The following is a 57131-nucleotide window of genomic DNA, read 5'->3' on the forward strand; positions in this document are numbered from 1 at the left end:
AGAAGAAGAAACAGAAAGCCTGAGCTGGGAAGAGAAAGAAGAGCTAAGTCCGATTTTCCAGGCCGTGTGTCCCGAAACGAATGGTGTAAACTACATTGTTGACTTTAAAAACATGGGGGAGAAGGGCCAGCCAATTGTGATTACCCGCAATGAATTCATGCGACGCATGAAAGACATGGGACAACTACAGGGTGGTATGAGCATGTATGGCGATTTGCCCGACAGCCTGAACCTGGTGGTTAACACGGCTCATCCGTTGGTGCAAAAAGTGTTGGAGGCCAAAGAAAACAAGATGGGCGAGGAGTTTATCACCATCAAAGATGAACTGGCCGGTAAAAAGCAAGAACGTCAGGAGTTGGAAAAAGCGAAAGAAGGAAAGAAAGAGGAAGAAGTTCCGGCAGCTGACAAAGAAAAACTGGAAGACCTTAGCAAAACGATTGCGGAACTGGAGCAGCAAAAGCGGGCAAAATTGACAGACTTCGGTAAACAGAATAAGCTGACCAAACAGTTGGTTGATTTGGCTTTGCTGGCTAACGGCATGCTGAAAGGCGAAGCGTTGGATCAGTTTGTGCGCCGTAGCGTTGAGCTGATCAAGTAGACCAGAATTCAAATAAAATTACTGAAGTACGAAAAAGAGCGATGGGGCTTTAGCCCGGTTGCTCTTTTTTTGTTTTCAAAGGATTTGGCGAGCATTGCAGAATGCAGCAAAACAAAAACGCCCCCTTTGGTTGAAGGAGGCGCTAAAGTTATTTTTTGTCTTACTACTTAATCGGAACCTGGCGTTTGAATTCCATCTCCAATGAAATAAATGTTTCAGTTCGAGCAATGCCGTCAACCTCTTGCAATTCCTCATCGATAATGCGTTTGAGGTGGTTGTTGGTTTTGGTTTGTATTTTCACAAAAATAGCATACGAACCAGTGGTGTAGTGACATTCAACAATCTCCGGAATCTTTTTCAGGGCTTCAACCACTTGGGTGTGGTATTTGGCCTTATCAAGGAAAAGTCCCATGTAAGCGCAAGTGTTATACCCTAATTTAGAGGGATTAACAATAAATTCACTTCCTGAAACCACCCCCAAATTCAACAAGCGTTGCACACGTTGGTGAATAGCTGCACCCGAAACGCCACATTCGCGGGCTACCTCCAGGAAAGGAATTCGGGCATTTTTAGTTATTAACCGAAGGATTTTCTCATCCAACTCGTCAATTTGCGGTAGCGGAACTGTAGTATGATCTTGATTCATTCTTAATATTTTTTCAACTTCGAAACTAAAAGCTAAAGATATAAAAAATCAACTATAATTAATTAACCGTATTTTATTGCAGGTCATTTGTTATGATTCGTAAGTAAATGCGAAAAGATGGTTATAAAATAGTTGTTTTAGATCTTGTCGGCGAAAATAGTTTATTTTTTTTAAATAGCGCCTTTCGGATCATTGAAAAATCACACCCTTACGCGTTCTTTTGAATGGGCGTAATTGCTTGATTTAAAAGGTCGGTAATGTCGTTACCACTTGGACTTTGGAATATCCGCAGTCCGAATTCCGGTAAAATGGCCAGTACATGATCCATGATATCGGCTTGGATCTCTTCATATTTTGCCCATTCCTGATCTTTACTGAAGACATAAAATTCCAAAGGCAATCCCTTTTCAGAGGGTTGCAGGTGACGAACCAAAAACGTCATATCCTGATGAATTTTAGGATGCTGACGCAAATAGTTTTCCAGGTAATGACGAAAAATACCCAGGTTGGTTTGTCGCCGCCCATTGTAAACGTCACCTTCTTCAATATTTAATTTCTTGTTGTGTTCCTTAATTTCTTTTTCGCGCTGCTGCAGATAATCTTTTAGCAGGTAGAAACGATTTAGCTTATCCAGTAGGGCCTGATCGCAAAAACGTACGCTTCGCATATCCAAATTAACCGAGCGTTTAATGCGACGTCCGCCGGATTCTTCCATTCCCACCCAGTTGTTAAACGATTCGGACACCAAAGCGTAGGTTGGAATGGTGGTAATGGTTTTGTCCCAGTTTTGCACTTTTACCGTGTTTAGGCTGATGTCAATAACGGTACCATCGGCGTTGTGGCTGGGCATGGCAATCCAGTCGCCTGGCTTAAGCATCTTGTTGGCCGATAGTTGAATACTGGCAACCAGACTTAAGATGGTATCTTTAAAAACCAAGAGTAAGACCGCCGCAATGGCACCCAAACCTCCAATCAGGAAAAGGGGTGATTTCCCGATTAGAATAGAAATCACAAAAATAATGGAGATGCAAATGATTAGAATCTGAAGCAGCTGGATGTATCCTTTGATGGGGCGGTTAGCAGCGTAGGGGGTGGTTTGGTAAATATCGTTGGCGGCATTAGCGAACCTTACGGCAAACAGGGTAAAGATGCCGATAAAATAGATTCGGGAAAGGCCGAGCAGGAAACTACTGATAAATTCACTGTCCGAGAAATCGTGGGTGTAATACAGCAAAAATGCCGATGAAAGGTGCGCCAATGCACTAAAAACTTTGCGTTTAACAAGGAAGTCATCCCATTGTGTTTTTGTTTTCGAAACAAACTGATGAACCACCTTGGCCAGAATGCGACGTGTGAGCCAATGGGCGGCACGTGCTACCAGAAATAAAACGATAAGACAGGAAAATATGGCAATTGAATTTGCGGCGCCATCAGGAACATTCATATCCCGAAGCAAGGTTTTGAAAAATGTCAAGAGGTAGTTCATATGATAAAGATCAAAGGAATTTGTAGAATTGTGATTATTTTTAGGAGTTAAAATTAATGATTTTGTTATGATTATAAAATGGAGATTACTCAGTTTTGTACTTGTGATTCTTCCTCAGTTTTTATTGGCCCGGGGCGATTTCTCAGAATACTTCATAAACAAGACTTTACGGATTGATTATTTGTTGGGAGGCACTGATCAAACGGCTGAAGTCGTTATCAAACAACTCAAAAAGGAACCTTATTATGGAGGTTCACATGTGAATTTAGTGGAGGCGAACACCAAGGGGACTTACCGTTACCAGCTGGTTGATGTGGCCACGGATGAGGTGATTTTCTCCAGAGGATTTTGTCCCATCTTTCAGGAGTGGCAGGCCACTGAGGAAGCCAAAAAGCAAAAAGGAAGCTTTTACCAGGTGGCTGTTTGTCCGTTTCCTAAAAAGATCTGTCGGTTTATTATTGAACAACGGAATTGGGAAGGGGTGTTTGAACCTGTTTTCAAGACCGAAATTGATCCGGACAATTATTTCATTTTGGATGAGCAGGTTCCTGATTATGAAGTGGAGAACTTGTTAGAAAATGGAAACCCCAAAACGAAGGTTGATGTGGTGATTTTGCCGGAGGGTTATACCGCCGATGAAATGGATAAGTTTTTAACCGATGCCCGTCGTATGCTCAAGGCCTTGTTTGAAACGCAGCCTTTCAAACGTCATCAGAAGGATTTTAACTGGTATGCCGTGAAAGTTCCTTCCGTCGAGGCCGGAACCGATATTCCCGGAGAATACATCTATAAGAACACAGCTTTTAATTCGCATTTTTATACCTTCGACACGCCCCGCTATCTGACGACCCAGGATATGCTCTCTATTCATGATGCGGCCTCTGTTGTGCCCTACGACCATATCTATTTATTGGTGAATACCGATCGGTATGGTGGTGGCGGCTTTTACAATTTTCTTTCAATTACTTCGGTTGATGATCCGCTGGCGGAAAAGGTGTTTATCCATGAGTTTGGGCATGGTTTTGCCGGACTGGCCGATGAGTATTACACTTCGGGAGTGGCCTACAGCGACTATTACAACCTGGAGGTTGAACCTTGGGAAGCCAACATTACCACCTTGGTTAATTTCCAGTCGAAGTGGGCCGAGCTGATTGATGACGCAACGCCCCAGCCAACGCCCCGTATCGCCAAATATGATGATGTGGTTGGTTTATTTGAAGGCGGTGGCTACAGCGAAAAAGGAATTTACAGTCCGGTCATGGATTGCCGCATGAAGAGTAACGGCCCCAAGGGCTTTTGCCCGGTCTGCCAGCAAGCCATTGAACAAGTAATTGACTGGCATTGCAAATAATCGTTAAAATAAAGCCCTTCCGGGAAAATCGGAAGGGCTTTATTGGGTGCCTTACTCAGGCTGCTTGAGTATGCTGGCCGGAAGGCTTGGGTGCCTTACCCACGATGCTTGGTCGCACTGGTCAGGATGCTTGGGCACACTAGCCAAGGAGTATGGGAGCCTTGCTCAGACGCTTTGGGTACACTGCTCAATCAATCGGACCAGCGGTGGAATTCAAAAAGGAAACCACTTCTTTGCTGCTGGTGTTATTCTTTTGTTTTTTGGGCTTGCATCCAGTAGCCGGCTACCAATCCCAGTCCTCCAAACAGGAAGATCATGGAGACATAAGCCGTGCCCTCTTCAAGCGAGGTGACATTATCCAAAATATTTCCGAACAATACTCCCAGAGCTACACCAATAAATAACAAGCCAGTTTTCAGTGTCAGAAAATTGGACACTTTGCCTGCTCCCTTAAAAATTGTAGGGTCAGTTCCCTTTTCAATCATCGCCATCCGTTCTTTGTTGCGGGTTGTCAGAAAGACGTACACCATGGCAAAGATAAAAGCGAAAAAACTTACGGGTATTACAATTGCTTCGTTCATAACTTTATGTTTTAATTGTTTCTTTTCATTTTTGTCGACCTTATGACGCAGCTTTTGGGAGTGGGTTACAAGCCTTTTACTTTTTTTTAGATCAATTTAATTTCAAGGGGCTTGCTTTTGGGGTGTTGGAGGATTGATTTTTGCTTTTCCCATACTTTGCTTTTCGCTTAAGCAATTTTTGAGCGTATAACTTTTTTCCCGCAGGAAATAGCAGCCTGATTGAAGTATGCCTGAAATCAATCAAAATTTTCGTATTTTTTGTAACCGAAGGTCAAATCACTCGTCAAAAATGTAGCATGAACCTAAAGGATGATCATTATTACATTGAGCAGGTGAGGGGAGGCAACAGTTCTGCCTTTTCGTATTTGGTTGAAAAGTACCGGGATATGGTCTATGGCTTAGCGTTGAAAATGCTGAAAAACACAGAAGATGCAGAAGAGCTGGCGCAAGATACTTTTGTTAAGGCCTTTCAGTCCATCGGAACGTACAAGGGAAATTCGAAGTTTTCGACCTGGCTTTACCGGATTACCTACAATGGGGCGATCACGATTCTGCGAAAGCGTAAAGTCGAAATCCATTCCCTGGATGAGCAGCAACTGTCGGATCAGGATGAAATGAGTATCCATAGCCGGCTGCATGAAATTGACAAGGAAGAATTGGGCCGAAGTTTGAAAAAGGCTTTGGAAACCTTGCCCGAGGACGACCAGGTGCTGATCACCTTGTTTTATTACGAAGAACAACGGGTGGAAGACATCGTGCAGATTACAGGATTGAGTGAGAGCAATGTGAAGGTGAAAATATACCGGGCACGAAAGAAAATGTATAGCTTTTTGAAAGAAAACCTGGAAGAAGCTGTTTTTAATGAATTGTAAGGAGACATTGTAAACGGAAGAGAAAGGACACGATATGGGAAAGACAGATGCTAATTTCAAGGAATTGATGAAGGCTTACCAGCCGGAGAAAGCACCAGGCAACTTTACGCTTGAGGTGATGAACCGGATTTATGCTGAATCCAGCCAAATTTCGGAATATAAACCTGTTCTGAATAAATGGTTTTTACGTGTGTTTTATTTGCTGATTGGCAGCTATGTGCTGCTTGCTATGTTTAGCACGGGAGCAGAGCCGGCTGCATCGGGCAAAAGCAAATTCTTTGGATGGCTGCCCCAGCTTGACTGGTCGGGCGCTGCTGAAGCCGGTGAAAAAGTAACCGGTGTTTTGGGGGGCTTACCACAGTATATAGTTGTGATTTTCTTGTCGGCTACCTTTTTATTGTTGCTCGATCAATGGATTTTGAAACGCAAAAAAGCGGATTGAGTTAAGGCTTTGGTTCAAAAATGATAGGCATACTCATGCTCACGCGAACCACTTCATCGCCATTTTTCCCGGGTACCCAAGGGGGCATATTCAACAGCAGTCTCCGCACTTCCTCTTCATAATTTGGGCAGTTTTCCAGTCCTTGTCGTATTTTAACCTGGCTGATGGTGCTGTCCTTTTCAACCACAAAATATACCAGCACTTTCCCCTGACACGTAGGAGCCGGGAGCCGTAAGCTGTCTTGGACATACCGCATAAAGCTTTCGTTAAGTGATAAACCCCCTTTGTAATGAAAGGAAGGAAGCTCACTGGCAATAAACCAAATTTGCTCTTCCTGCTTCTGAGATGATGCTGAGTAGGATACCAACAACAGCAGCAGTAGCGAAACGAGTTGCCTTATAGTGTCCGTAAACGAGCAGGGGTAAGGTGTTGCTTTCATTGGTTCGATGTTTTTGCGATTGTTGTCGAAAAGCGAACTAATTTCGACTGCGTGTTTTTGCTTTTGCTTTCGGCTTTTCTTTTTTTCGAACATAAATTAGTTTGAGTTGCCCTTTGGTGTTTTCCCGCTGGTCAATTTCGAAGTCCGGAATCGATTTAATGAGCGGAGTTAACTTCTGGAATCCATAGTTTCGAGAGTCGAAGTTGGGTTGTTTTTTTTGAATCAGGTTGCCCACATCCCCCAGGAAAGCCCAGCCATCATCATCTGCCAAGTCCGAAATGGACGAGGCAATCAGGCGAATGACCTTAGGCGTTATTTTGTCCAGATTACTTTTCGGAGGAGCCTTACTTTTCGTTACTTCTGATTCGTCTTCCTCTGGTTCGTTTTTCAGAATTTCAATGTAGATGAACTTATCACAAGCCACAATGAAGGGGTCGGGAGTCTTCTTCTCGCCAATGCCAAATACTTTCATACCGGCTTCGCGCAGGCGCGTAGCCAGCCGGGTAAAATCGCTGTCGCTCGATACCAGGCAAAACCCATTCACTTTTTCCGAATAAAGAATATCCATGGCATCGATAATCATGGCCGAGTCGGTGGCATTTTTTCCTGTAGTGTATCCGTATTGCTGAATGGGAGTGATGGCGTTTTCAAGCAGGAGGTTTTTCCAGCGCGACAGGTTGGGCTTGGTCCAGTCCCCATAAATCCGCTTGATGGTGGGGTTGCCATACTTGGCGATCTCTTCCATCATTTCCTTTACATAGGCCGATGGGATATTGTCGCCATCGATTAACACCGCTAATTTTAGGTCCATTGTTGAAAATTATTTGCTGCAAATTAGTCATAATGCGATAGAAACACACCATGAATGCTTAAAAATAAGCAAGCAAAACCTAGTATTAACGATAAGTAATTCCGTAGCCCATTATATTTCCTGGCTGATGATGTAAATCGTGTATCCCACATAAATCAGCAGAAGTAAACCGGCTTCCCAACGGTCGAGTTTTTTCTTCTTTCCGGTAAACATGGCAATAAACAGCAGTGACGTTCCGAAACACAGCAGCAGCATATCGGTATTGAAAACCGGGTTGTATTCAATGGGACTCAAAAGAGAGCTGACACCAAGAATCAGGAAGATATTGAAGATGTTGGACCCGATGATGTTTCCAACAGCAATATCATTGTTCTTCTTCAGTGCGGCTACGACGGAAGTAGCCAATTCGGGCAATGAAGTTCCCAGGGCAATAATTGTTAGCCCGATAATTTTTTCGCTAACTCCCAAGGCTGTTGCCATACTGACGGCATTGGTAACTACCAGCCGCCCGCCAATCACTAAGCCAGCCATACCAACAAGAATCAAGACCCAAATTTGAAGTGGTTTGAATTGTTTTTGCTCCGGGGCAGCTTCCTGTTTGTCAGTCTTTAGTTGTTTGTATACATAAAATAGAAAAGAGCCAAACAGCGCTAAGAGAATTAGTCCGTCGAGACGGGAAAGGATATGAGCGTTTGGAAACAGCCAATCGTTGGCCAGTACAATGAGCAAGACTGCTGCAAACAGCGAAAGTGGAATCTCTTTCCAAACGGTACTCGATTGCACCACCATGGGGGTGATGAGGCCGGCAAGTCCGAGAATGACAAATAAATTAATGTTGTTACTTCCGATGACATTCCCAAAAACCAGATCGTGGTGTCCTTGAAGGGAGGAGTAAACATTGACGACCAACTCGGGAGCAGAGGTGCCAAAAGCAACGATGGTAAGGCCAATGGCCAAATCTGAAACATGGTACTTTTTGGCCAGGGATGAGGCTCCGCTCACCATCCAGTCAGCACCTTTTATAAGCAACACTAAGCCAACTAACAATAACAAAATCTGCAGGGTCATAATCTGAGTCTAAAATTGATTCTTGTAAAAGCTAGTAACAGTAGCAAAGGTAATCAGTTTGGTCTGCTTTTGGTTTTAGCTTGAAGCCAAAAAAAGCGGAGTTGGTAGAACTCCGCTTTAGCTGTATCTTTTTAGAATGGTAAATCGTCTTGATTATTTGATTCTGGTGGAATATCATCCGGAGTAAATTCAGGAGGTAACATATCCGGAGCTCCGTTGGCTGCCAGACGGTCAATACGCCAGGCGTTGATGTTGTGGTACCAGCGACCATTAAACTCACGCGATTCAACCGAGAAAGAAACATTCACATCTTCGCCGGTATTCAATCCTTCCAGCAGTGATATTTTGTCATTGAACAGTGTAAAACAGATTTGCTTTGGAAACTGACCATCGACTACTTCAATCACAAACTCTTGTTTTTTCCAATCTTTCCCGGCTTTACTCACTCCGGAACTTACGTCTAAGATTTGGTTGATTTTTCCTTTTACTTCTAAACTCATTACTTCAATATTTTTCTGTTGCCAAAAATAGGGATAAAAAAAGACCCCTGAGAAAAAAATTCCAGGGGTTTATTAAAAAGTTTTCAAGAACTGTTTACTTCACAATCTCAAGCAGCTCTACTTCGAAAATAAGGGTTGCATTTGGACCAATGTCAGCACCGGCACCACGAGGGCCATAAGCCAAGTTGCCCGGAATATAAACTTTCCATTTTGATCCGACAGGCATTAGCTGTAAAGCTTCTGTCCATCCCGGAATAACTTGTCCAACTCCAAAAGTAGCAGGCTCACCGCGCTCTACTGAGCTGTCAAATACGGTTCCGTCAATCAGAGTTCCGGTATAGTGAACTTTTACTTGCTGCTCGGCTGTTGGTTTTGGCCCATTGCCTGCTTCAATAACTTCATACTGAAGACCACTTTCGGTTACAGTAACACCTTCTTTTTCTTTGTTGGCGGCTAAAAACTCAGCTCCTTCTTTTTCGTTAGCAACACCTTCTGCTTCAGCCATCTTTTGAAAATAAGACTGGATGAAGGTACGAGCTTCTTCAATGGTCATTTTAGTTTCTTCACCTTTCAGTTGCTTTTCAAAAGCAGTAACTAAAATTTCGGTGTTGAAGTCAGCAGAACCTGTTGATTCCAGCTGTTGTTTGTTTTGATCTCCAACTAAAACACCAATGGCATAACTAGCTGAATCTGCACTTGTGGCCAGGTTTTCGTTACGAGAACCTTGTGGTTGACATGCTGCCAGTACCACTACTGCAGCCAATAAAAAAAGAATTGATTTAAATCTCATGTTTGATTGTTGTAAATATAATTAGACGATTTCCAGTAATTCAACTTCGAAAATAAGGGTGCAGTTTGGGCCAATAGCACCACCAGCACCACGATCACCGTAAGCCAGTTCAGAAGGAACAAACAAGCGCCATTTTGATCCGGTTGTCATCATTTGAAGGGCTTCAACCCATCCTTGAATAACCCCGTTTACCGGGAATGTAGCAGGCTCGCCGCGCTGAACAGAACTATCGAAAACGGTTCCGTCAATCAACGTACCATGGTAGTGACATTTTACCTGATCTGCAGGACCTGGTTTTTCGCCGTCACCTTCTTCCAAAATGGTGTATTGAAGTCCGCTGGCTGTTTCATGAACGCCTTCTTTTGCGCGGTTTTCAGCTAAAAACTGAAGCCCTTGCTCCAGGTTTTCCTTGCCTTGTCCATTTTGTTGTTTTTCCATGAACTCCTGCAAGATTTTATTGGCTTGATCGGGGCTTAACTTCGGTTCTTTTCCCGTGTAAATATCTTCGAGGGCCAGCATGAAATTGCCGGGTTCAATTGTTTTAACTCCAGATTGAATGAGATTGCTTGAAATGCTCAATCCCAATGCATAACTAAATTCTTCCAGTTCTCCTTTAAATTTGTGTTCTGACATAAAATTCTAAATTTTTTTAAGAGCTACGAATATAAGGGAATTTTTGTGATATCCCTGATCCAGATCAGGCTTTCTCGCCCATTAACATTTGTCGTTTTCCAGGAGGGCCCGGAAGCCGGTGCATGAGAAAACCATTTTGCTGCAACGAACGTCGAATAACTCCTTTGGCACAGTAGGTTGTCAGGATTGCTCCGGGCTGGCATTGGGCACTTATTTTACTGAAAATGGCATCGGTCCACAGCTCGGGTTGCTTGTCCGGGGCAAAGGCATCAAAATACACCAGGTCGAAAAAGGGGAATTGTGCAAGATCAACCGAACAAAGGTCGGCTTGCAGCTTGGTCAGCTCAAAGCCTGGAGCAATTTGGACCGGTTTTCCCCATTCACTATGGTGTAAGTTCAAAAAAAGCGACTGGGTTTCTGTATCGTAATTTTGGGCATAGTTCAGCTGGCTGTATTCGGCTTCCGTCAGCGGATACTTTTCAAGTGAATAATAATGAATGGTTTTTTCCTGCCGATTCAACAAGCTTAGCAGGGTATTGAGTCCCGTGCCAAAACCAATCTCCAGAATGTTGATTTCGGTTTTGGTGCAGCGGTTAAGCCCGTTGGCGATAAACACATGCATGGATTCTTGTATGGCCCCGTGTATGGAGTGAAAATGTTCATCCATTTCAGGCAAGTAAAGGGTGTGCGATCCGTCCTCGGTCAGTTTTAGGAATCGTTTCATGGTATGCGTGTTTCAATTATACATTTATTGGAATCAATCAACTTCTGAATTGCTTGTGAAAAGAGTCCGTTCGGATGCTGTGATCGATTTGCTGCGCGCGAATTTCGGCATTTTCTTCTTGGCTTCCACATTTTTATGCTAATTTTGAAAGGCTTTTAACTGATTATTATGCTGATAAAATTATACGAAGAGAATCCGAATCAGCGCGAGATTGAGAAAGTGCTGGAAGTCTTGCGAAATGGAGGAATCATTATTTATCCCACCGATACGGTTTATGGGATTGGTTGTGATATAACCAATGTGAAAGCGGTGGAGAAAATTGCGCACTACAAGAAAGTTCAAATCGAAAAGTCGAACATGTCCTTCATTTGTAGTGATTTGAGCCATTTGTCTGACTACGCCAAACCGATTTCGAATACAATTTTTAAGCTGCTGAAACGAAATTTGCCCGGTCCTTTTACCTTTATTCTGGAGGCTAATTCCAATGTTCCCAAGTACTTTAAAGGGAAAAAGAAGACGGTAGGAATTCGTGTTCCTGACAATAATATCATTCGGGAAATTGTGCACCAGTTGGGCAATCCGATTCTTTCGACTTCAGTTTACGATGAGGATGAAGTGATCGAATACACCACTGATCCGGAGTTGATACACGAAAAATTTGAAGACTTTGCTGACTTGGTTATTGATGGTGGTTATGGAGACAATGTTGCTTCAACCGTTATTGATTGCACCATGGACGTTCCAACCATTGTTCGTCAGGGTAAAGGCGTGGTGCAGGAATAGCAACGCGTCCTATTTTTTCCAGAAAGCTGGTGAGAAAAGTACCAAAACCGTAAATAGCTCCAAGCGTCCAAGCAACATCAGAAACGATAAAAACCATTTTCCGGCCGGGTGCACATGGTGGAAATTCTCCGCCGGCCCAACATTTCCAAGTCCTGGTCCAATATTTCCCAGCGAAGTGGCAACCGCTCCCATGGCTGATTGCAGATCCGGTTCAACCAAGGTGTAAAGAATGGTGCTGAGAAAGAAAATAATGAAGTAGAACATGAAAAAAGCCAGCACGTTGGTGATGATCTGATCGGAAACTGCGCGCCGGTTAAAGCGAACCGGGATAACCGCATTGGGATGCAGCAAGCGGCGAAGTTCGTAATAGCTGTTTTTCATGAGCAAAACAACCCGCATAATTTTGATCCCTCCGCCTGTTGATCCGGCACTTCCTCCGAAAAAGAAAAGCGCAAAGATAATAATGGTCAGGAATGGGGTCCAGGTCAGGTAATCAGCCGTGGCAAAGCCTGTTGTGGTTATGATGGATACCACCTGAAACAGAGCATCTCTAAACGCCAGTTCAAAATCCAGTTGGGTAGAAATGAGCAGTCCGCTAAAGATGATGGCCGTAAAGCCTACAATAAAAAGAATGTAATATTTAAATTCTTCGTTTTTATAAACTTTTTCAAACTTTCCATGAATGGCCAGATAGGAGAGGGTGAAATTGGTTCCGGCCAAGAACATGAAAAAGATGATAACATACTGAATAAATGGTGACGACCAATAGGCTACGGATGCTTGTTTGGTAGAATAACCACCGGTAGCCATTGTAGTGAATGAATGGTTAATGGCATCGAATAAGGTCATTCCGCCAGCCCATAAAAGCAGGGTTTCCAGAATGGTAAATCCCAGGTAAATAATCCATAAACTCTTGGCTGTTTGTCGAATTCGGGGGCTGATTTTGTCGGGCGTTGGTCCCGGAACCTCAGCAGCAAACAGCTGCATTCCTCCAATTCCGAAAATGGGTAAGATGGCTAAAGATAATACGATAATTCCCATTCCACCAAGCCATTGGGTCATGCTTCGCCAAAATAGGATTCCATTGGGAAGCGATTCAATGTCATTTAAAATGGATGATCCGGTAGTGGTAAAACCGGACATGGTTTCGAAAAAGGCATTGGTCAAGTCAGGAATTGAATGGCTAAACAGGTAAGGCAAACTGCCGAAAAAGGAAAAGACCACCCACACCAAACTAACGATCACGAATCCTTCGTGTTTCCCAATTTTCTTTTCGGCTTTCCGTGTTGACAGCAAAGCCAAAGAGCCTACTGCAATACTGATGAGTGCTGATTTTAATAAGGCAAATAGTCCGGCATCCTGGTAGATGGCAGAGATGCTCATTGCAATTAGCATCGAGACCCCTTCAACCACCAATAAAAAACCCAAAACACGAAAAACTATCTTGAAATTGAGCATAGCTTGGTCGAATTACTTGAAATATTTATCCAGTTTTTGAATGGCTGATGGTAAGGCGAAAACAACTACCTTATCGTTTTCCTGAATGTGCGTATCTCCTTTGGCTACGAAGCCTTTTACTCCTCTGATGTAGCCTCCGATGATGGCATCACTGGGGAATTCCAGATCTTTAATGGGGTGCTCGGTAATTCGGGAGCCTTCCTTGGCAATGAACTCAAAAACTTCGGCGTCGGAGGCTGTCAGACATTTAGCCTGTGCCACTTTAGCGCCTAGTGTATATTTGTAAATGTAACTGGCTGCAATTAATTTTTTATTGACCAGGCTACCAATGTCCATATTCTCAGCAATGCCCATAAAGTCAATGTTTTCTACTTCGGCAACCGTTCTTTTTACGCCAAGGCTTTTGGCCAGGTGGCACGATAGAATGTTGGTTTCCGAGTTGCCTGTAACAGCAATGAAGGCATCCATTCGCTCAATCCGCTCTTCTTTCAATAATTCCAGGTTTCGGCCATCACCTTGAATAACCAGTATGTTTTCAAAACGGTCGGCTACTTGCTGACTCCGGATTTTGTCACTCTCAATTACTTTTATGTTGTAGCTGTCGCCCAGGCGTTCAACCGTTTTTTGAGCGATTCGGCTACCCCCCAGGATCATGACGTTGCGAACAGCAAAAATCTCTTTCCCGGCCAATTCAAAAACCCGGTTTTGGTTGGCACGTGTAGTAATGAAAAAGACAATGTCTCCGTTGTGAATACAGTCTTTCCCGTTAGGAATAATCGTTTCACTTTCACGGTTGATGGCCACTGCCCGAATATCAGAGTTGATAGATGTTAACTCCTCAAGTGACTTATTTAGAATGGGGGCATTCTCGCGGATTTTAATTCCCATCAGGGTGAGTTTCCCCTGCGAAAATTCAATCATTTGGCGGGTTCCCACCTGTTTAATTGAAGAGGCAATTTCTTTGGCGGCCAAACTTTCCGGATAAATAAGCTCATCAACCCCCAGTGTCCGTAGCTTTTCCTTGTACTTTTCGGTCAGGTATTCTCCTTGATTGATTCGGGCGATGGTGCGCTGAACGCCCATATCCTTGGCTTGAACACAGGCGAAAATGTTACGCTCTTCATAAGGCGTTACCGCAATAAACAGATCGGCTTTAGCCAGTCCCGTTTCTTTTAAATCACGAAACGAATTGGCGTAGCCTGTGACGGTCAGCAGATCAACTTGACTGGAAATGTGATAAAGTTTATCCGCATCTTCATCCATCAATACAATGTCATGGTTCTCCTTGCTCAGCATCTTGGCAAGGTGTGTTCCAACTTCGCCGGCACCTACAATAACAACCTTCATATCTCGTTACTCTTTATTCTAAAATTCAGCCCGGTAAAGAAAGGTATAAAAACAACAATTTCCATGTATTTGAACTTGTTTTTCGGCCCGATGAGCCTAACGTTAACATTATGTTATCGGTTGCTCGGTTTAAGGTCAGCCACTAAAGCTTGTCGGACCTTCAGATTAGCCAAGTTCAAAGTCTCTTCTTTTACCAGTACTGAATCAATTTTTGTGTCCCAAATCGGGGATGTGTTGTTTGGTAGCATCCCTTGTTTTGTCCGTTGCTTAAACATCTTGTTCGATTGGTTAACATTACGTTTATGGTAGTGGAAAGTTTGATCTATGAAAACAATTAATGCCTCGTCAATAATTAAATCGTCGCTTTGGTATTGCTTGCAGGAGTCGAGGTGAATAAGGATGGGTGGCTCCAGATTCAGAGCATTGATTACGGGCTGAAGATTCTGTTGGTTTGGCGTCTCATTGGAAGTTTGAATCAAGTAGTTTGTTCTTCCATTTATGAGGTGGATGTCATTATTGTCAGCATAGACAATAAACTTTTGCTGATTGAAGGTTTGTAGTTTTTGAAAGAAGCCAGCCAGAAAGAAACCGCCTAAAAGAATCACGGACGTGAAGAAAAAAGCTTTTCGCTTGAGTTTAATGAAAAAGAGAAGGCAACCTCCCATAGTAAGCAGGAGCAGCAGTTGTGGGCTGGACAAGCTGATATTTTCAATCAATGAAAAAGGGAGTTGCTCAATTTGACGAAGCAGAAACGTGGTGGCAAAAGTAATTGTAGAAACGAGGCTTGCGAGAATTTCGGCAAGATAGCTGATTGGCGAAAAAATAAAGAACAGAAAGGTTCCGCCTAAAATGAGATAAGCGGCCGGAATTACCAGAAAGTTGCTGAGCCAGAAATACACCGGAAACTGATTGAAGTAATAGATGGATAAAGCGAATGTTCCGAGTTGGGCAGCCAGCGAAACACAAAATAGCTGCCACAGTTTTTTGGTTAGCTTGTGGCGGGGCTTAGCCAACGACTCGAGGCGAGGAAAGAAAAATACAATGCTGGTAACTGCTGCATACGACAGTTGAAAGCCAACTTCAAACAATAAATTGGGGTTGAACAGTAGTAAAATAAAGGCAGATGCTGCAATGGAATTGTAAATGGCTGCCGGGCGTTGCAGGCTGCTTCCAATCAAAATAAAGCTGAACATGACGGTTGCCCGTTGTACCGATGGCGAAAAACCGGTAAGCAAGGCATAAAACCACAGCAAGAGTCCGATGGCCAGCACATAGAACAGTCTTCCGAAGCGTGACCGTTTTAAAAAGCCCAGAAGGCTGGAGAGGAAAAGGTAAATCATGCCGACATGCAAGCCTGAAACTGCCAATACGTGCATGGCTCCGGTAGATGCAAAGTAGGAGCGGGTTTCCGGAGACAACTCCTTGCGATACCCCAGGGTCAAGGCTGAAATAACTTGCAGCGACTCTTTGTTTTTGATGTAGCTCCTAAGTAAGTTAATCATGGTCGATCGTAAGTGTTCAGCCTGCAATAGCAGCGACTTGCTGTTGCCTTTTTGAATCCGGATATAATTTCTAGCTGAAATGTACGTACTGTAATATATCTGGCGGTTGGCCATAAACTTTTGATAGTCAAATCCGTAAGGAGTGCCCTGGTTTCGGATGGCTTGTAACCGGCATTTTGCAACCAGCTGGTCGCCGGGCTGGAGTTGATTCACCGAATCTGTTTTTTCGAAATAAGCCAAAATGGTTTCGTTGTGGTAGGCGGCTGAGTCGGCCCGGTGGATCTTTAGCTTTGCCTGGTAGGAGTTGGGTTTCTCTGTCGGGAATTCAAGAAGTGTTGCAAGGATGTGCTGGTGTTGGTCTGGAGCAGTAATTTTGGGAGGTGGAACTGTATAAGAGGAAAAGGTTACAAGGCTGATGGCCAGCAATGAGGAGAGGTAGAGATCGAAAGGATAGGTTTTTGTTTTTAGCTTGAGCAGGCAGAAGAGTGCGGAGACAAAAAGCAGTGCCCATAAACCCAGCTTGAAGGGTGGGAAATAGTTGCCAATCAGTAAGCCGATTAGCCAAAAACTCAAGATTCGGGTGAATGGGTTATTGGTGAAAAAAGTCACAGCCTTTTGTTTTCAGACTTTTACGGCAGGCTGTCTTTTTCGGTTTGTAAAATATGAATTTATTTCATGAAGGGTGCCAAAAGAAGGGGAAAACCCCCTCTTTCAGCCTATGAGCTTACTTCTTGCCCGGCAAAACAATGCGGTAAGAAGTCTTTACTTTTCCTTTTGAAATAGCTGTCAACTTTCCTTTCAACATGCGTTTTTTCAACGGAGAAAGGTAATCGATCAGTAAAATACCATCCAGGTGATCATATTCATGCTGAATGACACGAGCGGCGAAACCACCATATTCTTCGATGTGTTCTTCCAGGTTTTCATCCAGGTATTTGATTTTTACTCGTTCCGGACGACTAATATCTTCACGGATTTCGGGCAAACTCAGACAGCCTTCATTCATCACCCATTCGTCGCCGGTGCGTTCCAGAATTTCGGGATTGATAAAGGCTTTTTTGAAGCCTTCCAGTTCGGGTTCGTCTTCGTCAGCAGCTGAGCTGGCATCAACGACAAAGATGCGCAGCGATTTGCCAATTTGCGGAGCGGCCAGGCCAACGCCATCAGAGTGGTACATGGTTGCATACATATTGTCAACCAGCTCTTTTAATTCTTCAGAGTTGGTGTCAATTGGTTCGGCTACTTTACGTAAAAGTGGATCGCCGTATACGGTTACCGGATAAATCATGATCTGTATTTTTGTTGTTCCATATATGATTGAAGGATAATTGTTGCACTTACGGCATCAATCGTTCCTTTGTCTTGTCTGTCTTTCTTTTTCACCCCTGCATCAATCATGGTCTGAAAAGCCATTTTGGAGGTGAAACGTTCGTCAACTTGCTCAATGGGCATATCCGGATAAAGCTTCTGAAAACGCTTTAAAAACGGATTGATATACTGAACGGCTTCAGAGGGTTCATTGTTCATCTGAAGCGGATAGCCGATAATCACTTTTTCAACGTTTTCCTGCTGAAAATAATCTTTCAAGAAATCAAAAATCAGATGAGTCCGAACCGTAGTTAGTTTTGTGGCAATAATTTGCAGCGGGTCAGTAACTGCAAGCCCAACCCGTTTTTTCCCATAATCAATTGCCAGAATTCTTCCCATTGGTATAAAATTTTGTGCAAAATTAATATTCTCCGGGCAGAAAAAAAGTAGAAGCGTAAAAAACATCGAATTGAGAAGGGGCTGTACGCGGCTGTTTTTTAGTGCGATGTAGCTTTGGCACGCCGTTTGCTTCTTTGGGGCAACTGATTACCGGTAAATACAGGCACCAGCACAATGATGTTAAACTTAAAAACTGGAAGCCATGAAAACACGAAATAAACAACTGATTGCTTTGATGATTACACTGGCAGCAGTGATGACAGGAGTTAATGCAGAGGCGCAACGCCGAGAAACAGGTAACGAGATAAATCATACACGCAAGGAAGTTCGTCAGCTAAAGAAGAACAAGCATTTTAAGGATAAACGGGCTTGTAGTAGTTATGCGAAGAAAAGTAAATTGAGACATTCGAAACATGCCTACAAGCACCCCAACTGGAAAGCATCGCAGAAGAAGGCCCATCACTCAAAGCACTGGGCTAAGCAAAACAGCTACAGTAAAAAGTATGCTTATCATCATCCGAGCTATGGGCAGGTTTACCGCCGGTTTTATGCTGACCCCGTTCGGATTCATCACCATCAGCACGGTAATTATTATTTCTTTGGAGGACATTATTACAGGCACTACCGTGGAGTAGGTTATGTGCGGGTTGAAATTCCGGGGCAGGTTGTTTTTGCCCATTTGCCCGTTCAATGTGAACAGGTTCGTGTAGGACCTTCTGTGTATTACCGCTCGGGCAATTTATATTTTGAATCGTATAATCACGGATATCGCCTGGCGCCATCCATCAATATTCAACTTTCGGCTCATTTTTAAGCGCAATAAACTCAATCAATTTTGAAGCCATTCGTCTTTTGTGACGGATGGCTTTTTTTGTTAATTCGAATCAGGAGTGATGAACAATGATAGCTCCGGCCTTCTGCATTTCCTGCCAGGCTTTTTCTTCATCGCCTGGCTGGGCATTTACCGCGGCAACAGCTTCTTTTACCACAAAGGTTTGGAAGCCTGCTTTCAAGGAATCGAAAACGGTATTTTTAACACAGTACTCCGTTGTTAGTCCACAAATATAGAGCTGGTCTACCTGCTTTTCATTGAGGTAGTTGGTGAGTTCAAGGTTGGTGGCTTCAAAAGCGGAATAGCCGTCATCGCTGTTGCGGGTGCCTTTTAAAAGTACCGTTTCAATTTTTTGGTGATGAAGCTCTTCAGGGAAGGCTGCTCCAGCGGAATCGGCCAGGCAATGAACCGGCCATTTTTGAAAGTGAATGGAGTCTTGCGGATGCCAGTCTTTGGAAGCAATTACCAAATCAAACTGATCAAGGAGGGCGTTGACCACAGGGATGATGGTTCGCCCTTTGGCTGCGGGAAGCGCACCTCCGGGTAAGAAATCATTTTGCAAATCAACAATCAAAAGTGCTTTCATAGTCGTTAAGGTGTTTATGAATTGAATGAATCCTTTTTTAAATATTGTTTGGCCATCTCGTTGCGGGCATCCTGTAACTTCTGACTGATTCCGACCTTATAAACATGCGGGTTTAAGAAGCGTTTGTGCTCTTCAGGGAGCTGCAGAAGACGTGACTTGGTATAAGCCGCATTTGCTGCTGGTGTTTGTAGTTGAAGGGTGATTGTTCCCTGATTCATTACTTGCTGGATTAACTCTTCGCTTTGGCAGCCCGAAATGTCTTTGTGCTTCCCAGCTTCGGTGGGATGATAAATCTGATCGTATGCTTGTTCATGGGCAAGGGAAATTCCATCGGCGCAGAAAAGATTATCCTGATCAATGAACCGATGAATGTTTTTCACGCCGGGAAGTGTCATCTTAGCCAGGTTTTCAGATACTTTAATGGAAGGTTTTTCGTCGTAGAATGCAAGTTTGTAAACGCCATCCAGTGCCGCATCCGATTTTCCGGTAGCCAGCGAAGTTCCTACTCCAAAAACATCAATGGGCGCCCCTTGTGCCAGTAAACTTTGAATGATATTTTCATCCAATTGGTTTGAAGCAACAATTTTAACCATGTGCAGGCCGGCTTCATCCAGCATTTGGCGTGCTTTTTTGCTGAGGTAGGTCAGATCGCCGCTGTCAAGCCGTATGCCGGCTAGCTGGTGTCCTTGTGCGCTGAGTTCACGTGCGATGGTAATCGCATTGGGAATGCCGCTTTTTAAGGTGTTGTAGGTGTCAACCAACAAGACGCATTCTTCCGGAAAAAAACGTGCATAAGTGCGGAAGGCTTCCAGTTCATCATCAAAACTTTGAATCCAGGAATGCGCCATGGTTCCGCTGCTGTCGATTTTGAAATGATAAGCGCTGTAAACGTTGGATGTTTTATCAAACCCACCGCTGATGGCTGCTTTGCTGGCATGGATTCCTCCCAGGCCCTGTGCGCGTCGTAAGCCAAATTCCAACAGCACACGGTCGCCGGCAGCCAGGCGCATGCGGCAGGCTTTGGTCGCAATCAGCGATTCGAAATTCAAGATATTTAAAAGTAAAGTTTCAACCAGCTGGGTTTCAATGATGGTTCCTTCTACCCGTAATGCGGGTTCATTGGGGAAGATTAATTCACCCTCTTTGACAGAATAGATGTTTCCCTGGAAGGAAAACTGACTGAGGTAGTCAATAAAGCTTTCATCAAATCCAAGGCTTTTTAAATAAGTTAACTCCGTTGGTGAAAAGCGAAATTTTTGGATCATTTCCAAGACTGACGATAAGCCGGAGAAAACAACGAAACTTCCTCCAAAAGGTGCTTTTCTGAAAAAATAGTCGAAACTGGCTTGCTTTTCATGGCGTTGGCTTAAAAAGTAGCCTTGTGCCATGGTCAGTTCGTAATGGTCGGTATAAAGTCCGGTGGTTGATGGAAACGAAAGCATAAGTAACAATTTTTAGTTCACGAATCAATTCTGCAAAGACCTTGCAAAATACGCATAAAATCAGCGATAAACCAGATGGGGCCCATGATGTGTGGGAACCGAACTCTGGGTAGGGAAGAAATACAGCCTTGGAGTGTGGATTTTTTACCTCAAAAGGTGGAGCTTTCCATACATGGTCTGAAGTAATTTCTGAAGGAGCTGATTAGTGGCTAGATTTGATTTATTGTATTGTTGATTAGTGTTTTAGATGGGTTTTGTTTGGTTTTGAGTTTTCGAGTTAAACGATTCGGCACCAGCTTTGATGTAGAGTGGACTAGCAATTTCAAGTTACTTTAAAAATATAAAACTATGAAGATTAATAAAGCACATGCCTATTGGCAGGGAAATTTGAAAGAAGGAAACGGACGTATGCAGTTTGAAAACAGCGACACGGAATTTCCATTTAGTTTTAAATCCAGGTTTGAGGATGGTGTGGGTGCCAATCCTGAAATGCTGATTGGTTCAGCTCATGCCGGTTGCTTCTCCATGGCCTTTTCAAATATTCTGGCAGGAGAAGGCTACAAGCCTGTGGAGGTGAAAACTGTTGCCAGTATAAAACTGGATATGGTCGACGGCGGTTTTAAAATTACTGAAAGCCACCTGGATGTTGTGGCTGAAGTGGAAGGTATTGCTGAAGATACTTTTCAGGAGTTGGCAACCAAGGCCAAAGAAAACTGCCCGGTTTCGCAGGCGCTTGCAGCTATCAAAATTACCATGAACGCCCAATTGAAGAAATAGAAAATTAATCAGGACAGGAACCGGAAAGACTTTCCGCTTTCTTGTTTTCATAACAGACCGATTGAAAAAGCCGCTTCAGTATTGCTGAAACGGCTTTTGTTATAAAATCAGTTTATAAATTAGTTGCGGTGCTTAATGTTGGCTAAAGCTGCCGCAACACGTGCGATAGGCACCCGGTAGGGTGAGCAGCTGACATAGTCAAGATTAACGCTGTCGCAGAATTCTACAGAGCTTGGTTCTCCTCCATGCTCGCCGCAGATACCAACTTTTAAGTTAGGTTTGGCTGAGCGTCCTTTGTCAACTCCCATTTGCACCAACTGCCCAACCCCATTCCGGTCAAGTACCTGGAAGGGGTCTTGCTTTAAGATACCATTTTCAAGGTAAACGGGCAGGAATTTTCCAGCATCATCGCGGGAGTATCCCAGTGTCATTTGGGTCAGGTCATTGGTTCCGAAAGAGAAGAAGTCAGCCTCGGCCGCAATATGATCAGCGGTTAAGGCGGCACGTGGAATTTCAATCATTGTACCCACGAGGTAGTCAATCCGATCACCTTTTTCTTCAAAGACCTTTTCGGCTGTTGAGCGAATGATATCAGCCTGGTTTTTCAATTCGGCAACGGTTCCAACCAGTGGCACCATAATTTCCGGACGGGCATCTACACCTTTTGCTTTTAGATTTAGGGCAGCCTCAATAATGGCACGGGCCTGCATGGCTGTAATCTCAGGATAAGTGATTCCCAGGCGGCAGCCACGGTGTCCCAGCATGGGGTTAAATTCTTCCAGATCTGAAATTTTGGACTTAACAGCTTCAATGGAGATACCCATTTCTTTGGCCAGCTCTTTTTGAGTAGCTTGCTGGTGAGGAACAAACTCGTGTAATGGCGGATCCAACAGGCGTACCGTAACACCATAACCTTCCATGGCTTCAAAAATTCCTTCGAAATCTTCCCGTTGGTAGGGCAGAAGTTTGGCCAGTGCTTTTTCACGTCCTTCTTTTGTCGACGACAGAATCATTTCGCGCATGGCTTTGATTCGAGCGCCTTCAAAGAACATGTGCTCGGTCCGACAAAGGCCAATTCCCTGAGCTCCGAAATTGCGGGCTACCTGGGCATCATGTGGGGTGTCGGCATTGGTGCGAACGGTCATCCGGGCAAATTTATCCGAAAGATCCATCACTTTTCCAAAATCACCACCAAGGTCAGGGTTCATGGTTTTTACTTTTCCTTCATAAACCTGACCTGTTGTTCCGTTTAGCGAGATCCAGTCACCTTCCTTGAATTCTTGTCCATTAATGTTCATTATCCGGGACTTGTAGTTGATTTTAACAGCTCCGGCTCCGGAAACACAGCATTTCCCCATACCACGGGCCACTACAGCCGCGTGTGAGGTCATGCCTCCGCGTGCGGTTAAAATACCACGGGCAATATTCATTCCTTCCAAATCTTCGGGCGATGTTTCAATCCGCACAAGAATGGAGTTCTCGTATTGCGAAGCTTCATCGGCAAAGAAAACGATCTGGCCGGTTGCAGCTCCGGGTGAAGCCGGAAGTCCTTTGGCCAGCACTTGGGCACTTTGAAGCGCTGTGGTGTCAAATACCGGGTGAAGCAACTCATCCAGTTTGTTCGGTTCAATGCGTAGCAGGGCTGTTTTTTCATCAATCATGCCTTGTTCCAGCATGTCAACCGCAATTTTTACCATGGCCGCTCCGGTACGTTTTCCGTTTCGGGTTTGCAGCAACCAGAGTTTACCATCCTGAATCGTGAATTCAAGATCCTGCATGTCTTTATAATGGTCTTCAAGTTTTTCCTGAATGTCCATCAGTTCTTTGTACAGGGCAGGCATGGTTTCTTCAAGCGATGGAAACTCTTTTTGGCGCACTTCTTCGCTTACTTCAGCCAATTCGGCCCAGCGCTTACTGCCTTCAAGGGTAATTTGCTGAGGTGTACGTGTTCCGGCAACCACATCTTCACCTTGTGCATTGATCAGGTATTCACCATTGAAAATGTCTTCGCCGGTAGCGGCATCGCGCGTAAAGGCCACGCCGGTAGCTGATGTTTCTCCCATGTTTCCATAAACCATGGCCTGAACGTTTACCGCAGTTCCCCATTCAGCAGGGATATTATTCAGCTTGCGGTAGTAAATGGCACGTTCGTTCATCCAGCTGTCAAATACCGCAGAAACTGCTCCCCAGAGTTGTTCCCATGGATCATCCGGAAAACTTTTGCCGGTAACTTTAAGCACGGCTTCTTTAAAACGGATGACCAGTAATTTTAGGTCGGCTGTGGTAAAGTCGGTATCCAGTTCAATGCCTTTTTCTTCTTTCAGATCTTCCATGATGGCCTCGAACGGATCGATGTCTTCCTTGCTTTCCGGTTTCATGCCTAAAACAACATCGCCGTACATTTGAACAAAGCGACGGTAAGAGTCCCAGGCAAAGCGCTCATTGCCTGATTTTTGAGCAATCCCTTGCACGGCCAGATCATTTAGTCCGAGGTTCAATACGGTGTCCATCATGCCGGGCATGGAAACCCGGGCTCCGGAGCGAACCGAAACGAGACAGGGATTGTCTTTGTCTCCGAATTTGGTGTGGGTAAGTTCTTCAATAAGAGCGACAGCCTCTTCAACTTCTTTTTTAATCGTTGAAACTGCTGCATCGTGGCCCTGCTGCGTATAAATGGTACAAACTTCCGTTGTAATTGTAAAGCCAGGAGGAACAGGCACTCCAATAAGATTCATCTCTGCCAGGTTTGCTCCTTTTCCTCCAAGGAGGTTCTTCATGCCGGCTTTACCTTCGGCTTTACCGTTTCCAAACGTATAAACATACTTTGTCATAAAACGTTTTTTGTGGGTTAGTTAAAATAATATCTATTCAATTAGTGTTTATTCTTTTTGCTCACCATACAAAAATGGGGAATACTATTCTTATTTTTCAATCAGAAAGCGTGTTCTACAGCCTTTTTTAGCACTTTGTACCGTATTTTTACTTCAATTAGCTTAGGTGGTTATAAATATATGAAAAACAGAATAAATGTCACTTCCTTTCTATTCTAAAATTAGGGTAGAAGCTGAAATAGAACTCTTAACATTTATTAACGTTGGTTGAAGGTTCTTAACTATAAATCAGCCTACATTTGTAGTGTTAGTTTTAATAAAGAGACAAGTAATTTTTTTCATAGAGATAGGTTTGGTTAAGTTAGAAAAAGGATGGTCCCAGCCATCCTTTTTTTTATGCTTATCTGTCAAAAATGCTTGTAGATAGCATCCCACCAGTAATTTTTTCCTGTAAAATCATTTCGTTAAGACAAAATGTCTCATTCGACTGGATTTCTTAATTTTGGTTAGCTTCTTGCTTGTAGTCTAGCAGTTAAGAAAAAAGGAGGAACCTATGAATTTTAATAATTTTACGATCAAATCGCAGGAAGCCTTGCAGCATGCGTTTGAGGTTGCTCAGGCAAATCATCAACAAGCCATTGAAAACGGCCATGTGATGAAAGGATTGTTGCATGCAGCAGAAAATGTGACTGGATTTTTACTGAAAAAACTAGGGGTAAATACCGGTATTTTTCAGCAAGCACTTAATAAAATAATTGAATCGTACCCCAAAGTAAGTGGCGGCGAGCAATACTTGTCGGCCAATACGAATAAGGCGCTTCAGAAATCAATTGATATTTCGCGGAAAATGGGCGATGAGTTTGTCTCTGTTGAGCATATCCTGATGGCTTTGCTGGAGACGGGCGATACTGTTTCATCGCTGATGAAGGATAGTGGCGTTGGACGGAAGGAGCTGAATGCCGCCGTTGCCGAACTTCGCAAAGGAGCCAAGGTTGAGAGTCAGACTGCTGAAGATCAGTTTAACTCATTGAATCGCTTTGCGGTCAACTTGAATGAGAAAGCGCGCAGTGGCAAGCTGGATCCGGTTATTGGACGGGATGATGAAATCCGGCGGATCTTGCAGATTTTGTCGCGGAGAACCAAAAATAATCCCGTACTGATTGGGGAGCCCGGTACCGGGAAAACGGCTATTGCTGAAGGGCTGGCCCATCGAATTGTACGGGGGGATGTTCCGGAGAACCTGAAATCGAAACAATTGTTTTCCCTGGATATGGGTGCTTTGATTGCCGGAGCCAAGTACAAAGGCGAGTTTGAAGAGCGCTTGAAAGCCGTGGTGAATGAAGTTGTGAAGTCGGATGGGGAAATCATTTTGTTTATTGATGAGATTCACACCCTGGTGGGTGCAGGAAAAAGCGATGGCGCCATGGATGCCGCAAACATCTTGAAACCGGCATTGGCCAGGGGCGAACTGCGTGCTATTGGTGCAACAACTTTAAACGAGTATCAAAAATACTTTGAAAAAGATAAAGCCCTGGAACGCCGCTTTCAGATTGTGATGGTGAATGAGCCGGACACGCTGAGTGCCATTTCTATTCTTCGAGGCTTGAAGGAGCGTTATGAGGGACATCATAAGGTGCGCATCAAAGACAATGCGATTATTGCGGCTGTTGAATTGTCTCAACGCTATATATCAGATCGCTTTTTGCCTGACAAGGCCATTGACCTGATGGATGAAGCCGCGGCGAAGCTGCGTTTGGAAATGGACTCGGTGCCGGAAGAACTGGATGAAATTGAACGTCGGATTAAGCAACTCGAAATTGAACGTGAGGCGATAAAGCGTGAAAAAGACGAAGGCAAACTGGCTTTGCTGAATGAAGAAATTGCCAATTTGAAAGAAGAGCAATCGCGCTATCGGGCTCAGTGGGAAATGGAGAAATCATTGATCGACCAGATTCAGCAGAATAAAACCAATATTGAGAATTTCAAGTTCGAAGCAGAGCAGGCTGAGCGTTCAGGTGATTATGGCAAGGTAGCCGAAATCAGGTATGGGAAGATTAAAGAGGCCGAAGAAGCCATTGTGCATTTACAGGAAGAATTGCAGAAAATTCAGGGTGATTCGTTGATTAAAGAGGAAGTGGATGCGGAAGATATTGCCGATGTGGTGGCCCGCTGGACCGGGATTCCGGTTGCTAAAATGTTGCAAAGCGAACGCGAAAAGCTCTTGCACCTGGAAGAAGAATTGCACAAACGCGTGGTAGGGCAGCAGGAAGCCATTCATGCGGTGGCCGATGCGGTGCGCCGCAGTCGCGCGGGCTTGCAGGACGAAAAACGTCCGATTGGCTCGTTTATTTTCCTGGGAACTACCGGTGTGGGAAAAACCGAGTTGGCCAAAGCACTGGCAGAATACCTGTTTGACAATGAGAATATGATTACCCGGATTGATATGTCTGAGTACCAGGAAAAATTCTCGGTTACAAGGCTTATTGGTTCGCCTCCGGGTTATGTTGGGTATGATGAAGGTGGTCAGTTGAGTGAAGCTGTGCGCCGGAAGCCTTATTCCGTAGTGCTGTTTGACGAAATTGAGAAGGCCCATCCCGACGTGTTTAACGTCTTACTGCAAGTGCTTGACGACGGGCGTTTGACCGACAACAAGGGACGGACAGTGAACTTTAAGAATACCATCATCATCATGACGTCAAATTTGGGATCGCAGATTATTCAGGAAGGTTTTGAGCGGATGAATGAGGAAAACAAGGGCGAGATTTACGAGCAGACCCGCGAAGCCATCTTTAACTTGCTTCGGAAAACCATTCGTCCTGAATTTCTGAACCGGATTGATGAAACAATCATGTTCACGCCTTTGTCACGCGAAGATGTCAAAGAGATTGTGAAAATTCAATTCGACCGGATTGTGAAACGCTTGAGTAACCAGGATTTGAAAATTGAAATTTCAGATGAGGCTGTTTCCTGGTTGGCGACCATCGGTTATGATCCGCAATACGGAGCTCGCCCGGTGAACCGCTTACTGCAGAAGTATGTGCTGAATGAGCTGTCAAAACGAATTTTGGCAGGCGATGTTCGGGTTGACCAGACCATCCGGATTGTGATGGAAGAAGATGAGTTGAAGTTCAAAGGCATGTAAAAAAAACGAAGAGGCATTTTTCTGTAAAATGCCTCTTTTTTATGCTAGTTGATCCATCACTTCCTGAAGTTCCAGTTCGGCTTGGCCAATAACCAGATCAAACTCACTGATGTAGTCGGGATACGATTCAATATCTTCCAGTTTCTGGGTTTTTAGTTGCAGCTCTTTCAGCTTCCATCCCAAATCTTCCATTCCAAAGGTCATAACGGATGATTTGGCTTTGTGTGCCAACTCGCCAAGCTCTTTATATCTTTTATGGCTTAGATGTTCGTGTAGGCCAATCTTAAATTCAGGAAGTTGATCAAAAAACAAGGTGATAAATTCTTTCAAAATATCATCCTGACCTCCTGTAATCTCTTTTAGATAGTCTAAATTGGTGTATCTTTTTTCAGGCATAGCTCTGTACATCAGTTAAAACATGCAATTATAGGTAAATTTTGGCTATTATGCCAGAGGTTAAACGGGTAGTTCTGTTTTAGTTGCTGTTTCCTGCTTATTGAGCGTTTGTTTGTAAGGTAGTGTTTGGTCAAAATGTTGAGGGAAGCTGTGTTTTGCTGATCAAATCAGAAAGGAAAAAGGCTGGGGGAGTGGTCTTGTTTTCAGAATGAGTGGAGCAATGGTTGAGTGGTTTTTGGGACAAATAGTTCTTAACGGTTTTACGGAGTAAAATCAACAGTGAAACATCATTAATGGCATATCAATGACGTTTGGTCGTCAGATGTTACGTTCAGGCTTGTGCTGGTCAGGCAGGAATCAAATTGCTGAACGTGTCTAGGAAAACTTACGCAGGGCCTCTCTTAACTCCAGGTCTGCCGCTTGTGTTACAGACTCAAACTCTTCAACATACTTGGGGTATGAATCGAGCCCAATTTGTTTGTAGGTCTTCGCATGAAGAATTCGTAGGTTGTGAGACAAGTCAAACATGCCAAAGGTCAGCACCGATGAGTTGGCCATTCGCGCCAAATTTCCCAGCTCTTTCCATTGTTTGTTGTCGAGGTAGCGTCTAAAATCTCTCCGAAATTTGGGAATTTGCTCGAAATACAACTGGATGAATTCTTTCATAATTTTAGCCTCTCCTCCTGTGGCTTTCTCCAGATACCTTAAGTTGGTCAATCGTTTGGTTTTCATAGTTATTCTTTATTGGTGGAACTAGAAAGATACAACATCTGACAGTAATTTCATATAATAGTTGCTATACAGCAGTATTTTTCTGATATTCCTCATGAAAAAGCGGTGGCATAAGCTCTATTTTTACCAATTCAAACTAAGAAATCAATGAAAAAAACAGCTTTAAATCAACTCCATAAGCAAGCAGGAGGGAAGATGGTTGAATTTGCAGGCTATGAAATGCCGGTGGAATTCAGCGGAATTAAAGATGAACATTTAACAGTCAGAAACGGTGTTGGCGTTTTTGATGTTTCTCATATGGGGGAGTTTTGGGTAAAAGGGCCTAAAGCTGCCGCCTTGGTACAGAAATTAACCACAAACGATATCTCCAAACTTCGGATGGGGCAGGCCCAGTACACTTGTTTTCCCAATGGAAAAGGGGGCATTGTGGATGATTTACTGGTTTATTATTACGAGCCGGAGAAGTATCTGCTGGTCGTCAACGCTTCCAATATTGAAAAAGACTGGGATTGGGTGGTTAGTCAAAACCAAGAGGGAGCCGAACTGGAAAATGCTTCAGACCGAATCAGCCTGCTGGCCATTCAAGGTCCCAAAGCCATGGAAGTACTGCAAAAGCTGACCCGGGTTAACCTTAGCGATATCCCGTTTTACACCTTTGTAACCGACGAGTTTGCGGGGATCGACGATGTCATCATTTCAGCAACCGGTTATACAGGTTCTGGTGGTTTTGAGCTGTATTTTGACAATGCACATGCCGAGGCCATATACAAGGCTATTTTTGAAGCCGGAGAAGAGTTTGGCATTAAACCGATTGGCTTGGGTGCCCGCGATACGCTGCGTTTGGAAATGGGATTCTGCCTGTATGGCAACGATATTGACGACACCACTTCGCCAATCGAAGCTGGTCTGGGATGGATTACCAAGTTCAATGAAGACAATGACTTTATTGACAAGGAATTGCTGTCGGTTCAAAAAACGGAAGGCGTTGAACGCAAGTTAAGAGGCTTTGAAATGATTGATCGTGGCATTCCGCGCCATGGCTACGAACTGACTGACCAGAACGGCGTGGTTATCGGACAAGTTACTTCCGGTACCCAGTCGCCCATGCTAAATAAAGGCATTGGAATGGGCTACGTTGCCAAGGAATATTCTGCTTTCGGAACAGAAATTTATGTGAAAGTACGGACGAAATTATTAAAAGCAAAGGTAGTTAAAGTACCTTTTGTAAGTCTTCAATAAGGGGATTGACTTACTTGTTACTAATCTTTAAACCCACTACACCAGTGGGTTTTTTTGTGTCCTGAAGCCAACGTGCCCTGCAGGAATAAAACCTATGAAGAAGTATAAAAACTTGATGCAGAATGCTGTTCTGGTCATGCAGAATTTAAAAATGGAGTTGCAGAATTGTGATATGGGCTTGCAGAAGGCGTATTTGCTTTTGCAGAACCATTCTGCAAAAGCAAATACGCCTTCTGCATAGCAATTTATGCTACAGGAATAGTGGGAAAGGGTAGTATGGCTTTAAAATTGAAACCAGGAAGGGGTAAAATTTAACAAATAGACAATTTGCCGGAATTGTTGAGCTTAATTCTGATTTATTTTGAATAGAGCTTTATCTTTGCTCTCCGAACCCTTATTGGACACGATGAATACGAAAAAACGCTCGCTGGAAGTTTGTTTGACTCCGGCTATTTACGATAAACATGCCAAAGACGAAAACATCGTGGTGGTGATTGATGTGCTGCGTGCCACTTCATCGATCTGCACGGCGTTTGCCAATGGTGTTAAATGTTTGATACCAGTTGCCACGGTTGAAGAAGCCCGCCAAAAGAAAGAGGAGGGCTACATTGTGGCTTCCGAGCGCGATGGCTACGTGCTGGACTTTGCTGATTTTGGCAACTCACCATTCAATTTCACCCCCGAAAAAGTGAAAGGCAAAGAAATTGTGTACTCCACTACAAATGGCACCCGCTGCATCCACATGGCCAGTCATTCGCGCGAAGTGGTGATTGGTTCATTTTTGAACTTGTCGGCATTGGCTGATTATTTGATTCAGCAGGATGCACCGGTTCTTATTTTTTGCGCATCGTGGAAAGACCGCTTTAGCCTGGAAGATACCGTTTGTGCCGGCGCTTTAGCCGAGCTGTTGCTGGCATCCGATAAGTACGAAACCATTTGTGATGCTGTAACTGCATCGATGGATTTATGGTCGGTAGCAAAAAACAACCTGGATGCTTACAGCCAGAAAGCTGCGCAGAAGGGACGTCTGGCCTCCAAAGGACTGGATGATTGCATCGGTTTTTGCCATCAGTTGGATTTTACCAGCCTGATCCCATATTACACCGATAGCATGCTGCTCGCCAAAAGCCCGGGCATTAATGGCAAGTCGCAAGCTGCTGAATGATATCAGCAGGGAAGTCAGTGTCTTAAATAATAATGTTTTATAACCTGTATTTGAAGCAGGTGGACTGATTTTTCTCAGATATCCGGCAGACAATTTTCCGTTAATTTGATAGGAATACGTAATTTTAAAAACAAAATATAATTTAAACCCTTTTAAAATAGACCCAATATGAAGAAGCATAATTTTTCAGCCGGACCTTCAATTTTACCACAATTTACTATTGAGAAGACAGCTGAAGCCATTAAAGACTTTGCAGGAACCAATCTTTCTGTGATGGAAGTATCGCATCGTGGGAAAGAGTTCATTGCCGTAATGGATGAAGCGCAGGCTTTGTTTCGTGAACTGTTGAATATTCCTGAAGACTATTCGGTCTTGTTTCTTGGTGGTGGTGCTTCAATGCAGTTTTGCATGGTGCCTTACAACCTGATGAAAAGCAAGGCGGCTTACCTGAATACAGGAGCCTGGTCGGCTAAAGCCATCAAAGAAGCAAAATTCTTTGGAGAGGTGGTTGAAGTAGCTTCTTCAAAAGATACGGTTTACAACTACATTCCGAAAGATTTTGAAATTCCGGCGGATGCTGATTACTTCCACTTCACATCAAACAACACCATTTACGGAACGCAAATTCGCAAGGATTTTGATTTGGATATTCCGGTTATCTGCGACATGTCGTCCGATATTTTCTCTCGTCAGATTGACGTTTCAAAATATGGAATCATTTACGGTGGTGCCCAGAAAAACCTGGCTCCGGCAGGGGTGGCTTTCGTTATTGTTAAAAATGAATTGCTTGGAAAAGTAGACCGCCCAATTCCAACCATGCTGAACTATCAAACACATATTGATGGGGGCTCCATGTTTAACACGCCTCCGGTAGTACCAATTTACGCAGCCTTGCAAACCCTGAAGTGGTTGAAAGACAATGGCGGCATTGCAGCTATGGAAAAAATTAACGAAGAAAAGGCTGCCCTTCTTTATGATGAAATTGACCGCAATCCTTTATTTAAAGGAACGGTATTGAATAAAGAAGACCGTTCATTAATGAATGTTTGCTTCATCATGAATGATGGCTACGAAGCGTTGGAAAAAGAATTCTTCGACTTTGCCACCGCACAAGGAATGTCTGGAATTAAAGGACACCGCTCAGTTGGTGGTTTCCGGGCTTCAATCTACAATGCCATGCCTAAAGAAAGCATTCAGGCCTTGATTGATGCCATGCAGGCCTTCGAGAAAAAGCATGTAAAATAGTTCTTTTAAAATAGGAAGGTGAACGGTCGTTTGCCTTCCACTTTTTCAAAGTCATTTAAAGCATGAGGTACGGCTAAAGCAATCAAGGGATTGCTTCGATTTGGCTTGCAATGACATTTTATTTTAACCCTAAACATGGAATAAAATGACGAAAGTATTAATTGCAACCGAAAAACCGTTTGCCCCGGCTGCGGTTGCGCAGATCAGTGAAGTCTGTCAACAGGCAGGTTACCAGGTTCAGTTGTTGGAAAAGTATACCGACGAACAAGCCCTGCTGGACGCAGTTAGTGATGCGCAAGCGTTGATTGTTCGAAGTGATAAAGTAGACCAGCAAGTGCTGGATGCGGCTTCGGAGTTGAAAATTGTAGTGCGTGCCGGTGCTGGCTACGACAATGTAGACACGGCTTATGCCAAAGAAAAAGGCATTTGTGTGATGAATACGCCCGGACAAAACTCCAATGCCGTGGCCGAATTAGCTATTGGACTGGCCATTTACGGAATCCGTAACTTTTTTGATGGAACTTCTGGTGGCGAACTTCGTGGTCGCACACTTGGTTTGCATGGCTATGGCTATGTGGCACGCAATGTGCATCGCATTGCCCGCGGACTGGGAATGAATGTCAAAGTATTTACGCGCTACAGCAAAGCTCAGGCTTCGTCTGAAGGGCTGGAAGTAACAAGTTCTCTGGAAGAACTGTATGCTGCCTCTGACATTGTATCCATCCATGTACCAGCCCGCGGAGAGCATCTGAAATCAGTGAGTAAAGAGGTGTTGCAACACCTGAAGGAAAATGCACTGATCATTAACACTGCCCGGAAAGAGGTGGTTAATGAAGAAGACCTTTGCGCATTTATGGCCAGCCGGAAAGATGCGAAGTACCTTTCGGATATTACACCCGACTGTGCCGACAAGTTTAAAGCTGAGTTTGAAGGACGGTATTTCTTTAGTCCTAAAAAGATTGGAGCGCAAACGGCTGAAGCCAACCTGAATGCCGGAGTAGCTGCTGCCGAACAAATTGTGGCTTACCTGGAAAATGGAGATAACACCTTCCAGGTGAACAAAAACTAAACGAAGACCAAAAGAGCCAGGCTTATCAGTTTTGCTGCAACAAGACTATAGTCTGGCTTAGCAATAAGTTAAAGTCGCTTAATTTTTGAGATTGAGCGATGTGTAAGTGGAATATCCATTGTAAATTCGCTGACAATTGATGTTCTACGATATTAATTTGAAAATTTTTAAAGATGGCTATAATAAAACCTTTTAGAGGCCTTCGCCCGCCTCGTGAGATTGTTCAGGATTTGGCATGCTTGCCTTACGATGTGATGAATTCAGAAGAAGCTGCACGGATGGCTGAGGGGAAGGAAAACTCCTTGTTGCACATTACGCGTGCTGAAATTGATTGTCCGGCCGGAACAGACATCCACTCTGAGGAGGTCTACAACAAATCGGTTGAAAATTTCGAGAAATTTCAGCAAAATGGCTGGCTTCAGCAGGACGAAAATGACAAGTATTACATCTACGCACAAACCATGAATGGACGTACCCAGTACGGAATTGTGGGGGCAGCAGCCTGTGATGATTACCACAACGGCATCATTAAAAAACATGAGCTTACACGTCCGGATAAAGAAGAGGATCGAATGATTCTGACCCGGTACCTGAATGCCAATATTGAGCCGGTTTTCTTTTCGTATAAGGCGGTTCCTGAGATTGACGCGATTGTGGAGTCGATTGTTCAGAACAAAGAGGCCGATTACTCTTTTGTGGCTGAAGATGGATTTGGACACCAGTTTTGGGTTATAAATGAAAGCGGCGTTAACCAGCAAATTGAAGAGTTGTTTGCTACACAGGTTCCTGCCACTTATGTTGCCGACGGGCACCACCGTACGGCTGCAGCAGCTCGCATTGGTCTGGAGAAAAAAGCGCAAAACCCTTCCCATACCGGCGAGGAGTCATACAATTATTTTATGGCTGTTCATTTTCCGGATAATCAATTGCAGATTATTGATTACAACCGGGTAGTGAAAGACCTGAATGGCTTAAGCGAAGAGCAATTGCTGGAACAATTGAGCACAGGTTTTGAGGTTGAAAAAATGGGCACTGAAATTTACAGACCTTCGGCCTTGCATGAAATGAGTATGTATCTGAATGAAAACTGGTACAAGCTGACGGCTAAAAGCGGAACGTATGATGATTCAGACCCGATTGGGGTGTTGGATGTAACCATTTTGTCGAACCAGGTGCTGGATCCTATTCTGGATATTAAGGATTTGAGAACTTCCAACCGGATTGATTTTGTTGGCGGAATTCGTGGATTGGGTGAACTTAAAAAACGAGTTGATAGCGGCGAAATGAAAGTGGCCTTTGCCTTGTATCCTGTATCCATGCAGCAGCTGATTGATATTGCAGACAGTGGCAATATTATGCCTCCCAAAACAACTTGGTTTGAACCCAAATTGCGTTCAGGTCTGGTTATTCATAAATTGGATTAAGCATTGGTTTAAAATGAAAGTAATCCCGACAACACTCGTGCTGTCGGGATTTTTTTTGTTTTTTTCTGGATCAGACTTTTACAAAGCGGTTCTTTCGCTTTTAGCCATATGTTTTTCTTTATTTTTTTCTAAATTGCTAGATGGTAAAAAAATCGTCGGCTTTGTTTTTTCTTCTTTAGCTGGCGGCGTAACCGAATAAAATGAATATGAGGTCAGGCGGATTGTCGTTGGTGTTAAAAATGTTGATTGGGTTTTGCCTGGGAAGTGTCCTGCTTCTCCTGTTGTTTACGATTCATGATTATTCTACAGCTGAAACTCATTTGAGCTGGAACGAAGTGCTGCTGGTTGTTCTGTTTGGCGGAATAGCTGGCTTACTGGTTAGCCTGTTGCTGATTGCCAATATTAAGCAAACCCGGAAACTGCGCGATAGTGAAAAGAAATACCAAACTTTAATTGATCAGTCGCTGGATGGAATTTACATTGAAGATGAACGGGGAAATATACTGGAATGCAATGTGCAGGGCTATAAAATGTTTGGGTATACCAAAGAGGAAATGTTAAAGCTATCCTTGAGGGATTTGGTTCCCCCTGAATTCAGTAAGCTCTTGCCCGATGTGATTCCCGATGAAATGGAAACAGGAGATGTTTACCTGGAACGTGAAAACATAAAAAAGGATGGTACCATTTTCCCGACAGAAATCAATACCAAATTTATTACCCTGAATGGAGAACGACGGCTACTGGCTTATGTGAAAGACAATACCGAAAAAAAGAAAGCAGAGCAAGCACTGAAGGAAAGTGAAGGTAACCTGAAAGCGCTGAATGCCGCCAAAGACAAAATCTTATCCATTATTGCACATGATCTTAAAAACCAGTTTGGAGCAATTCTTGGATTCAGTGAAATGATAGCAGATGAGGCTGAACACCATCAGCTGACTACCTTGAATGATTACGCCAATGAAATTAACCTGGCGGCTTCTCAGGCCAATAGCTTGCTCGAAAATATGCTGAGTTGGGCCATGATGCAAAAGAAAATGGCCTCATTTAAACCCATGGCACTTTGTTTGTCCGAACTGGTGGATAAAGTCTGTGACACACTCCGTGGAACCGCAAACATCAAGAAAATTCAACTACAGAACCGGGTACTTGCAGATTTGAAGGTGTATGCTGATGGTGATATGATGCTAACGGTACTCCGGAATCTGCTGTCGAATGCCATCAAGTTTACCTCTCGAAATGGCTTGGTTGAGATTTTATCAGATGGCCCCGGAGAGCTGGGAGAAGTGGTGATTGAGGTCAGAGACAATGGCGTGGGAATTGCTCCCGAAAAAATCGCTAAGCTGTTTCGACCGGGGGAGTATCAATCCACTTTGGGGACCGAGCAGGAAATTGGCACTGGCCTTGGCTTGGCCGTATGTCAGGAGTTTATTGAAAAGCATGGCGGGCGCATTTGGGTGGAGAGTGAATTGGGGAAAGGGTCTTCCTTTTTTATGAAACTGCCGACATGTAAGGATTGAGTAAGCTCCAGCCTGCTGGCTGTTGAAGTTCCATAAGTCCAAGCCTGATAAAATAAGAAAAGCCGGTTCAATCTGACTGAACCGGCTTTTTATTGTAATCAATTACGATTTTCTATTTGTATTCTCCCCAGTGTTTGATAGTGATATCTTCCAGCTTATGCTTGCAAATGGCATAGATGAAAGCACTGGCCACACGGGCGTTGGTGATCAGCGGCACGTTGTAGTCAATGGAGTTCCGGCGGATTTTGTAGCCATTACTCAATTCACGTTTTGTATAGTTTTTAGGGATATTGACAACCAGGTCAATTTTCTTTTCGCGAAGGTATTCAACCGTGTTCGGATGTTGGTCTTCCTCATCGGGCCAGTGCAGCATGGTTGACTCTACTTTGTTTTCGCGCAGGAAGCGGTGTGTTCCTTCGGTGGCAAAAACATTGTAGCCATGTTCAACCAGCATACGGGCGCTGTTCAGCATTTCCAGCTTCGAGCGGGCAGGTCCGGAAGAAATCAGGATATTCTTTTTAGGGAATTTGTAACCAACCGAAAGCATTGATTTCAGAATGGCCTCGTAGAAGTTTTCACCGATACAGGCAACTTCTCCGGTTGATGACATGTCTACACCTAAAACCGGGTCGGCATTCAGCAGACGGGCAAAAGAGAACTGAGGAGCTTTTACGCCAACGTATTCCAGCTCAAACAGCGATTTGTCCGGCTTTTGATAAGGAACTCCAAGCATCACCTGAGTGGCAATCTCAATCAGGTTGATCTTCATGACTTTCGACACGAATGGGAAACTACGCGATGCACGCAGGTTACATTCGATAACTTTGATGTCATTGTCTTTAGCCAGAAACTGCATGTTGAAAGGTCCTGAAATATTCAGCGCCTTGGCAATTTCGCGTGAAATTTTCTTCACCCGGCGAATGGTTTCAACATAAAGCTTTTGTGGTGGGAAAACGATGGTGGCATCACCGGAGTGAACACCCGCAAATTCCACGTGCTCTGAGATGGCGTAAGCTACCATTTCACCTTTGTCGGCCACAGCGTCAATCTCAATTTCCTTGGCCAGCTCAATAAATTCAGACACAACTACCGGGTGTTCTTTGGAAACATCGGCAGCCAGCTGCAGGAAGTGTTCCAGTTGCTCCTCGTTTGAAACCACATTCATGGCAGCGCCCGAAAGAACGTAAGAAGGACGGATAAGCAGCGGATAGCCCACTTCATCTACAAACTTGTAGATGTCGTCAATACTGGTCAGCTCGTTCCATCGAGGCTGGTCAATGCCCAGGTCATCAAGTAGCGAACTGAATTTCTTGCGGTCTTCCGCATTGTCAATCTTTTGTGCTGATGTTCCCAGAATTGGGACATCCTGAGCCGCCAGTTTCATGGCCAGGTTATTGGGGATCTGACCACCCACTGAGAGAATTACTCCTTTCGGGCTTTCCAGGTCAATCACATCCATCACCCGCTCAAAAGTCAATTCGTCGAAGAACAGGCGGTCGCAAGTGTCATAATCAGTACTCACCGTTTCAGGGTTGTAGTTGATCATGATGGAGCGGTAACCTTCCTTGCGAATGGTGTTGATGGCATTTACCGAACACCAGTCAAATTCCACTGAACTACCAATACGGTATGCACCTGAACCCAGAACGATCACAGAGTTGTTATCCTTCGGAAACTCAATGTCGTGTTCGGTACCATTGTAGGTCATGTACAGGTAGTTGGTTTGCGCAGGATACTCTCCGGCCAGCGTGTCAATTTGCTTGACAACAGGCAAAATGTTATGCGCTTTCCGGTGTTCCCGAACTTCAATCAGTTTCGCCGTCATTTCTTTGTTCGGGGCATCGAGCACCAAACGGGCGATCTGGAAGTCGGAGAAACCAGCTTGTTTAACCTGAAGCAACAACTCGTTATTCAAATCCTGCAGGCTGTTAACTTCTTTGAGCTCTTCATTCAGCTTGTGAATTTTATAAAGCTTCTGCAAAAACCAGCGATCGATTTTTGTTTTCTCGTGAATGTCTTCAATGGTGTATCCTTGAGCAAAAGCGGCGGCGATAGCAAAAATCCGTCGATCCGTTGGATGAATCAACTCTTCATCAATTTGCTCAATGGTAATTTCTTCTTTGTTGCCCACAAAACCGTGCATGCCGATGCCCACCATGCGGATTCCCTTCTGAATGGCTTCTTCAAAGCTACGTCCGATAGACATGATTTCACCAACAGACTTCATCGAGCTGCCCAGGTTTTTGGAAACACCACTAAACTTGTTCAAATCCCAACGAGGAATTTTACAAACGACGTAGTCCAGAGCAGGCTCAAAACAAGCTGTAGTAACCTTGGTTACCGAGTTGCTTAGTTCGTGCAAACCATAACCCAGTCCAAGTTTGGCAGCCACAAAAGCCAGCGGATAACCTGTTGCTTTTGATGCCAAGGCTGAAGAGCGTGAAAGTCGTGCGTTCACTTCAATTACACGGTAATCTTCAGAGTATGGGTCCAGGGCAAACTGAACGTTACACTCTCCAATAACGCCAATGTGGCGAATGATTTTGATGGAGATTGCACGTAGTTTGTGGTATTCTCTGTTAGATAGTGTTTGAGAAGGGGCAACAACAATACTCTCTCCGGTGTGAATTCCCAGCGGATCGAAGTTTTCCATGTTACACACCGTAATACAGTTGTCGTACTGGTCACGTACCACTTCATATTCTACCTCTTTCCAGCCTTTCAGCGATTCTTCAACCAAAATTTGAGGCGAGTAAGAAAAGGCACTTGAGGCCAGGTCTTTAAGTTCCTGGTCATTTTTGCAGAATCCGCTTCCTAAACCACCCAGGGTGTAAGCTGCGCGGATGATGATGGGGTAGCCCAGTTTTGTTGCTGCATCCTGCGCTTCAGCCATGTTAGTACAGGCAATACTGCGTGGAGTAAACACATCAATTTCGGCTAGTTTGCCGGCAAAAATCTGGCGGTCTTCGGTATCGATAATCGATTGAACCGGTGTTCCAACAACCTCGATGTTGTATTTTTCAAGAACACCGCTTTCGAATAGTTCTACCCCGCAGTTCAGGGCTGTTTGACCACCAAAGGCCAGCAGGATACCATCCGGATTTTCCTTCTTGATTACTTGCTCGACAAAGAAGGCTGTAACCGGTAAGAAGTAAATCTTGTCGGCAATTTCCTGCGAAGTCTGGATTGTAGCAATATTCGGGTTGATCAGTACGGTTTCAACGCCTTCTTCCTTCAAGGCTTTCAGTGCTTGTGAACCGGAGTAGTCAAACTCACCGGCCTCACCAATTTTCAGTGCACCTGAACCCAGAACGATTGCTTTTTTTATGTTTTTATTTATTTGGTTACTCATTTGAAGCTGTGTTATAAAAATTAGGCTTTCTGCTTAAATTCAACAATGTTTTGAATGAACTCATCAAACAAATATTCTGTATCAACCGGACCACTGGAAGCTTCCGGGTGGAACTGAGTAGAGAAGAATGGTTTTGTTTTGTGTCGGATGCCCTCGTTGGTTTTATCATTTACATTGACAAACATGCTTTCCCAGTCTTCCGGAAGAGTGTTGGGGTCAATAACATAGCCGTGGTTTTGCGAAGTGATAAAACAGCGGTCAGTTCCGGCAAGTAAAACCGGTTGGTTATGGCTTCGGTGTCCGAATTTCAGTTTGTAGGTATCAGCACCGGCAGCACGGGCCAGCAGCTGGTTCCCAAGGCAAATTCCCATGATGGGCTTTTCGGTCGCCATTACTTTTTTAATAGTCTCAACGGTTTTGTCGCAGCGGGCAGGGTCGCCCGGGCCATTTGAAATGAAGACCCCGTCAAATTCTTCTTCCGAGAAATCGTAATCCCAGGGAACGCGAATGACCGTTGTGTTGCGTTGGAGTAAACAGCGAATGATGTTGTTTTTTACGCCACAGTCAATTAAAACAACTTTGTGTTCCCCATTACCATACACTTCCTTTTTCTCTATACTGGCAACAGCTACCAGGTTTTCCTTGTTTGGATCGTAAAAATCAATTGGCTCTTCTTCAAACTCGATTTTTCCTAACATCGATCCTTTCACGCGTAACACTTTGGTTAGTGCACGTGTGTCAATCCCATACAGTCCGGGAACTTTTGATTCTTTTAACCAGTCACCGAGGCTTTTGCTTGCATTCCAGTGGCTGTATTCCGAAGAGTAGTCCGAAATAATCAATCCGCTGATGTGCATTTTGTGTGACTCGTAGTGAGCGTGCACGCCTTCATCCGAAAGATCTGTTGGAACACCATAATTCCCAATCATTGGATAGGTCGAAACCAAAATCTGACCGGTATATGAAGGATCTGTTAAACTTTCCGGGTATCCGGTCATAGCAGTATAAAAAACCACTTCGCCGGCAATGGACTGTTCATATCCGAAAGATTTTCCCTCAAACCTGGTCCCGTCTTCTAAAACCAAACTGACTTTCTTTGCCTTTGTCATTGTACTAATCGCTTATAGATTAAAAAAAATGCGTCTGACTACCGAAAGTAGGGCAAACGCATTGTGCTTATTTTCTTTTGAATAATGTTTTTTCTTCACCGTCATATTGTATTGCTACCAAAAACACTCATCGTGACAAAATGTTTTTTGGTGAGCGTTTCGGCTACAAAAATAGAAATAATTCTGGAATAAAAATTTGATTTTTACAGAAAATGCATAATTTTGCATAGGATTTGCATATATATACAGAAAATGAAGAATCGCACGAAAAGACAATTGGCTATTAAAAAAATAGTTACATCAAAGGAGATTAGTAGCCAGGAGGAACTGCTGGGGCAACTGAAAGAAGAAGGTTATGAGTTGACCCAGGCGACCTTGTCACGTGATTTAAAAATATTAAAGGTGGCTAAAGTGGCACATCCGAACAAAGGATACGTATATGTTTTCCCGGAAGGGGTGAATGTTGATCCTCAGTATGAGAATTCACGGGTGAATTTTTTGGCCGATGGATTTCGTGATTTGCAGTTTTCCGGAAACCTGGCGGTGTTAAGAACACGTCCGGGCTATGCAAGCAGCTTAGCTGCGGTGTTGGACCATGCAGATCCGTATGAGATTATAGGAAGTATTGCTGGAGATGACACCATTTTACTGGTGATGCGAGAGGGAGTAACTCCCAGCGATTTAATTAATAGTTTGATTTTGGTAATGCCAAAATTAGAAGACAAAATTGGATAGATGGATAGGATTTTAGATTAAATGAAAAACATTAAGGATATTAAAGTTATTGCAGCAAATGTTGCGCACTTGGACTATGTTGCCAAGATTAATGACAGTATTGATCTGGCTTCCAAGGAGAGAGGGACTGGTATTGCCCGTCGATCAGATGAGTATATTACTCAAAAGATTGTGGAGGGAAAAGCCATTATTGCTTTAGAGGGCACCGCTTTTGCCGGTTTCTGTTACATTGAATCGTGGGGGCACAATCGGTTTGTGGCCAACTCGGGTTTGATTGTTGTTCGCGATTACCGGGGAATTGGACTGGCACGTGAAATTAAGCGGAAAGCTTTTGAATTGTCACGAGAAAAGTTCCCGAATGCTAAAATATTTGGATTGACAACGGGGCTGGCGGTTATGAAAATTAACCATGAGTTGGGCTATCGCCCGGTTACTTTTTCAGAACTTACGGATGATGAGGATTTCTGGAAGGGATGCCAGAGTTGTGTAAATTATGATATTCTAACGCGTACCGGGCGTTCTAAATGCTTGTGTACCGGAATGCTTTTTGATCCGGAGTGGGAAAAGAAGAAGGTGAAGAAGGTCGAAAAAAGTAAAAAAATATCATTGACGGAAATCATCGGTAAATTGAAACCTAAAAGTCATTCAGGCGGTAAAGAATCAGGAGATAATCGTTTTAAAAAAATAATTCAGAACTTAAGTGATGGCACTGTTCGGCAATAATTTCAGGATTAATTTTCTTTAAATATTTCCAATTATGGAAATGGATTAAGCTTAGTGAGCTGCATAACAGTTTAGGGAAAAAAGGTTAGTAAAGTTGTAAGTTTTCAGTAGAAATGCTGAATTGGTGTCATCACTTTTTATAAAAAACAAATCAAATGAAAGAGAAAGTAGTATTAGCATACAGCGGAGGTTTGGATACTTCATTTTGCGCAAAGTATTTATCGGTTGAAAAAAATCTTGAAGTTTATACGGCTCTTGCTAATACCGGCGGTTTTGGTGCCGAAGAGCTGGAAGATATTGAGACGAAAGCGTATGAGTTAGGCTCGGCCAAACACGTTACGCTGGATGTAACCGATACCTATTATAGTAAGTGTATCCGATACATGGTTTATGGCAATGTTCTCCGGAATAATACTTATCCGATTTCGGTTAGTTCTGAACGGGTTTTTCAAGCGATTGCCATCATTGAATATGCCAAGAAAATTGGGGCAAAATATGTTGCTCACGGAAGTACTGGGGCCGGAAACGACCAGGTACGTTTCGACCTTACTTTTGAAGTTCTGGCTCCGGATATTGAAATTTTGACACCCACACGCGACTTGCAACTCAGCCGTCAGGAAGAGATTGACTACCTGAAAAAACACGGTGTTGAGGCCGATTGGTCTAAAATGGCTTACTCGATTAATAAAGGCTTGTGGGGAACCAGTATTGGAGGAAAAGAAACACTGACTTCAGATAAAACCTTACCCGAAGAAGCTTATCCGTCTCAATTGGAAGCGAAGGGAGAGAAAGAGATTTCACTTGATTTTGTAAAAGGTGAGCTGAAAGGTGTTGATGGTAAAAAATACTTCAATACGGTAGATGCGATCCGCGCTTTGGAAGCTTTGGCTGCTCCATACGCTATTGGCCGCGATATGCATATTGGTGATACCATTATTGGTATTAAAGGGCGTGTTGGCTTTGAAGCGGCAGCTCCCATGCTGATCATTAAAGCGCACCAAATGCTGGAAAAACACACGCTTACCAAATGGCAAATGTACTGGAAAGAGCAGTTGTCGAACTGGTATGGCATGTTCCTGCACGAATCGCTTTATCTGGATCCGGTGATGCGCGACATTGAAAAATTCCTGGAAAACACGCAGGAAACGGTTACCGGTAAAGTAATTGTAACACTGAAGCCTTACCACTATGTGTTGGTTGGTGTTGAGTCAGATTATGATTTGATGAAATCAGACTTTGGTGAGTATGGTGAGATGAATAAAGCCTGGACCAGCGAAGATGTTAAAGGCTTTACCAAAATTTTAGGAACTTCGTTGAAAATTTACAATTCAGTTAATAAAAAATACTAAGCAGGAGCGATACATGATTCAAGTAGGAATAATAGGAGGGGCAGGATACACTGCCGGAGAATTGATTCGTATTTTATTGAACCATCCACAGGCGGAAATCGCTTTTGTGCAAAGTAGCAGCAATGGCGGCAATCCGGTAACCAATGTTCATCGTGATTTGTTGGGAGAAACTGACCTGCAGTTTGTTGCTGAACCTGATTTTGGTAAGGTTGATGTTATTTTTCTGTGCATGGGCCACGGAAAATCCAAAGCATTTGTTGAAGCCAACTCGTTGCCTGAGTCGCTTAAGGTGATTGATTTGAGTCACGACTACCGGTTAAAAGCAGCGGGAAATGAGTTTGTTTATGGTTTGCCCGAAATTAACCGCGAAGCCATTCGAACAGCTCAATATATTGCCAATCCGGGCTGTTTCGCCACCGGAATTCAATTGGCAGTTTTGCCACTGGCAGCAGCTGGTTTAGTCAAAAATGAAATTCATGTCCACGCCATTACCGGGTCAACCGGGGCAGGACAAGCACCAAGTGCTACCTCGCATTTTAGCTGGCGCAACAGCAATGTGTCGGTGTACAAGGCTTTTCAGCACCAGCATTTAGGCGAAATTGGCCAAAGCTTTAAGCAGTTGCAGGACTCCTTCGACTTCGATATCAACTTTGTGCCGGTTCGTGGAAATCATACCCGGGGTATTTTTGCTTCGGTTTATACTGATTTTGACGGAAGTCTGGAAGAGGCTGTTCAGCTTTATGAAACGTATTATGCGACACATCCTTTTGTGTTTGTTACCAGCGAAAACCCGGATGTAAAACAAGTGGTGAACACCAATAAGGCGGTTCTTCACCTGGAAAAACACGGCCGGAAACTATTGATCCTAAGTGTAACGGATAACCTGCTGAAAGGGGCTTCCGGACAAGCCGTTCAGAACATGAACCTGCAGTTTGGTCTGGATGAAAAGGCCGGGTTGAACTTAAAACCGGTATCATTTTAATTGATTAGTATGAATTTATTCGATGTATATCCCTTGTTTGATATTACTCCGGTGAAAGCCGAAGGATGCTACGTATGGGACGATGCCGGTAACCGGTATCTGGATTTATATGGAGGCCATGCTGTAATTTCAGTCGGGCACAGCCACCCCAAATATGTTGCTCAAATTAGTGAGCAGCTGCAACAAATCGGGTTTTACAGCAACTCGGTAAAGATTCCTCAGCAGCAGGAACTGGCCACTAAATTGGGGCAGCTTTCCGGATGCGATGACTATCAGTTGTTTTTGTGTAACTCGGGGGCTGAGGCCAATGAAAATGCCTTGAAACTGGCTTCGTTTACAACTGGCCGGAAAAAAGTGATCAGCTTTAAAAAGGGTTTTCACGGGCGTACTTCGGCTGCAGTGGCCATTACCGATAATCCAAAAATTGTTGCTCCGGTCAATGAAACAGAGCATGCGGTGATTTTACCTTTAAACGATATTGCTGCGGTTGAGCAGCAATTGAAAGCGGAAGATGTTGCGGCAGTCATTGTGGAAGGCATTCAGGGAATCGGAGGGATTCATGTTCCGGATTCGGCTTTCCTTGAAAAATTGAGCCAGTTATGTAAACAGTACGGAAGCTTGCTTGTTCTGGATGAAATCCAATCAGGGTATGGCCGAAGTGGCAAGTTCTTTGCTTATCAATACACCGCTGTACAGCCCGATATGATTACTATGGCCAAAGGTATGGGCAATGGATTTCCCATTGGTGGCGTGCTGATTAGCCCCGAACTGAAACCATGGCATGGCATGCTGGGCACGACCTTTGGAGGCAACTACCTGGCTTGTGCTGCCGGTATTGCTGTATTGGATATTATGGCTGAAGAACAGTTGGTAACCAATGCGGAGCAAGTAGGAAACTTCTTGATTGAAAAGCTGACAGCTATTGGGGGAATTAAAGAAGTTCGGGGAGAAGGATTGATGATTGGTATTGAGTTTGCCGAAGAAGTGAAACCCATCCGTCAGAAACTGCTTTTCGACGAAAAAATATTTACCGGAGTTTCCGGAGCACATATTATTCGATTGCTGCCACCCTTAAGTTTAACCATGGAACAAGCAGCTTATTTTATCGAAAAATTTGAAAAGGTATTGAAGGAACTTGCCGTTCATTCAAACTAAAAAAGAACAAAATGAAAGTTGGAAAAATTACCATAATTGGCGCCGGAAATATGGGCGGAGCAATTGCCAACGGCTTGTTGAAGTCGGGCTATGTTGAACCTTCAGCAATTAGCATCTCCGATCCGCGCAAACCTGTTTTAGAAGGCTTTAAGGCTCGCGGATTGAATACGTTTCAGGATAACCTGGAAGCTGTAAAGACAGCGGACGTGATTATTTTTGCAGTGAAGCCGTATCATATTGAGAAGGTGATCAATGGGGTAAAACCAGCTTTAACTTCAGATAAAATTATTGTTTCCATTGCAGCGGGCGTAAGCCTGGCTGAATTGGGCGGGATGATTGGTGAAGATGCCCGGATTTTGCGCGTAATGCCCAACACGGCCATTTCCTTGCAGGAATCCATGACTTGCATTTCAGGCAATGGCAATTCAGAAGGAGACCTTGATACGGTTAAGGAATTGTTCGACCAACTGGGTTCTACCGTGGTAATCAATGAGGAGTTGATGGCTGCGGCAACGGTGCTGGCCTCCTGCGGTACCGCATTCGCTTTGCGCTATGTGCGGGCAGCTATGCAAGGAGGTATCGAAATGGGCTTTAATGCCGAAATGGCGCAGTTTATTACTGCTCAAACGGTAAAGGGGGCTGTTCAGTTGATTATGAATACCGGCCATCATCCGGAGCGGGAAATTGATAAGGTGACTACCCCCCGGGGAATTACCATTACCGGAATCAATGAGATGGAACATAAAGGTTTCAGCTCTTCGGTAATTCAGGGACTGATAGCCTCATTCAATAAAGTGGAACGTGGATAGAGCCCGGAGGACATGAGTTTTAATTATAAGAAAATTACCATAAAAGTAGGTAGTAACGTTCTAACCAAGTCTGATGGGACATTGAATGTTGCCCGAATGGAGCATCTGGTGGACCAAATTGCCCTGCTTCACCAGAAAGGAGTCGAAGTCATTTTGGTTTCGTCCGGTGCGGTTGCTGCCGGTCGCAGCGAAATGAAACTGAACCGGAAGCTGGATACGGTTTCCTCTCGTCAGCTGTGGTCGGCCATTGGGCAGGTGAAGATGATCAACCAATACGCTGCTTTTTTCAATAAGCATGGCATTACCTGTGCACAGGTGCTGACCACCAAAGATAACTTTGGCGACCGGAATCATTACCTGAATATGAAAAACTGTTTTACCACCTTGCTGGAAAACAGGGTGGTGCCGGTGGTCAATGAGAATGATACCATTTCGGTTACCGAACTGATGTTTACCGATAATGATGAGTTGTCGGGGCTGATTGCCTCGATGCAAAATTCAGAAGCTTTGATTATTCTCAGTAACATTGATGGCATTTACGATGGCGATCCCAAGTTGCCGGAATCGCAGATCATTGAAGAGATCAACCTGAAAGACCGCGACTGGATGAAGAATATCTTAACCCAGAAGTCGGGCTTCGGACGTGGAGGCATGCTAACCAAGAGCTCCATTGCCCGCAAGACGGCTAAAGATGGCATTGCGGTGCACATTGCCAACGGGTTGCGCGATCATATTCTGACGGATATTCTGAGCAAGGACCGGGAGGTAAAACATACCTGGTTTAAGGCCGGTAAACGCAAGTCGTCGAATGTGAAAAAATGGATCGCTTATTCGCATAGCTTTGCCAAAGGCGAGCTGGTCATTAATCAAGGAGCCAAAGATGCGTTGAACTCAGCCAAAGCCACCAGTTTGTTACCCATCGGGGTAACCGAAGTGAAAGGGCTGTTTAAGCGGGGCGACATTGTAAAAATTATCGATGAACAAGGCCGGCTGGTCGGCTGGGGAAAATCGCAATATTCGGCGGATAAAGTGAAAGCCGAAGGCGAGAGTCTTAAGCAAAAACCAGTGGTGCATTACGATTATTTGTATTTAAGTGAAGATTAGTGAATTAATAAAAATAAGCTCAGGATAGTTAGTTTCTTATCTTAACAATCCCCTTTTTTTGTTGACTTCAACAAGATATTCTGAGTTGTCCCCTTCCTCCCCCAGGGAAGGGGACTTTTAATAGAAACAGGAGGTACTATGGAGGTTAAAAAACAATTGGAATTAACGCTGAAAGCCAGCAGAAATCTGGCTTTGCTAAGCGAAAGCAAGATTAATGATGTTTTGTTGGAGCTTGCTGAAGCAGCCGTTGAAAACACCGAAGCGATTTTAGTGGAAAACCAAAAAGACTTAAGCCGGATGGATCCGGAAGACCCTAAGTTTGATCGTTTGAAACTTACGCCGGAGCGAATTCAGAGCATTGCGGATGATATCCGGAATGTAGCTTCCTTACCTTCTCCACTGGGGCGCATTTTGAGCGAAACAACCCGTCCAAACGGAATGCGTATCAAAAAAGTATCGGTAGCCTTTGGGGTGATTGGAATCATTTATGAAGCCCGTCCCAATGTTACCTTTGATGTGTTTTCACTGTGCCTGAAATCGGGAAATGCCTGTGTGTTGAAAGGCGGAAGTGACGCGATTGACTCCAACACGGCTATTGTGAAGGTCATTCATGAGGTGCTGGAAAAGCATGGTATTGATCAGAACGTTCTGGCGCTATTGCCAGCCGACCGTGCCGCAACCGCTGAAATTCTGAACGCACAAGGCTATGTCGATCTGATTATACCTCGCGGTTCGCAGGGACTGATCAACTATGTGCGAGAGAATGCCACCATTCCGGTGATTGAAACCGGAGCCGGTATTTGTCATACTTATTTTGACGAATATGGCGATGCGGACAAAGGACAAGCCATTGTAGAAAATGCCAAAACCCGGCGTCCAAGTGTTTGCAATGCACTGGACTGTCTGGTAATTCATGAAAGCCGGTTGGCTGATTTACCTCAGCTTTGTGCCGACTTGCCCCAAAGCAAGGTGGTGGTTTATGCCGATGAGAAAGCTTATGCCGCACTTGCAGGCAACTATCCGGCCGAGCTGCTGGAGAAAGCCACTGAAGAGTCTTTTGGAACGGAGTTTTTAGGCTACAAAATGTCGGTGAAAACGGTTCCGGCTTTTCTTGATGCTTTGGATCACATTGCTGCCTACAGCTCGAAACACAGCGAAGCCATTGTTTCAGAAAATGAAGAACGGCTGGATTTATTCCGCAAAATGGTCGATGCGTCTTCGGTGTATTGCAATGTGTCTACCGCTTTTACAGATGGAGCGCAGTTTGGTCTGGGGGCTGAAATTGGCATTTCAACCCAAAAATTACATGCCCGCGGACCGATGGCCCTGGAAGAACTGACCAGTTACAAATACCTCATTGATGGGGATGGACAGGTAAGACCGAAATAGATTGATGATTGATGATTGCTAATTGGAAACTTGAAATGTAAAACTTGAAACTTGAAATTTTATACGAACTATGAAGCACTTTACGTCTGTACACGACCTTGATAACTTGGATGAAGCCCTGAAATTGGCGCTTGAATTGAAAAAAGATCCTTACCAATATCAAACTCTCGGAAAGAATAAAACCCTGTTGCTGGTGTTCTTTAATTCCAGCCTGCGCACCCGCCTAAGCACCCAGAAGGCTGGTTTAAACCTGGGGATGAACGTAATTGTCTTCGATATAAATGAAGGTGGCTGGAAGCTGGAAACAGAACTGGGCGTCATTATGGATAGTGACAAACCCGAGCATATTCGCGAAGCAGTACCCGTTATTGGCAAGTATTGCGACATCATTGGTGTTCGCTCCTTTGCCAAATTTGAAAGCCGGGAGGATGATTACCAGGAAAAAATTATTCAGCAGTTTATCGATTATGCCGGCGTACCGGTAGTGAGCATGGAAGCAGCTACCCGCCATCCGCTGCAGTCATTTGCCGACCTGATAACTATTGAGGAGCATAAAACCAAGGAGCGTCCTAAAGTGGTAATGACTTGGGCACCGCATCCGCGTGCTTTGCCGCAAGCAGTACCCAACTCGTTTGTGGAATGGATGCGCGAAACAGACTATGAACTGGTGGTTACTCATCCGGAAGGGTATGAGCTGGCGCCTGAGTTTATGGGTGACCTGAAACCGGAATACGATCAAATGAAAGCCTTTGAGGGGGCTGACTTTATCTACGCGAAAAGCTGGGCGGCTTACAACGATTATGGCAAGGTGTTGTCGCAAGACCGGGACTGGACTGTTTCGGACCGGCAAATGGCGGTAACCAACAACGCCAAATTTATGCACTGCCTGCCTGTACGGCGAAACATGATTGTGAGCGATTCGGTGATTGACGGACCAAACTCCATCGTGGTTGCTGAAGCTGAGAACCGCTTGTTTTCTGCTCAAGCCGTATTGAAAATGTTGCTGGAGCAGATGAAGTAAAAAAGCAATGTCATTTATGGTCATTTTAGAGTCATTCATGTTTTTGCTGAAATGACTTAATGACGATCAACGACTGAATAAATACAAAGAAGATTGATGAGCAAACAGAAATTAACCCTCGTAAAAGTAGGGGGCAAGGTGGTTGAAGAAAAGGATTCGCTGCAGGATTTGCTGGCACGTTTTGCCCAACTGGACGGCTTGAAAGTGCTGGTGCATGGTGGAGGCCGTTCGGCAACTGCCATGGCCGAACGCATGGGCGTTGAAACCCAAATGGTGGATGGCCGGCGCATAACCGATGCCAATATGCTGGAAGTAGTAACCATGGTGTATGGCGGTCTGGTCAATAAAAATATTGTGGCTCAGCTGCAGGCCAATGGTATCAACGCCATCGGGCTGACTGGCGCCGACCTGAACTACATGCAGGCCGTGAAGCGTCCGGTGGCAACCATCGACTATGGCTTTGTGGGCGATGTTGTTTCGGTGCATGTGGATCAACTGAAGTTGTTGGTGGAAAACCAGGTGGTGCCGGTATTGGCGCCTTTAACCCATGATAAAAACGGACAATTGCTGAACACCAATGCCGATACCATTGCGGCTGAAGCGGCCATTGGTTTTAGTGAGTATTTTGATGTGGAGCTGGTCTTTTGCTTTGAAAAACCGGGTGTGTTGGAAGATGCTGAAGATGATTGCTCGGTGATTGCCTCGCTTAATCATGCCCAGTTTAAAGACCTGCAAGCATCAGGGGCTATTCATGCCGGCATGATCCCTAAGCTGGACAACAGTTTCAATGCCATTCAAAAAGGGGTGAGCCAGGTTCGCATCACCAATATCGAAGGCCTTCAAAAAGGAGGAACCTTGCTGGTAGGCGAATAAAAGACTTTAAGAATTAACTCGTAAGCAACAAGGGGTCTGATCGTTTTAGTGATCGGATCCCTTGTTTTATTCTTAAGTAAAACCCTTCAATAAAATTTAAAGGAAGGGGCATGCTAAATTTATTTGCTACTTTTGACCATGCGTTTACGGCTCCAACCTTAAAAGCGGGAGCAGCGTTATTAGCCATCAATTTTCACTAAAAAAGAGAGTATATGCCCCTTACCAATAATGACATTCTGAAAAAGCTACGCGTAGCCCTGAAATTGCGCGATGAAGATATTGTGGAGATTCTAAACCTGGTGGATTACAAGGTGACCAAGAGTGAGTTGGGAGCTTTTTTCCGAAGTGTTGAACATCCTAATTACAAGCCACTTCAGGATCAGATTTTACGAAATTTTCTGAATGGGCTGATTATTTACAAGCGTGGCCCGCGGGAGCAGAAACCTGCGAAAGGCCCGGATAAAAAGCAGGAATAGGCTTTTCAAGTTTAATTCCGCACCGTATCAATATAGGCGGGTTGAAGGCGGTTGCATGCAACAGGAAATTCTGAAAGTCCGTTGTATACAACCGCTTTCTTTTTGCTTTAGGTGAAGTCTGCGAATATGGGCATTCAGCAATAGGGAAGCAGATACAACAGAAAAATAAGAATGATGGTAAGTGAGGAAACGCCTAGCGGAAACCAGATCGGGGCAATCCAGGGCCGGGGAATGAGGAAAAGTACGTCGGTGGTGGTGAGTTTGGGGGGCCAGCCGATGAGCAGGTAAAGCGATACGTAATAGAACAAATCCCAAAAGGCGAAGGTCCACAGAAACACCATGATCTGATGGAGCAGGTTTTCACCCACCAGCCAGGCCAGACTGACCAGCATGACAATGGTAGCTGCTTCACGCGTCATTTCAATTTGCACATAGCGGCGTGGAACTTGCTCCAGTGCTTGCCGGTTGTCTGCTTCCGGGTCGAGCAAGCCAATGGCTTTTCGAAGATAAACCACTACCACTCCTTCAACATGTGCCATGGCCATTCCGAACAGGGCCAATACGATAAATTGCAGTAACATGGGTTGTGCGTTTTCAGGGGCTTACGTTTCTGAAGCAGCAAAGTTTACCGTTCCGGGGAAGATCGACTGGCAGGCCTTTGGACGATAACCTCTTCTCACCTGTTGCGTAGATGGCTACAGGAAACCGATTGTAAACGTTTGAAGCCATGGCTCTTTCACTTGTCCCTTTTTTGTGGGTTGTTTTAAGCTTCACCATTCCGTTGGCTGGTGCTCAGCCCGAAGCCTTCGTGCAAGCGCGCAAACAAATGGTACGCATGCAAATTCAAGCCCGCGGCATCCACGATCAGGAGGTGTTGGAGGCCATGCGAACCGTACCCCGTCATCAGTTTGTTCCGCTGGACTATCTGGCAGAAGCCTACCGCGACGGGCCCTTGCCAATTGGCTACGGACAAACCATATCGCAGCCTTACATTGTTGCCTATATGACCGAACAGGTTCGTCCCCAATCTGACTTTAAAGTGTTGGAGATTGGCACAGGGTCGGGCTATCAGGCTGCTGTGCTGGCCGAAATTGTTGATTCGGTTTATACCATTGAAATTGTGGAGGCGTTGGGGCAGGCGGCCAGACAACGCTTGCGCGATTTGAACTACAACAACGTCCGGGTAAAGATTGCCGATGGGTATTATGGTTGGGCTGAAGCTGGACCTTTTGATGCCATTGTGGTGACGGCAGCGGCCAACTACATTCCGCCTCTTTTAATTGAACAGCTCAAGGACGGTGGACGGATGATTATTCCGGTAGGTTCTCCTTTTCAGGTTCAAATGCTGAAATTGATTGAGAAAAAGCAGGACAAAGTCCGGACAAAAAACTTGCTTCCGGTGCGGTTTGTCCCTTTTACCCGACAAGATGACTAGGACCACCACGCCGCATATCAACCGGGTTGGGTTGGGCATTGGTTTGATGTCGGCCGCACTCATTGCTTTTCAACTGGCTTTGATGCAATTGTTTTCCATTACCCAATGGTATCATTTTGCCCATTTAATTATATCGTTGGCCTTACTGGGCTTTGGGGCTTCCGGCACATTTCTGGCGTTTTTCAGAAAAGGTCTTGTCCGGAACTTTACTACGGTTTATCCGGTTTTGCTGCTGCTCTGCTCCCTTACAATGGCTGTTAGCCCCTTGGTTATTCAGTCCGAAGCTTTTCGTTTCGACACTTACCTGCTGTTTAAGGACAGCCGCCATCTGCTTCGCCTGGCTTTAACGTGCTTGTTTTTGCTGCTACCTTTTTTTCTGGGAGCCTTGGCTATCGGCTTGAGCTTTGTGCAATATGGCACCGGGATTGGGCGGCTCTATTTTGCCAACTTGCTGGGCTCGGGCTTGGGAGGAGGGCTGGCGCTGGCGCTTATGTGGCTTTCTCCTACAGCAGGAATACCGGCCTTACTGGCAATCCTTCCGTTCTTTGGCGGTTTTTGGCTGCCTGCTTCCAGCCGCTTGCGCATTGTCTTCTGGGTGAGTTTGCTTGTTTTGCTTGTGATGAATGCGGATGTTCCTCCCTTGGTCCGATCGGAATATAAAAGCATTGAAAAGACCTTGCTGCTTCCCGATGCCCGGGTAATTCGTGAGCACCACAGCCCTTATGGTTTGCTGGAAGTGGTGGTTTCGCCGGCTTTACGTTATGCTCCTGGTTTGAGCCTGAGCTACCGCGGGAATATTCCTGCACGCCCGGGAGTTTTTAATAATGGCGACGGGGTGGGCGTGTTGCTTCCCCGCACGGATTCAATTTTACGGTATACCACGCAGGCATTGCCTTATCAGATACAGCCGGTTGAAAGAGCCTTGATTTTGCGCAGCGGTACAGGGGAGCAAATAAGCCTGGCCTTGTCGTTTGGTGTTCAGCAGATTGATGCGGTAGAGCCCAGCCGGGGGCTGATTGCTTTGCTGGACGAAGATTCGACAGGGAATTTCCAGTACGATTCAACCATCCGGATAATGCCGTTGGAACCTCGTTCGTTTTTGCGTAGCAGCCGTGCTTTTTACGACCTGATTCAGTTGCCCGAAATTGGCTCTTTTTGGGGGTCTTCGGGGCTCAATGCGCTGGAGCAACGCTACGACCTGACTCGCGAAGCGATGGATGAGCTTTGGTTGCGACTAACTCCTGACGGGCTTCTCAGTGTAAGTTGCTGGATGGATTATCCGATCCGAAGTCCACTAAGAATGCTGGCTACTTTTTCTGATTTGCTTGAAGGGGAGGGGCTGCAAAAGAAGGATCATTTGGTGGTTATTCGCAGTTGGAGCACCCTCACATTTGTGGCTAAAAAATCGCCATTTACCTCTCAGGAGCTTGACCGGATCCGAACGTTTTGTGCGGAGCAGTATTACGATCCATTGATTTTGCCGGGAGATGGTAATTTTAAGCGAGATGATTACAACCAGCTGGATGACCCTTGGTTTTTTCAGGCTGTTGATCAGTTGATGACCGATTCGGTTGAGGCGCTCTACCGGCAGTACGCTTTTCGCATTCAACCGGCCACCGATAACCGGCCCTATTTTTTTCAGTTTCTGCGCTTGTCCGGTTTGCCCCAACTCAAAACATTGTTTGGAGATCAAACGATCCCTTTCATGGAACTGGGCTATGTAGTGCTCTGGCTCACTTTCATTTTGCTGGTGGCAGCTTCGCTGATTTTTATTTTAGTGCCGCTGTTGCCTGCTGCCACCAAACTGCAAGAAAAGGGCAAGCTGTTTTTCTATTTTGCGGGCATTGGTTTGGGCTATCTTTTTGTAGAAATGGTGTTTATACAGCAGTTCACACTCTTTCTGGGGCTTCCAATTTATGCGGCATCCGGAGTTATCAGCCTGCTGTTGCTATCATCAGGCATTGGCAGTTATTTTTCCGGTCGAATGGTAAGCACCTCCCAGCATTTAATGGTTATCAGCCTGGGTATTGCGGTCTTGATTTTAGGCTATGCGCTTGTGTTGAGTCCGGTGCTTCGGGGTTTAAATTTCCTTCCCATGCCACTAAAAGTTGGCCTCATGGTTTTACTTGTTTGTATTCCGGGCTTCTTTATGGGTTTGCCTTTCCCCATGGGTTTAAGTAAAGTCAGCAGTCAGCAGGCGGCGGCTGTTCCCTGGGCTTGGGCTGTTAATGGTTGTGCCTCGGTGGTGAGCACCAGCCTGGCCATGTTGGTATCGGTTGAGGCCGGATTTGTTTGGGTGATGGTGGGAGCAGCATTGGCTTATGCTCTTGCAGGCTTTTCTCAAAAGAGCTAAGCGGATGACGAATTCGTCTGACTTTTTATTGAGAGAGTAGCAATACCAGTAGATACAAATGGAGACTTTGAATTGCGGGTGGTGTTTCGCGTATTCAAGTGAAAAAAAGGGAAAGAGCGTTTGGTCATGCTCTTTCCCTTTCGTATTGGGTTTATTCTTTGTCGTCAAATTTGAATGTTTTGTACAGATAGCCGGTAAAAGGCAAAATAACAAACACACCAAATATGAGCGCAATCAGCAGTTGAAGTTGAACTTGATGAGGAGCGCTGGAGCTTTGAACTGTAATGTCTGTACCATCATTAATTTTAACCAGCACCGGAAACTGAATGGCAAACCAGCCCACCATAATCATCGTTGTTTGAAAGCCGGCAATTAGTCGAAGCCAGTTGCGGTTGTTGCGGTTCAAATTGATCCAGAGCAAGGGCAGTGCCAGCGTTGCCAGTACAATGCTGATTAAACTCGGCAGCGAATGGTAAAACTCATAAAACAGCGGATGCCCTTCTATCTCGGCGGTTGCAAAGACCACTGCGCCTGCAATAACCAAGGTTACGATCAGGTATTTCGCCATTTTGGTAAATCGTTCCACATGTTCTTTTTCTTTCGTTTCTCCTAAGGTGAAAATGGTTGCCAAAAATGCAAACAAAACCACCAGGAAAATGCCCATGGCAAATGAAAACCAGTTGAGCCAAGGGTGAATGTAGATGGCATAAAATCCTTTGGAATAGTCCATGGAAATGTCGCCCAGGATCACTCCGCCCATGGTTACCCCCAGAAAAAAGGTGGTAAACAGGCTTGAATAACGGAAAATGGAGGAATAGATGGCTTTGGAACGTTCAGCCTCCAAATCGTAATGCCGGAAGGTAAAGGCCGATCCTCTCATAATAATACCGATGAGGGCCAGTAAAACCGGAATGTGCAAAGCCGTTAGAATGGTGGAGTAAACCGTTGGGAAACCAACGAACAAGATCACCACAACCAGAATGAGCCAAACATGGTTAGCCTCCCAAACCGGGGCGATGGCCCGCGACACGATCTTGGATGCTTTTCCACGTGACAGCAATTCCAGTATTCCGCCTCCAAAGTCAGCGCCTCCAAGCAGTACGTATAGCAGGAGGGAAATTCCGAGTATAATTAAAATTGTTTCAGTCATGAGAACGATATTTGTTTTGAAGCATTTTTATTTGTCGGCTCATCAGCCAGGCAACAATAAAAGTCAAGAGCAGATACACGGCCGTAATGGTGTAAAAGGTGTACTGAATTCCCGGCATCGGGGTTAGGGCATCTTTTGTTTTCATGATACCGTAAATGATCCAGGGTTGGCGGCCAACTTCGGTGACCACCCATCCGGCTTGAATAGCAATAAACCCCAGGGGAGTAGCGATCATCAACAACTTGAGCCACCAGCGTTTCTCAAGCCAGTGTTTCCATTTGTAGGTTCCGGCTAAAAATATGACAGCCAGTAAAATCAGGAACATACCAATGCCCACCATCAGTTGAAAGGAATAATGGACAATAGGCACGGGTGGCCATTCGTCTTCCGGAAATTCTTCCAGTCCTTTTACTTCGGCGTTGAAATCGCCATGAGCCAAAAAGCTCAGAAAGCCAGGCAATTTAATGGCATAATTCACTTCACGGTTTTCAACATCCGGAATTCCTCCAATAATAAGCGGAGCTGACTTTTGTGTTTCAAAGTGTGCTTCAAAAGCAGCCAGCTTGGCCGGTTGAAGTTTAGCCACATTCTTAGCGGCAAGGTCACCACTAAGCGGTTGCAACAAGGCTGCAACCGAGGCAAAAGCCAGTGCAATGGTCAGTGCCTTGGCATGAATCTCCAGTTTATTTCTGAGGTAGAGCATTGCATGAACTCCGGCAACGGCAAATCCTGTAGCCGAAAAAGCAGCAATAATCATGTGATGGGTTTGTGAAAACCAAGCTTTGTTAAACATGGCAGCCACCGGATCAATGTTATACGCTTGCCCGTCAATCCAGTCGAAGCCGGCAGGGGCATTCATCCAGGCATTAGCCGAAATAACAAAGACTCCTGACATTACGCCGGCAATACCGACCACCATGCCAATATACAAGTGAACCTTTTTATTGAGGCGGTTCCAGCCGTAAAGCCACAGTCCTAAGG

Annotated in this window: 53 protein-coding genes (2 of these 53 cut by a window edge); 28 read left to right on the forward strand and 25 right to left on the reverse strand. The window is 44.6% G+C overall.

Annotated elements, in window-relative coordinates:
* Positions 1-598, forward strand: the end of a protein-coding gene (gene htpG, locus Q1A18_RS05410; RefSeq protein ID WP_299577907.1) for a molecular chaperone HtpG. The gene continues 1454 nt to the left of window position 1, outside the view; the window shows 598 of its 2052 coding nt (coding positions 1455-2052); its start codon lies beyond the left edge, outside the window; it ends in the stop codon at positions 596-598.
* 163 nt (positions 599-761) lie between these two features.
* Here htpG and Q1A18_RS05415 read toward each other — a convergent pair whose 3' ends face one another.
* Both Q1A18_RS05415 and Q1A18_RS05420 read right to left on the reverse strand, forming a co-directional pair.
* Positions 762-1244, reverse strand: a complete 483-nt coding sequence (locus Q1A18_RS05415; RefSeq protein ID WP_299577908.1) for an Lrp/AsnC ligand binding domain-containing protein — start codon at positions 1242-1244, stop codon at positions 762-764.
* A 208-nt stretch (positions 1245-1452) separates the two neighbouring features.
* Positions 1453-2730 (reverse strand): mechanosensitive ion channel domain-containing protein, encoded by a 1278-nt coding sequence (locus tag Q1A18_RS05420; RefSeq protein WP_299577909.1) that lies wholly within the window; start codon positions 2728-2730, stop codon positions 1453-1455.
* A 67-nt stretch (positions 2731-2797) separates the two neighbouring features.
* Here Q1A18_RS05420 and Q1A18_RS05425 point away from each other — a divergent pair, with 67 nt between their 5' ends.
* Positions 2798-4081, forward strand: coding sequence for a M64 family metallopeptidase (locus Q1A18_RS05425; RefSeq protein WP_299577910.1), 1284 nt, complete (start codon positions 2798-2800; stop codon positions 4079-4081).
* Between the two features lie 245 nt (positions 4082-4326).
* Here Q1A18_RS05425 and Q1A18_RS05430 read toward each other — a convergent pair whose 3' ends face one another.
* Positions 4327-4662: a DUF6249 domain-containing protein gene (locus tag Q1A18_RS05430; protein WP_299577911.1), complete on the reverse strand. Its 336-nt coding sequence runs from the start codon at positions 4660-4662 to the stop codon at positions 4327-4329.
* Between the two features lie 296 nt (positions 4663-4958).
* On the opposite strand from Q1A18_RS05430, the gene Q1A18_RS05435 reads away from it, so the two are divergent.
* Both Q1A18_RS05435 and Q1A18_RS05440 read left to right on the forward strand, forming a co-directional pair.
* Entirely contained in the window at positions 4959-5534 is a 576-nt protein-coding gene (locus tag Q1A18_RS05435) for an RNA polymerase sigma factor (RefSeq protein WP_299577912.1), read from the forward strand.
* 34 nt (positions 5535-5568) lie between these two features.
* Positions 5569-5976 carry a hypothetical protein gene (locus Q1A18_RS05440; protein ID WP_299577913.1) on the forward strand — a complete coding sequence of 136 codons (408 nt, stop codon included), beginning with the start codon at positions 5569-5571 and terminating at the stop codon, positions 5974-5976.
* 1 nt (position 5977) lies between these two features.
* Here the strand turns inward: Q1A18_RS05440 and Q1A18_RS05445 are convergent, their stop codons facing one another.
* From Q1A18_RS05445 to mnmD, 7 genes are all read right to left on the reverse strand, one after another.
* The gene (locus Q1A18_RS05445; RefSeq protein WP_299577914.1) at positions 5978-6415 is read right to left on the reverse strand and encodes a hypothetical protein; all 438 of its coding nucleotides are present in this window, start codon (positions 6413-6415) and stop codon (positions 5978-5980) included.
* A 37-nt stretch (positions 6416-6452) separates the two neighbouring features.
* On the reverse strand, positions 6453-7226 hold the full coding sequence (locus Q1A18_RS05450; RefSeq protein WP_299577915.1) for an NYN domain-containing protein: 774 nt from the start codon (positions 7224-7226) through the stop codon (positions 6453-6455).
* Positions 7227-7337: 111 nt separating this feature from the next.
* Positions 7338-8294 carry a calcium/sodium antiporter gene (locus tag Q1A18_RS05455; protein WP_299577916.1) on the reverse strand — a complete coding sequence of 319 codons (957 nt, stop codon included), beginning with the start codon at positions 8292-8294 and terminating at the stop codon, positions 7338-7340.
* 131 nt (positions 8295-8425) lie between these two features.
* Complete coding sequence (locus tag Q1A18_RS05460) at positions 8426-8794, reverse strand: DUF3127 domain-containing protein (RefSeq protein ID WP_299577917.1); 369 nt, start codon at positions 8792-8794, stop codon at positions 8426-8428.
* 94 nt (positions 8795-8888) lie between these two features.
* The gene (locus Q1A18_RS05465) at positions 8889-9584 is read right to left on the reverse strand and encodes an FKBP-type peptidyl-prolyl cis-trans isomerase (RefSeq protein WP_299577918.1); all 696 of its coding nucleotides are present in this window, start codon (positions 9582-9584) and stop codon (positions 8889-8891) included.
* 21 nt (positions 9585-9605) lie between these two features.
* On the reverse strand, positions 9606-10217 hold the full coding sequence (locus Q1A18_RS05470) for an FKBP-type peptidyl-prolyl cis-trans isomerase (RefSeq protein ID WP_299577919.1): 612 nt from the start codon (positions 10215-10217) through the stop codon (positions 9606-9608).
* A gap of 64 nt (positions 10218-10281) precedes the next feature.
* A complete protein-coding gene (mnmD, locus tag Q1A18_RS05475) occupies positions 10282-10941 on the reverse strand; it encodes a tRNA (5-methylaminomethyl-2-thiouridine)(34)-methyltransferase MnmD (protein WP_299577920.1) in 660 nt (219 codons plus the stop codon).
* A 168-nt stretch (positions 10942-11109) separates the two neighbouring features.
* Between mnmD and Q1A18_RS05480 the strand changes: the two genes are divergently transcribed.
* On the forward strand, positions 11110-11724 hold the full coding sequence (locus tag Q1A18_RS05480; protein WP_299577921.1) for an L-threonylcarbamoyladenylate synthase: 615 nt from the start codon (positions 11110-11112) through the stop codon (positions 11722-11724).
* Positions 11725-11733: 9 nt separating this feature from the next.
* On the opposite strand, the gene Q1A18_RS05485 is transcribed toward Q1A18_RS05480, so the two are convergent.
* From Q1A18_RS05485 to ruvX, 5 genes are all read right to left on the reverse strand, one after another.
* On the reverse strand, positions 11734-13119 hold the full coding sequence (locus Q1A18_RS05485) for a potassium transporter TrkG (RefSeq protein WP_299577922.1): 1386 nt from the start codon (positions 13117-13119) through the stop codon (positions 11734-11736).
* Between the two features lie 75 nt (positions 13120-13194).
* Entirely contained in the window at positions 13195-14529 is a 1335-nt protein-coding gene (gene trkA, locus Q1A18_RS05490) for a Trk system potassium transporter TrkA (RefSeq protein ID WP_299577923.1), read from the reverse strand.
* A gap of 113 nt (positions 14530-14642) precedes the next feature.
* The gene (locus Q1A18_RS05495) at positions 14643-16640 is read right to left on the reverse strand and encodes a ComEC/Rec2 family competence protein (RefSeq protein ID WP_299577924.1); all 1998 of its coding nucleotides are present in this window, start codon (positions 16638-16640) and stop codon (positions 14643-14645) included.
* Positions 16641-16755: 115 nt separating this feature from the next.
* The gene (gene def / locus Q1A18_RS05500; protein ID WP_299577925.1) at positions 16756-17319 is read right to left on the reverse strand and encodes a peptide deformylase; all 564 of its coding nucleotides are present in this window, start codon (positions 17317-17319) and stop codon (positions 16756-16758) included.
* A complete protein-coding gene (gene ruvX / locus Q1A18_RS05505) occupies positions 17316-17738 on the reverse strand; it encodes a Holliday junction resolvase RuvX (RefSeq protein WP_299577926.1) in 423 nt (140 codons plus the stop codon). Before ruvX ends, def begins: the two co-directional genes overlap by 4 nt.
* Positions 17739-17940: 202 nt before the next feature.
* Between ruvX and Q1A18_RS05510 the strand changes: the two genes are divergently transcribed.
* The gene (locus Q1A18_RS05510; protein ID WP_299577927.1) at positions 17941-18552 is read left to right on the forward strand and encodes a hypothetical protein; all 612 of its coding nucleotides are present in this window, start codon (positions 17941-17943) and stop codon (positions 18550-18552) included.
* Between the two features lie 70 nt (positions 18553-18622).
* Here Q1A18_RS05510 and Q1A18_RS05515 read toward each other — a convergent pair whose 3' ends face one another.
* Positions 18623-19156, reverse strand: coding sequence for an isochorismatase family protein (locus Q1A18_RS05515; RefSeq protein WP_299577928.1), 534 nt, complete (start codon positions 19154-19156; stop codon positions 18623-18625).
* 14 nt (positions 19157-19170) lie between these two features.
* Positions 19171-20598 (reverse strand): nicotinate phosphoribosyltransferase, encoded by a 1428-nt coding sequence (locus tag Q1A18_RS05520; protein ID WP_299577929.1) that lies wholly within the window; start codon positions 20596-20598, stop codon positions 19171-19173.
* A 348-nt stretch (positions 20599-20946) separates the two neighbouring features.
* Here Q1A18_RS05520 and Q1A18_RS05525 point away from each other — a divergent pair, with 348 nt between their 5' ends.
* Positions 20947-21375, forward strand: coding sequence for an OsmC family protein (locus Q1A18_RS05525; RefSeq protein ID WP_299577930.1), 429 nt, complete (start codon positions 20947-20949; stop codon positions 21373-21375).
* Between the two features lie 119 nt (positions 21376-21494).
* Here Q1A18_RS05525 and ppdK read toward each other — a convergent pair whose 3' ends face one another.
* Positions 21495-24206, reverse strand: a complete 2712-nt coding sequence (ppdK, locus tag Q1A18_RS05530) for a pyruvate, phosphate dikinase (protein ID WP_299577931.1) — start codon at positions 24204-24206, stop codon at positions 21495-21497.
* Between the two features lie 553 nt (positions 24207-24759).
* Between ppdK and clpB the strand changes: the two genes are divergently transcribed.
* Positions 24760-27348, forward strand: coding sequence for an ATP-dependent chaperone ClpB (gene clpB, locus Q1A18_RS05535; RefSeq protein ID WP_299577932.1), 2589 nt, complete (start codon positions 24760-24762; stop codon positions 27346-27348).
* 39 nt (positions 27349-27387) lie between these two features.
* On the opposite strand, the gene Q1A18_RS05540 is transcribed toward clpB, so the two are convergent.
* Complete coding sequence (locus tag Q1A18_RS05540; protein ID WP_299577933.1) at positions 27388-27744, reverse strand: hypothetical protein; 357 nt, start codon at positions 27742-27744, stop codon at positions 27388-27390.
* 375 nt (positions 27745-28119) lie between these two features.
* Positions 28120-28476, reverse strand: a complete 357-nt coding sequence (locus Q1A18_RS05545; RefSeq protein WP_299577934.1) for a hypothetical protein — start codon at positions 28474-28476, stop codon at positions 28120-28122.
* 147 nt (positions 28477-28623) lie between these two features.
* Between Q1A18_RS05545 and gcvT the strand changes: the two genes are divergently transcribed.
* From gcvT to Q1A18_RS05580, 7 genes are all read left to right on the forward strand, one after another.
* Positions 28624-29715 (forward strand): glycine cleavage system aminomethyltransferase GcvT, encoded by a 1092-nt coding sequence (gcvT, locus tag Q1A18_RS05550; RefSeq protein ID WP_299577935.1) that lies wholly within the window; start codon positions 28624-28626, stop codon positions 29713-29715.
* A 94-nt stretch (positions 29716-29809) separates the two neighbouring features.
* Positions 29810-29956, forward strand: coding sequence for a hypothetical protein (locus Q1A18_RS05555; protein WP_299577936.1), 147 nt, complete (start codon positions 29810-29812; stop codon positions 29954-29956).
* Between the two features lie 165 nt (positions 29957-30121).
* On the forward strand, positions 30122-30880 hold the full coding sequence (locus Q1A18_RS05560) for a 2-phosphosulfolactate phosphatase (RefSeq protein ID WP_299577937.1): 759 nt from the start codon (positions 30122-30124) through the stop codon (positions 30878-30880).
* Positions 30881-31048: 168 nt separating this feature from the next.
* Positions 31049-32125, forward strand: a complete 1077-nt coding sequence (serC, locus tag Q1A18_RS05565) for a 3-phosphoserine/phosphohydroxythreonine transaminase (protein ID WP_299577938.1) — start codon at positions 31049-31051, stop codon at positions 32123-32125.
* 145 nt (positions 32126-32270) lie between these two features.
* On the forward strand, positions 32271-33194 hold the full coding sequence (locus Q1A18_RS05570) for an NAD(P)-dependent oxidoreductase (protein WP_299577939.1): 924 nt from the start codon (positions 32271-32273) through the stop codon (positions 33192-33194).
* A gap of 173 nt (positions 33195-33367) precedes the next feature.
* A complete protein-coding gene (locus tag Q1A18_RS05575) occupies positions 33368-34618 on the forward strand; it encodes a DUF1015 family protein (protein ID WP_299577940.1) in 1251 nt (416 codons plus the stop codon).
* Positions 34619-34818: 200 nt separating this feature from the next.
* Positions 34819-36135: a PAS domain-containing sensor histidine kinase gene (locus tag Q1A18_RS05580; RefSeq protein WP_299577941.1), complete on the forward strand. Its 1317-nt coding sequence runs from the start codon at positions 34819-34821 to the stop codon at positions 36133-36135.
* A 112-nt stretch (positions 36136-36247) separates the two neighbouring features.
* Here the strand turns inward: Q1A18_RS05580 and carB are convergent, their stop codons facing one another.
* Both carB and carA read right to left on the reverse strand, forming a co-directional pair.
* Entirely contained in the window at positions 36248-39487 is a 3240-nt protein-coding gene (gene carB, locus Q1A18_RS05585; protein WP_299577942.1) for a carbamoyl-phosphate synthase (glutamine-hydrolyzing) large subunit, read from the reverse strand.
* 20 nt (positions 39488-39507) lie between these two features.
* Complete coding sequence (carA, locus tag Q1A18_RS05590; RefSeq protein WP_299577943.1) at positions 39508-40596, reverse strand: glutamine-hydrolyzing carbamoyl-phosphate synthase small subunit; 1089 nt, start codon at positions 40594-40596, stop codon at positions 39508-39510.
* 252 nt (positions 40597-40848) lie between these two features.
* Between carA and Q1A18_RS05595 the strand changes: the two genes are divergently transcribed.
* The 11 genes from Q1A18_RS05595 (at position 40849) to Q1A18_RS05645 (ending at position 51212) form a co-directional block, all read left to right on the forward strand.
* The gene (locus Q1A18_RS05595; RefSeq protein WP_299577944.1) at positions 40849-41331 is read left to right on the forward strand and encodes an ArgR family transcriptional regulator; all 483 of its coding nucleotides are present in this window, start codon (positions 40849-40851) and stop codon (positions 41329-41331) included.
* A gap of 21 nt (positions 41332-41352) precedes the next feature.
* Positions 41353-42054: a GNAT family N-acetyltransferase gene (locus Q1A18_RS05600; RefSeq protein WP_299577945.1), complete on the forward strand. Its 702-nt coding sequence runs from the start codon at positions 41353-41355 to the stop codon at positions 42052-42054.
* 155 nt (positions 42055-42209) lie between these two features.
* Positions 42210-43403 (forward strand): argininosuccinate synthase domain-containing protein, encoded by a 1194-nt coding sequence (locus tag Q1A18_RS05605; RefSeq protein WP_299577946.1) that lies wholly within the window; start codon positions 42210-42212, stop codon positions 43401-43403.
* 13 nt (positions 43404-43416) lie between these two features.
* Entirely contained in the window at positions 43417-44385 is a 969-nt protein-coding gene (gene argC, locus Q1A18_RS05610; protein ID WP_299577947.1) for an N-acetyl-gamma-glutamyl-phosphate reductase, read from the forward strand.
* Positions 44386-44394: 9 nt separating this feature from the next.
* Complete coding sequence (locus tag Q1A18_RS05615; RefSeq protein ID WP_299577948.1) at positions 44395-45540, forward strand: aspartate aminotransferase family protein; 1146 nt, start codon at positions 44395-44397, stop codon at positions 45538-45540.
* 11 nt (positions 45541-45551) lie between these two features.
* Positions 45552-46349, forward strand: coding sequence for a pyrroline-5-carboxylate reductase (gene proC, locus Q1A18_RS05620; protein ID WP_299577949.1), 798 nt, complete (start codon positions 45552-45554; stop codon positions 46347-46349).
* A gap of 12 nt (positions 46350-46361) precedes the next feature.
* On the forward strand, positions 46362-47453 hold the full coding sequence (proB, locus tag Q1A18_RS05625) for a glutamate 5-kinase (RefSeq protein ID WP_299577950.1): 1092 nt from the start codon (positions 46362-46364) through the stop codon (positions 47451-47453).
* Positions 47454-47591: 138 nt separating this feature from the next.
* The gene (locus tag Q1A18_RS05630) at positions 47592-48842 is read left to right on the forward strand and encodes a glutamate-5-semialdehyde dehydrogenase (protein ID WP_299577951.1); all 1251 of its coding nucleotides are present in this window, start codon (positions 47592-47594) and stop codon (positions 48840-48842) included.
* 70 nt (positions 48843-48912) lie between these two features.
* The gene (locus Q1A18_RS05635; protein WP_299577952.1) at positions 48913-49863 is read left to right on the forward strand and encodes an N-acetylornithine carbamoyltransferase; all 951 of its coding nucleotides are present in this window, start codon (positions 48913-48915) and stop codon (positions 49861-49863) included.
* A 96-nt stretch (positions 49864-49959) separates the two neighbouring features.
* The gene (argB, locus tag Q1A18_RS05640; RefSeq protein ID WP_299577953.1) at positions 49960-50736 is read left to right on the forward strand and encodes an acetylglutamate kinase; all 777 of its coding nucleotides are present in this window, start codon (positions 49960-49962) and stop codon (positions 50734-50736) included.
* 212 nt (positions 50737-50948) lie between these two features.
* Positions 50949-51212, forward strand: a complete 264-nt coding sequence (locus Q1A18_RS05645; RefSeq protein ID WP_093920015.1) for a DUF1456 family protein — start codon at positions 50949-50951, stop codon at positions 51210-51212.
* A gap of 134 nt (positions 51213-51346) precedes the next feature.
* On the opposite strand, the gene Q1A18_RS05650 is transcribed toward Q1A18_RS05645, so the two are convergent.
* The gene (locus tag Q1A18_RS05650; protein ID WP_299577954.1) at positions 51347-51793 is read right to left on the reverse strand and encodes a hypothetical protein; all 447 of its coding nucleotides are present in this window, start codon (positions 51791-51793) and stop codon (positions 51347-51349) included.
* A 146-nt stretch (positions 51794-51939) separates the two neighbouring features.
* On the opposite strand from Q1A18_RS05650, the gene Q1A18_RS05655 reads away from it, so the two are divergent.
* Positions 51940-52647: a protein-L-isoaspartate(D-aspartate) O-methyltransferase gene (locus tag Q1A18_RS05655; protein WP_299577955.1), complete on the forward strand. Its 708-nt coding sequence runs from the start codon at positions 51940-51942 to the stop codon at positions 52645-52647.
* Positions 52640-55000: a hypothetical protein gene (locus Q1A18_RS05660; protein ID WP_299577956.1), complete on the forward strand. Its 2361-nt coding sequence runs from the start codon at positions 52640-52642 to the stop codon at positions 54998-55000. The genes Q1A18_RS05655 and Q1A18_RS05660 overlap by 8 nt, the downstream gene beginning before the upstream one ends.
* Before the next feature lie 151 nt (positions 55001-55151).
* Here Q1A18_RS05660 and Q1A18_RS05665 read toward each other — a convergent pair whose 3' ends face one another.
* Complete coding sequence (locus Q1A18_RS05665; protein WP_299577957.1) at positions 55152-56150, reverse strand: cytochrome d ubiquinol oxidase subunit II; 999 nt, start codon at positions 56148-56150, stop codon at positions 55152-55154.
* Positions 56143-57131: the 3' portion of a cytochrome ubiquinol oxidase subunit I gene (locus tag Q1A18_RS05670; RefSeq protein ID WP_299577958.1), read on the reverse strand. The gene runs 322 nt beyond the window's last position; 989 of the gene's 1311 nt are visible here — the last part of the coding sequence; the start codon falls outside the window, past its right edge — the gene reads right to left on this strand; its stop codon occupies positions 56143-56145. Before Q1A18_RS05670 ends, Q1A18_RS05665 begins: the two co-directional genes overlap by 8 nt.

Source organism: uncultured Sunxiuqinia sp. (assembly GCF_947495665.1).
In the GTDB taxonomy this organism is placed as follows: Bacteria; Bacteroidota; Bacteroidia; order Bacteroidales; family Prolixibacteraceae; genus Sunxiuqinia; species Sunxiuqinia rutila.

Excerpts from the sequence above, each read along its gene's own strand:
- argC (WP_299577947.1), top strand. The coding sequence starts at position 43,417 with ATGATTCAAGTAGGAATAATAGGAGGGGCAGGATACACTGCCGGAGAA.
- carA (WP_299577943.1), bottom strand. The coding sequence starts at position 40,596 with ATGACAAAGGCAAAGAAAGTCAGTTTGGTTTTAGAAGACGGGACCAGG.
- def (WP_299577925.1), bottom strand. The coding sequence starts at position 17,319 with ATGATTTATCCGGTAACCGTATACGGCGATCCACTTTTACGTAAAGTA.
- Q1A18_RS05485 (WP_299577922.1), bottom strand. The coding sequence starts at position 13,119 with ATGCTAATTGCAATGAGCATCTCTGCCATCTACCAGGATGCCGGACTA.
- Q1A18_RS05645 (WP_093920015.1), top strand. The coding sequence starts at position 50,949 with ATGCCCCTTACCAATAATGACATTCTGAAAAAGCTACGCGTAGCCCTG.
- ppdK (WP_299577931.1), bottom strand. The coding sequence starts at position 24,206 with ATGACAAAGTATGTTTATACGTTTGGAAACGGTAAAGCCGAAGGTAAA.
- Q1A18_RS05560 (WP_299577937.1), top strand. The coding sequence starts at position 30,122 with ATGAATACGAAAAAACGCTCGCTGGAAGTTTGTTTGACTCCGGCTATT.
- Q1A18_RS05580 (WP_299577941.1), top strand. The coding sequence starts at position 34,819 with ATGAATATGAGGTCAGGCGGATTGTCGTTGGTGTTAAAAATGTTGATT.
- ruvX (WP_299577926.1), bottom strand. The coding sequence starts at position 17,738 with ATGGGAAGAATTCTGGCAATTGATTATGGGAAAAAACGGGTTGGGCTT.
- carB (WP_299577942.1), bottom strand. The coding sequence starts at position 39,487 with ATGAGTAACCAAATAAATAAAAACATAAAAAAAGCAATCGTTCTGGGT.
- Q1A18_RS05555 (WP_299577936.1), top strand. The coding sequence starts at position 29,810 with ATGAAGAAGTATAAAAACTTGATGCAGAATGCTGTTCTGGTCATGCAG.
- clpB (WP_299577932.1), top strand. The coding sequence starts at position 24,760 with ATGAATTTTAATAATTTTACGATCAAATCGCAGGAAGCCTTGCAGCAT.
- Q1A18_RS05460 (WP_299577917.1), bottom strand. The coding sequence starts at position 8,794 with ATGAGTTTAGAAGTAAAAGGAAAAATCAACCAAATCTTAGACGTAAGT.
- serC (WP_299577938.1), top strand. The coding sequence starts at position 31,049 with ATGAAGAAGCATAATTTTTCAGCCGGACCTTCAATTTTACCACAATTT.
- Q1A18_RS05445 (WP_299577914.1), bottom strand. The coding sequence starts at position 6,415 with ATGAAAGCAACACCTTACCCCTGCTCGTTTACGGACACTATAAGGCAA.
- Q1A18_RS05630 (WP_299577951.1), top strand. The coding sequence starts at position 47,592 with ATGGAGGTTAAAAAACAATTGGAATTAACGCTGAAAGCCAGCAGAAAT.
- Q1A18_RS05575 (WP_299577940.1), top strand. The coding sequence starts at position 33,368 with ATGGCTATAATAAAACCTTTTAGAGGCCTTCGCCCGCCTCGTGAGATT.
- Q1A18_RS05525 (WP_299577930.1), top strand. The coding sequence starts at position 20,947 with ATGAAGATTAATAAAGCACATGCCTATTGGCAGGGAAATTTGAAAGAA.
- proB (WP_299577950.1), top strand. The coding sequence starts at position 46,362 with ATGAGTTTTAATTATAAGAAAATTACCATAAAAGTAGGTAGTAACGTT.
- Q1A18_RS05465 (WP_299577918.1), bottom strand. The coding sequence starts at position 9,584 with ATGAGATTTAAATCAATTCTTTTTTTATTGGCTGCAGTAGTGGTACTG.
- Q1A18_RS05455 (WP_299577916.1), bottom strand. The coding sequence starts at position 8,294 with ATGACCCTGCAGATTTTGTTATTGTTAGTTGGCTTAGTGTTGCTTATA.
- Q1A18_RS05470 (WP_299577919.1), bottom strand. The coding sequence starts at position 10,217 with ATGTCAGAACACAAATTTAAAGGAGAACTGGAAGAATTTAGTTATGCA.
- argB (WP_299577953.1), top strand. The coding sequence starts at position 49,960 with ATGAGCAAACAGAAATTAACCCTCGTAAAAGTAGGGGGCAAGGTGGTT.
- Q1A18_RS05545 (WP_299577934.1), bottom strand. The coding sequence starts at position 28,476 with ATGAAAACCAAACGATTGACCAACTTAAGGTATCTGGAGAAAGCCACA.
- Q1A18_RS05605 (WP_299577946.1), top strand. The coding sequence starts at position 42,210 with ATGAAAGAGAAAGTAGTATTAGCATACAGCGGAGGTTTGGATACTTCA.
- trkA (WP_299577923.1), bottom strand. The coding sequence starts at position 14,529 with ATGAAGGTTGTTATTGTAGGTGCCGGCGAAGTTGGAACACACCTTGCC.
- mnmD (WP_299577920.1), bottom strand. The coding sequence starts at position 10,941 with ATGAAACGATTCCTAAAACTGACCGAGGACGGATCGCACACCCTTTAC.
- Q1A18_RS05450 (WP_299577915.1), bottom strand. The coding sequence starts at position 7,226 with ATGGACCTAAAATTAGCGGTGTTAATCGATGGCGACAATATCCCATCG.
- Q1A18_RS05425 (WP_299577910.1), top strand. The coding sequence starts at position 2,798 with ATGATTATAAAATGGAGATTACTCAGTTTTGTACTTGTGATTCTTCCT.
- Q1A18_RS05655 (WP_299577955.1), top strand. The coding sequence starts at position 51,940 with ATGGCTCTTTCACTTGTCCCTTTTTTGTGGGTTGTTTTAAGCTTCACC.
- Q1A18_RS05570 (WP_299577939.1), top strand. The coding sequence starts at position 32,271 with ATGACGAAAGTATTAATTGCAACCGAAAAACCGTTTGCCCCGGCTGCG.
- Q1A18_RS05595 (WP_299577944.1), top strand. The coding sequence starts at position 40,849 with ATGAAGAATCGCACGAAAAGACAATTGGCTATTAAAAAAATAGTTACA.
- Q1A18_RS05430 (WP_299577911.1), bottom strand. The coding sequence starts at position 4,662 with ATGAACGAAGCAATTGTAATACCCGTAAGTTTTTTCGCTTTTATCTTT.
- Q1A18_RS05510 (WP_299577927.1), top strand. The coding sequence starts at position 17,941 with ATGAAAACACGAAATAAACAACTGATTGCTTTGATGATTACACTGGCA.
- Q1A18_RS05635 (WP_299577952.1), top strand. The coding sequence starts at position 48,913 with ATGAAGCACTTTACGTCTGTACACGACCTTGATAACTTGGATGAAGCC.
- Q1A18_RS05440 (WP_299577913.1), top strand. The coding sequence starts at position 5,569 with ATGGGAAAGACAGATGCTAATTTCAAGGAATTGATGAAGGCTTACCAG.
- Q1A18_RS05600 (WP_299577945.1), top strand. The coding sequence starts at position 41,353 with ATGAAAAACATTAAGGATATTAAAGTTATTGCAGCAAATGTTGCGCAC.
- Q1A18_RS05615 (WP_299577948.1), top strand. The coding sequence starts at position 44,395 with ATGAATTTATTCGATGTATATCCCTTGTTTGATATTACTCCGGTGAAA.
- Q1A18_RS05515 (WP_299577928.1), bottom strand. The coding sequence starts at position 19,156 with ATGAAAGCACTTTTGATTGTTGATTTGCAAAATGATTTCTTACCCGGA.
- Q1A18_RS05520 (WP_299577929.1), bottom strand. The coding sequence starts at position 20,598 with ATGCTTTCGTTTCCATCAACCACCGGACTTTATACCGACCATTACGAA.
- Q1A18_RS05660 (WP_299577956.1), top strand. The coding sequence starts at position 52,640 with ATGACTAGGACCACCACGCCGCATATCAACCGGGTTGGGTTGGGCATT.
- Q1A18_RS05540 (WP_299577933.1), bottom strand. The coding sequence starts at position 27,744 with ATGCCTGAAAAAAGATACACCAATTTAGACTATCTAAAAGAGATTACA.
- Q1A18_RS05415 (WP_299577908.1), bottom strand. The coding sequence starts at position 1,244 with ATGAATCAAGATCATACTACAGTTCCGCTACCGCAAATTGACGAGTTG.
- Q1A18_RS05435 (WP_299577912.1), top strand. The coding sequence starts at position 4,959 with ATGAACCTAAAGGATGATCATTATTACATTGAGCAGGTGAGGGGAGGC.
- Q1A18_RS05665 (WP_299577957.1), bottom strand. The coding sequence starts at position 56,150 with ATGACTGAAACAATTTTAATTATACTCGGAATTTCCCTCCTGCTATAC.
- gcvT (WP_299577935.1), top strand. The coding sequence starts at position 28,624 with ATGAAAAAAACAGCTTTAAATCAACTCCATAAGCAAGCAGGAGGGAAG.
- Q1A18_RS05480 (WP_299577921.1), top strand. The coding sequence starts at position 11,110 with ATGCTGATAAAATTATACGAAGAGAATCCGAATCAGCGCGAGATTGAG.
- Q1A18_RS05650 (WP_299577954.1), bottom strand. The coding sequence starts at position 51,793 with ATGTTACTGCAATTTATCGTATTGGCCCTGTTCGGAATGGCCATGGCA.
- Q1A18_RS05420 (WP_299577909.1), bottom strand. The coding sequence starts at position 2,730 with ATGAACTACCTCTTGACATTTTTCAAAACCTTGCTTCGGGATATGAAT.
- proC (WP_299577949.1), top strand. The coding sequence starts at position 45,552 with ATGAAAGTTGGAAAAATTACCATAATTGGCGCCGGAAATATGGGCGGA.